Annotated in this window: 53 protein-coding genes (1 of these 53 cut by a window edge); 31 read left to right on the forward strand and 22 right to left on the reverse strand. The window is 72.6% G+C overall.

Translation table 11 applies throughout. From position 1 onward, the window contains the following. Positions 1-1607: PucR family transcriptional regulator (locus ACFV5H_RS06255; RefSeq protein ID WP_385193139.1), on the reverse strand; the 1607-nt coding region annotated here is incomplete at its 3' end. Positions 1608-1659: 52 nt separating this feature from the next. Further along, positions 1660-3462, reverse strand: coding sequence for a glycoside hydrolase family 15 protein (locus ACFV5H_RS06260; protein ID WP_385047611.1), 1803 nt, complete (start codon positions 3460-3462; stop codon positions 1660-1662). A gap of 462 nt (positions 3463-3924) precedes the next feature. Here ACFV5H_RS06260 and ACFV5H_RS06265 point away from each other — a divergent pair, with 462 nt between their 5' ends. From ACFV5H_RS06265 to ACFV5H_RS06320, 12 genes are all read left to right on the forward strand, one after another. Beyond that, positions 3925-5592, forward strand: a complete 1668-nt coding sequence (locus tag ACFV5H_RS06265) for a CTP synthase (RefSeq protein ID WP_385047568.1) — start codon at positions 3925-3927, stop codon at positions 5590-5592. A gap of 119 nt (positions 5593-5711) precedes the next feature. Then, the gene (locus ACFV5H_RS06270) at positions 5712-6338 is read left to right on the forward strand and encodes an NUDIX domain-containing protein (protein WP_385047566.1); all 627 of its coding nucleotides are present in this window, start codon (positions 5712-5714) and stop codon (positions 6336-6338) included. Between the two features lie 272 nt (positions 6339-6610). Beyond that, complete coding sequence (locus tag ACFV5H_RS06275) at positions 6611-8671, forward strand: tetratricopeptide repeat protein (RefSeq protein WP_385193141.1); 2061 nt, start codon at positions 6611-6613, stop codon at positions 8669-8671. A gap of 145 nt (positions 8672-8816) precedes the next feature. Then, positions 8817-9932 carry an alanine dehydrogenase gene (ald, locus tag ACFV5H_RS06280; RefSeq protein WP_385193289.1) on the forward strand — a complete coding sequence of 372 codons (1116 nt, stop codon included), beginning with the start codon at positions 8817-8819 and terminating at the stop codon, positions 9930-9932. Between the two features lie 412 nt (positions 9933-10344). Further along, entirely contained in the window at positions 10345-11481 is a 1137-nt protein-coding gene (locus tag ACFV5H_RS06285; protein WP_079194887.1) for a ParA family protein, read from the forward strand. Beyond that, positions 11466-12017, forward strand: a complete 552-nt coding sequence (locus ACFV5H_RS06290) for a hypothetical protein (RefSeq protein WP_385047557.1) — start codon at positions 11466-11468, stop codon at positions 12015-12017. The genes ACFV5H_RS06285 and ACFV5H_RS06290 overlap by 16 nt, the downstream gene beginning before the upstream one ends. A gap of 411 nt (positions 12018-12428) precedes the next feature. Continuing rightward, positions 12429-13616 carry a segregation and condensation protein A gene (locus tag ACFV5H_RS06295; protein ID WP_385193291.1) on the forward strand — a complete coding sequence of 396 codons (1188 nt, stop codon included), beginning with the start codon at positions 12429-12431 and terminating at the stop codon, positions 13614-13616. After that, positions 13613-14266, forward strand: a complete 654-nt coding sequence (scpB, locus tag ACFV5H_RS06300) for an SMC-Scp complex subunit ScpB (RefSeq protein WP_385047556.1) — start codon at positions 13613-13615, stop codon at positions 14264-14266. Before ACFV5H_RS06295 ends, scpB begins: the two co-directional genes overlap by 4 nt. Beyond that, positions 14266-15372, forward strand: coding sequence for a pseudouridine synthase (locus tag ACFV5H_RS06305; protein ID WP_385047553.1), 1107 nt, complete (start codon positions 14266-14268; stop codon positions 15370-15372). The genes scpB and ACFV5H_RS06305 overlap by 1 nt, the downstream gene beginning before the upstream one ends. A 78-nt stretch (positions 15373-15450) precedes the next feature. Next, positions 15451-16170 (forward strand): NUDIX domain-containing protein, encoded by a 720-nt coding sequence (locus ACFV5H_RS06310; protein ID WP_385047550.1) that lies wholly within the window; start codon positions 15451-15453, stop codon positions 16168-16170. Continuing rightward, entirely contained in the window at positions 16167-17189 is a 1023-nt protein-coding gene (locus ACFV5H_RS06315) for an ADP-ribosylglycohydrolase family protein (protein WP_385193143.1), read from the forward strand. Before ACFV5H_RS06310 ends, ACFV5H_RS06315 begins: the two co-directional genes overlap by 4 nt. 3 nt (positions 17190-17192) lie before the next feature. Further along, entirely contained in the window at positions 17193-17945 is a 753-nt protein-coding gene (locus tag ACFV5H_RS06320; protein ID WP_385047544.1) for a DNA polymerase beta superfamily protein, read from the forward strand. On the opposite strand, the gene ACFV5H_RS06325 is transcribed toward ACFV5H_RS06320, so the two are convergent. Together ACFV5H_RS06325 and ACFV5H_RS06330 are read right to left on the reverse strand one after the other, a co-directional pair. Beyond that, the gene (locus ACFV5H_RS06325) at positions 17871-18614 is read right to left on the reverse strand and encodes a DNA polymerase beta superfamily protein (protein WP_385047542.1); all 744 of its coding nucleotides are present in this window, start codon (positions 18612-18614) and stop codon (positions 17871-17873) included. The two genes, ACFV5H_RS06320 and ACFV5H_RS06325, sit on opposite strands and share 75 nt — an antisense overlap. A gap of 22 nt (positions 18615-18636) precedes the next feature. After that, positions 18637-19053, reverse strand: a complete 417-nt coding sequence (locus ACFV5H_RS06330; protein ID WP_385193145.1) for a Rieske (2Fe-2S) protein — start codon at positions 19051-19053, stop codon at positions 18637-18639. Positions 19054-19246: 193 nt separating this feature from the next. On the opposite strand from ACFV5H_RS06330, the gene aroH reads away from it, so the two are divergent. From aroH to der, 5 genes are all read left to right on the forward strand, one after another. Further along, positions 19247-19609 (forward strand): chorismate mutase, encoded by a 363-nt coding sequence (aroH, locus tag ACFV5H_RS06335; RefSeq protein WP_385193148.1) that lies wholly within the window; start codon positions 19247-19249, stop codon positions 19607-19609. Then, positions 19606-20691: a prephenate dehydrogenase gene (locus ACFV5H_RS06340; RefSeq protein WP_385193150.1), complete on the forward strand. Its 1086-nt coding sequence runs from the start codon at positions 19606-19608 to the stop codon at positions 20689-20691. Before aroH ends, ACFV5H_RS06340 begins: the two co-directional genes overlap by 4 nt. A 168-nt stretch (positions 20692-20859) precedes the next feature. After that, positions 20860-21546 carry a (d)CMP kinase gene (gene cmk, locus ACFV5H_RS06345; protein ID WP_385047534.1) on the forward strand — a complete coding sequence of 229 codons (687 nt, stop codon included), beginning with the start codon at positions 20860-20862 and terminating at the stop codon, positions 21544-21546. Further along, positions 21543-22190, forward strand: coding sequence for a lysophospholipid acyltransferase family protein (locus ACFV5H_RS06350; protein ID WP_385047532.1), 648 nt, complete (start codon positions 21543-21545; stop codon positions 22188-22190). The genes cmk and ACFV5H_RS06350 overlap by 4 nt, the downstream gene beginning before the upstream one ends. Positions 22191-22268: 78 nt before the next feature. Then, the gene (der, locus tag ACFV5H_RS06355; RefSeq protein WP_385047529.1) at positions 22269-23759 is read left to right on the forward strand and encodes a ribosome biogenesis GTPase Der; all 1491 of its coding nucleotides are present in this window, start codon (positions 22269-22271) and stop codon (positions 23757-23759) included. 61 nt (positions 23760-23820) lie between these two features. Here the strand turns inward: der and ACFV5H_RS06360 are convergent, their stop codons facing one another. Together ACFV5H_RS06360 and ACFV5H_RS06365 are read right to left on the reverse strand one after the other, a co-directional pair. After that, positions 23821-24225 carry a hypothetical protein gene (locus tag ACFV5H_RS06360; RefSeq protein ID WP_385047527.1) on the reverse strand — a complete coding sequence of 135 codons (405 nt, stop codon included), beginning with the start codon at positions 24223-24225 and terminating at the stop codon, positions 23821-23823. Positions 24226-24313: 88 nt separating this feature from the next. Further along, positions 24314-25096 carry a hypothetical protein gene (locus tag ACFV5H_RS06365; protein ID WP_385047525.1) on the reverse strand — a complete coding sequence of 261 codons (783 nt, stop codon included), beginning with the start codon at positions 25094-25096 and terminating at the stop codon, positions 24314-24316. A 540-nt stretch (positions 25097-25636) separates the two neighbouring features. Between ACFV5H_RS06365 and ACFV5H_RS06370 the strand changes: the two genes are divergently transcribed. After that, the gene (locus ACFV5H_RS06370; RefSeq protein ID WP_385193154.1) at positions 25637-26275 is read left to right on the forward strand and encodes a transglycosylase family protein; all 639 of its coding nucleotides are present in this window, start codon (positions 25637-25639) and stop codon (positions 26273-26275) included. Positions 26276-26449: 174 nt separating this feature from the next. On the opposite strand, the gene ACFV5H_RS06375 is transcribed toward ACFV5H_RS06370, so the two are convergent. Genes ACFV5H_RS06375 through ACFV5H_RS06385 form a run of 3 tightly spaced genes read right to left on the reverse strand, consistent with a single transcriptional unit; the run spans position 26450 to position 30655 of the window. Next, positions 26450-27112, reverse strand: coding sequence for an ABC transporter ATP-binding protein (locus tag ACFV5H_RS06375; RefSeq protein WP_385193157.1), 663 nt, complete (start codon positions 27110-27112; stop codon positions 26450-26452). Beyond that, the gene (locus tag ACFV5H_RS06380; protein ID WP_385193160.1) at positions 27109-30168 is read right to left on the reverse strand and encodes an ATP-binding cassette domain-containing protein; all 3060 of its coding nucleotides are present in this window, start codon (positions 30166-30168) and stop codon (positions 27109-27111) included. The genes ACFV5H_RS06375 and ACFV5H_RS06380 overlap by 4 nt, the downstream gene beginning before the upstream one ends. A 10-nt stretch (positions 30169-30178) precedes the next feature. Further along, a complete protein-coding gene (locus ACFV5H_RS06385) occupies positions 30179-30655 on the reverse strand; it encodes a hypothetical protein (protein WP_385047515.1) in 477 nt (158 codons plus the stop codon). A gap of 82 nt (positions 30656-30737) precedes the next feature. Here ACFV5H_RS06385 and ACFV5H_RS06390 point away from each other — a divergent pair, with 82 nt between their 5' ends. Continuing rightward, a complete protein-coding gene (locus ACFV5H_RS06390; protein ID WP_385193293.1) occupies positions 30738-31313 on the forward strand; it encodes a hypothetical protein in 576 nt (191 codons plus the stop codon). After that, entirely contained in the window at positions 31282-32580 is a 1299-nt protein-coding gene (locus ACFV5H_RS06395) for an ABC transporter substrate-binding protein (RefSeq protein ID WP_385047512.1), read from the forward strand. The genes ACFV5H_RS06390 and ACFV5H_RS06395 overlap by 32 nt, the downstream gene beginning before the upstream one ends. Positions 32581-32654: 74 nt before the next feature. Here ACFV5H_RS06395 and ctaD read toward each other — a convergent pair whose 3' ends face one another. Further along, a complete protein-coding gene (gene ctaD / locus ACFV5H_RS06400) occupies positions 32655-34346 on the reverse strand; it encodes a cytochrome c oxidase subunit I (protein WP_385047510.1) in 1692 nt (563 codons plus the stop codon). A gap of 426 nt (positions 34347-34772) precedes the next feature. On the opposite strand from ctaD, the gene ACFV5H_RS06405 reads away from it, so the two are divergent. Continuing rightward, on the forward strand, positions 34773-34988 hold the full coding sequence (locus tag ACFV5H_RS06405) for an I78 family peptidase inhibitor (RefSeq protein WP_030867007.1): 216 nt from the start codon (positions 34773-34775) through the stop codon (positions 34986-34988). Between the two features lie 57 nt (positions 34989-35045). Here the strand turns inward: ACFV5H_RS06405 and ACFV5H_RS06410 are convergent, their stop codons facing one another. Continuing rightward, positions 35046-36047 carry a phosphatase PAP2 family protein gene (locus ACFV5H_RS06410; protein WP_385047506.1) on the reverse strand — a complete coding sequence of 334 codons (1002 nt, stop codon included), beginning with the start codon at positions 36045-36047 and terminating at the stop codon, positions 35046-35048. A 248-nt stretch (positions 36048-36295) separates the two neighbouring features. Further along, entirely contained in the window at positions 36296-37705 is a 1410-nt protein-coding gene (locus ACFV5H_RS06415) for a glycosyltransferase family 39 protein (protein WP_385193162.1), read from the reverse strand. 265 nt (positions 37706-37970) lie between these two features. Here ACFV5H_RS06415 and ACFV5H_RS06420 point away from each other — a divergent pair, with 265 nt between their 5' ends. Both ACFV5H_RS06420 and ACFV5H_RS06425 read left to right on the forward strand, forming a co-directional pair. Then, on the forward strand, positions 37971-39572 hold the full coding sequence (locus ACFV5H_RS06420; protein ID WP_385047501.1) for an MFS transporter: 1602 nt from the start codon (positions 37971-37973) through the stop codon (positions 39570-39572). Positions 39573-39874: 302 nt separating this feature from the next. After that, positions 39875-41065, forward strand: coding sequence for an acyl-CoA dehydrogenase family protein (locus tag ACFV5H_RS06425; protein ID WP_385047498.1), 1191 nt, complete (start codon positions 39875-39877; stop codon positions 41063-41065). Positions 41066-41102: 37 nt separating this feature from the next. Here ACFV5H_RS06425 and ACFV5H_RS06430 read toward each other — a convergent pair whose 3' ends face one another. Continuing rightward, on the reverse strand, positions 41103-41540 hold the full coding sequence (locus ACFV5H_RS06430; protein WP_004933240.1) for a cell division protein SepF: 438 nt from the start codon (positions 41538-41540) through the stop codon (positions 41103-41105). Between the two features lie 291 nt (positions 41541-41831). Between ACFV5H_RS06430 and ACFV5H_RS06435 the strand changes: the two genes are divergently transcribed. The 3 genes from ACFV5H_RS06435 to ACFV5H_RS06445 all read left to right on the forward strand — a co-directional run bounded on the left by ACFV5H_RS06435 (position 41832) and on the right by ACFV5H_RS06445 (position 45716). Continuing rightward, positions 41832-42992: a DUF5685 family protein gene (locus tag ACFV5H_RS06435; protein ID WP_385047495.1), complete on the forward strand. Its 1161-nt coding sequence runs from the start codon at positions 41832-41834 to the stop codon at positions 42990-42992. A 310-nt stretch (positions 42993-43302) separates the two neighbouring features. Continuing rightward, positions 43303-44208 (forward strand): S1 family peptidase, encoded by a 906-nt coding sequence (locus ACFV5H_RS06440; RefSeq protein WP_385047493.1) that lies wholly within the window; start codon positions 43303-43305, stop codon positions 44206-44208. A 461-nt stretch (positions 44209-44669) separates the two neighbouring features. Further along, positions 44670-45716, forward strand: coding sequence for a S1 family peptidase (locus tag ACFV5H_RS06445; RefSeq protein WP_385193296.1), 1047 nt, complete (start codon positions 44670-44672; stop codon positions 45714-45716). Between the two features lie 51 nt (positions 45717-45767). Here ACFV5H_RS06445 and ACFV5H_RS06450 read toward each other — a convergent pair whose 3' ends face one another. Beyond that, complete coding sequence (locus ACFV5H_RS06450) at positions 45768-46142, reverse strand: cupin domain-containing protein (protein ID WP_385193164.1); 375 nt, start codon at positions 46140-46142, stop codon at positions 45768-45770. Positions 46143-46223: 81 nt separating this feature from the next. Here ACFV5H_RS06450 and ACFV5H_RS06455 point away from each other — a divergent pair, with 81 nt between their 5' ends. Next, a complete protein-coding gene (locus tag ACFV5H_RS06455; RefSeq protein WP_385047487.1) occupies positions 46224-46670 on the forward strand; it encodes a MarR family winged helix-turn-helix transcriptional regulator in 447 nt (148 codons plus the stop codon). 174 nt (positions 46671-46844) lie between these two features. Further along, positions 46845-47705: an esterase/lipase family protein gene (locus tag ACFV5H_RS06460; protein ID WP_385193167.1), complete on the forward strand. Its 861-nt coding sequence runs from the start codon at positions 46845-46847 to the stop codon at positions 47703-47705. Between the two features lie 72 nt (positions 47706-47777). Here ACFV5H_RS06460 and ACFV5H_RS06465 read toward each other — a convergent pair whose 3' ends face one another. Beyond that, positions 47778-48821: a lytic polysaccharide monooxygenase gene (locus tag ACFV5H_RS06465; protein ID WP_385193170.1), complete on the reverse strand. Its 1044-nt coding sequence runs from the start codon at positions 48819-48821 to the stop codon at positions 47778-47780. 196 nt (positions 48822-49017) lie between these two features. Next, positions 49018-49152: a hypothetical protein gene (locus ACFV5H_RS06470; protein WP_385047478.1), complete on the reverse strand. Its 135-nt coding sequence runs from the start codon at positions 49150-49152 to the stop codon at positions 49018-49020. 138 nt (positions 49153-49290) lie between these two features. Between ACFV5H_RS06470 and ACFV5H_RS06475 the strand changes: the two genes are divergently transcribed. Next, on the forward strand, positions 49291-49911 hold the full coding sequence (locus ACFV5H_RS06475; protein ID WP_385047477.1) for a class I SAM-dependent methyltransferase: 621 nt from the start codon (positions 49291-49293) through the stop codon (positions 49909-49911). Positions 49912-49921: 10 nt separating this feature from the next. Here ACFV5H_RS06475 and ACFV5H_RS06480 read toward each other — a convergent pair whose 3' ends face one another. Then, positions 49922-50422, reverse strand: coding sequence for a DUF402 domain-containing protein (locus tag ACFV5H_RS06480; RefSeq protein WP_385047474.1), 501 nt, complete (start codon positions 50420-50422; stop codon positions 49922-49924). Continuing rightward, positions 50403-51332 carry a GNAT family N-acetyltransferase gene (locus ACFV5H_RS06485; protein ID WP_385047472.1) on the reverse strand — a complete coding sequence of 310 codons (930 nt, stop codon included), beginning with the start codon at positions 51330-51332 and terminating at the stop codon, positions 50403-50405. The genes ACFV5H_RS06480 and ACFV5H_RS06485 overlap by 20 nt, the downstream gene beginning before the upstream one ends. Before the next feature lie 71 nt (positions 51333-51403). Between ACFV5H_RS06485 and ACFV5H_RS06490 the strand changes: the two genes are divergently transcribed. Beyond that, positions 51404-51772: a GntR family transcriptional regulator gene (locus tag ACFV5H_RS06490; protein ID WP_385193173.1), complete on the forward strand. Its 369-nt coding sequence runs from the start codon at positions 51404-51406 to the stop codon at positions 51770-51772. A 126-nt stretch (positions 51773-51898) separates the two neighbouring features. Here the strand turns inward: ACFV5H_RS06490 and ACFV5H_RS06495 are convergent, their stop codons facing one another. The 4 genes from ACFV5H_RS06495 to ACFV5H_RS06510 form a co-directional block, all read right to left on the reverse strand. Continuing rightward, positions 51899-52993, reverse strand: a complete 1095-nt coding sequence (locus ACFV5H_RS06495; RefSeq protein WP_385193175.1) for a DUF5925 domain-containing protein — start codon at positions 52991-52993, stop codon at positions 51899-51901. Positions 52994-53065: 72 nt separating this feature from the next. After that, on the reverse strand, positions 53066-53866 hold the full coding sequence (locus tag ACFV5H_RS06500) for a polysaccharide deacetylase family protein (protein ID WP_385193178.1): 801 nt from the start codon (positions 53864-53866) through the stop codon (positions 53066-53068). Further along, complete coding sequence (locus tag ACFV5H_RS06505) at positions 53859-54860, reverse strand: glycosyltransferase (RefSeq protein WP_385047461.1); 1002 nt, start codon at positions 54858-54860, stop codon at positions 53859-53861. The genes ACFV5H_RS06500 and ACFV5H_RS06505 overlap by 8 nt, the downstream gene beginning before the upstream one ends. Continuing rightward, positions 54857-55678, reverse strand: a complete 822-nt coding sequence (locus ACFV5H_RS06510) for a glycosyltransferase family 2 protein (protein ID WP_385047456.1) — start codon at positions 55676-55678, stop codon at positions 54857-54859. Before ACFV5H_RS06510 ends, ACFV5H_RS06505 begins: the two co-directional genes overlap by 4 nt. Positions 55679-56276: 598 nt before the next feature. Between ACFV5H_RS06510 and ACFV5H_RS06515 the strand changes: the two genes are divergently transcribed. Continuing rightward, positions 56277-56715 carry the 5' portion of an SGNH/GDSL hydrolase family protein gene (locus ACFV5H_RS06515; protein ID WP_385193180.1) on the forward strand. The gene runs 368 nt beyond the window's last position, so 439 of the gene's 807 nt are visible here — the first part of the coding sequence; its start codon is at positions 56277-56279; its stop codon lies off the right edge, out of view.

Consider the following 56715-nt stretch of genomic DNA (forward strand, 5'->3'; position numbering starts at 1 on the left):
CGGGCCAGGTTCAGGGCCAGTGCCGTGTGCGGGTCGTCGAGGTCGGTGGTCAGCAACTCGCCGATGCGGGCGAGCCTGTTGTAGAGCGTCTGCCGGTTCAGATGGAGTTCGCGGGCCGTCTCCGCCTTGCGTCCGGCGTGCGCCAGGTAGGTCTCCAGGGTGGGCAGCAGGGGCGGCTTGGAACGGCGGTCGTGGTCCAGCACCGGACCGATCGCGCGGTCCACGAAGTCCGCCAGGTCCGGGTGGTCGCGCAGCCGCCACAGCAGCAGGTCGATGTCCAGCCGCCGGGCGTCGTACCAGGGGCGGTCCGGCAGCCCCTGCGCCGCCGTCGCCGTCTCCGCCGCGTGCCGCAGACCCGTCGACGCCGCCGCCCAGCCGCCGGCCGGCCCGACCACCACGACGGGCGGCCGGCCCCCGGGCCGCAGCATTCCCGCCCGCTCCGCGCCCGCCCGCAGCGCCGCCGCCACCCGGTCCGCGACCGCCGGCCGTTCGGCCTCCGCGCGGAGCCCCAGCAGCAGCGGTACCCGCCCCTCCACCGGCCGCACACCCAGCAGGACGGGCACCCCGAGCGAGGCCAGTTCCTCACCCACCGCGCGGACCAGCACCGCCCAGCCGCCGCCCTGCGGGGACAGCGCGTCGCCGAGCCGCATCACCACCGGCAGCAGCGGCCCGGTACCCGGCTTGAAGCCCAGCACGCGCGCCTGCGCGGGCGCGTCCGCCGCGCCGACACGGCCCTCGGCGAGGTCGGTGAGGAAGTCCCCGCGCCCCCGGGCCGCCAGCTCCTCCTCCTGACGCGCCTGCATCAGCACCACGGCGAGCAGGCCGGCCGCCCGCTCGGCCGCCATGCGGTGCACCGGTTCCGGCGCGCTGCGCACCGGAAGCAGCACCAGCCGCGCCCGTACGCCGCCGCTGCCGGGGCCGCCACCGGGCACGTCCACGAGCGCCGAACCGGCCGGGGGGTCGTCCTGGTGCCGGTCGCGCAGCCCCTCCCACACCTGGAGCGGGTCCGCGCCCTCGGGCCCCTCGCCGGCCGCGTACAGCAGCCGGCCGTCGGTCGTCTCCAGGAACACCGGGTTGCCGGTGAACCCGGCGAGGATCTCCAGCACCCGGGGGACCCCGCCGCCGCCCAGCAGCGCCTCGGTACACCGGCGGTGCACCTCCTCCGCGCGTTGCAGCAGCGCGTAGTGCCCGTTGACGATCTCGGTGTGGATCTCCTCGGTGACCGCCACGAACGGCACCTCACGGTGCAGCTGGACCAGCGGCAGCCCCGCCGACCTGGCCGAGTCGACGAGGGCGGCGGGCAGCCGGGAGAAACGCGGGCCCAGCTCGACGACGAGGGCCGCGATGCCCCGCTCGGCCAGCGTGCGCACGAACGCCCGCTGGTCGGCGGGGCGGGTGCCGAGCCCGTACCCGGTGGTCAGCAGCAGCTCGCCGCCCTTGAGCAGCGAGGCGATGTTGGGCACCTCACCGGCGTGCACCCAGCGCACCGTGCGCCCCAGCCGGTCGGCGCCCGCCACGACCTCCGGCAGCCCACCGCGCAGCCCGGGCAGCTCCAGCGCCCGCCGCACGGTGATCCCGGCGCCCCGGGTGTCGTATCCGCTGTCCATACCGGGACGCTACCTGCGCGGATGCCGGCGGTACATCCGCGGGGCCGGAACCTCAGCCCCCGTACGCCCCCGAGGCCGTCAGACGCAGGGCCGTGTCGATGAGGGGGACGTGGCTGAAGGCCTGGGGGAAGTTGCCGACCTGGCGCTTCAGGTGCGGGTCCCACTCCTCCGCCAGCAGGCCGAGGTCGTTGCGCAGGGAGAGCAGCTTCTCGAAGAGCTTCCGTGCCTCGTCGACCCGGCCGATCATCGCCAGGTCGTCCGCCATCCAGAACGAGCAGGCGAGGAACGCGCCCTCGTCGCCCGGCAGACCGTCGACGCCCTCGTGCTCGCCTTCCGTCGGGTAGCGCAGGATGAAGCCGTCGGACGTGGACAGTTCGCGCTGGATCGCCTCGATGGTGCCGATCACCCGCTTGTCGTCCGGCGGCAGGAAGCCCATCTGCGGGATCAGCAGCAGGGAGGCGTCCAGCACCTTCGAGCCGTAGGACTGCGTGAAGGTGTTGCGCTCCTTGTCGTAGCCCTTCTCGCACACGTCCCGGTGGATGTCGTCGCGCAGCCGCTTCCACTCCTCCAGCGGGCCGTCGGCGTCGCCGGACTCGATCAGCTTGATGGTGCGGTCGACGGCGACCCAGGCCATCACCTTGGAGTGCACGAAGTGGCGGCGCGGGCCGCGCACCTCCCAGATGCCCTCGTCCGGCTCCTGCCAGTGCTTCTCCAGGTAGCGGATCAGCTTGAGCTGGAGCAGCGAGGCGTAGTCGTTGCGGGCCAGACCGGTCATGTGGGCCAGGTGCAGGGCCTCGGTGACCTCGCCGTACACATCCAGCTGGAGCTGGTGCGCGGCGCCGTTGCCCACCCGGACCGGGGCGGAGTTCTCGTAGCCGGGCAGCCAGTCGAGCTCCGCCTCGCCGAGCTCGCGCTCACCGGCGATGCCGTACATGATCTGCAGGTTCTCCGGGTCGCCCGCCACCGCGCGGAGCAGCCACTCGCGCCAGGCGCGGGCTTCCTCGCGGTAGCCGGTGCGCAGCAGCGACGACAGGGTGATCGCCGCGTCCCGCAGCCAGGTGTAGCGGTAGTCCCAGTTGCGGACGCCGCCGATGTCCTCCGGCAGGGAGGTGGTGGGCGCGGCCACGATGCCGCCGGTCGGGGCGTACGTCAGCGCCTTCAGCGTGATCAGGGAGCGGATCACGGCCTCGCGGTAGGGGCCGTGGTACGTACAGTGCTCCACCCACTCGCGCCAGAACTCCTCGGTCGCCTCCAGCGACTGCTCCGGCTCCGGCAGCGGCGGCGGCTGCTTGTGCGAGGGCTCCCAGGAGATGGTGAACGCGATCCGCTCGCCCGGCGCGACGGTGAAGTCCGCGTACGTGGTCAGTTCCTCGCCGTAGGTCGGGGCGGAGGTGTCGAACCACACGGAGTCCGGGCCCGCGACGGCGACCGTGCGCCCCTCGTGCCGGTGCACCCAGGGGACGATCCTGCCGTAGGAGAACCGCATCCGCAGCGCCGAGCGCATGGGGACCCGGCCCGAGACGCCCTCCACGATCCGGATCAGCTGCGGGGCGCCGTCGCGCGGGGGCATGAAGTCGGTCACCCGGACCGTGCCGCGCGGGGTGTCCCACTCCGACTCCAGGATCAGCGAGTCGCCGCGGTAGCCGCGCCGGGTCGCCGTGGGCGGTTCGGCGTCGTCGGCGTGCGCGGGCCCCAGCCGCCAGAAGCCGTGCTCCTCGGTGCCCAGTAGGCCGGCGAAGATGGCATGGGAGTCGAAACGGGGCAGGCACAGCCAGTCGACTGTGCCGTCCCGGCAGACCAGCGCGGCGGTCTGCATGTCTCCGATGAGTGCGTAGTCTTCGATGCGCCCGGCCACGTGCAACTCCAGTCGAACGGCCACGTCACCCCGCAAGGGGGGTTGTCGCTTGGTGCGGTCAAGGGGTTTTGAAATGCGTCGTTGAGCTGTGAAGCGAAACAGTCGCCCAGCCTTGCATGTAAAGCGCCATCTCTGCTCAACGAACTGACGAGCTCACGTTGTTCCGGAGGTCACGGGCGGGGGTGGTGCCGTTCGGCCGGCCGGGCTCGGCAGCGAGTGTCCGAGCAGGATACGACGCACGTAGATGATCTGTGTGCCGCTCCGCAGAACCGGGATCCGCCGAACGAGTGACCAACGGGTGAGGGTCCCGTGTGCGGTGCTCACCCGTGGCGGCGCGTGCGCGGAGCGTGGCCGGGCGCCATCCCTCCGCGGCGCTGATACGCTGGTAGCCCGTGGACCGGTGGGCGAGAAAGCCCCGGAACCGCACCCACAAGCCGCGACCACGGGAGCCCCCTCTTGGCCATGCCGCCCACTGTTTTCCGAAACAGCACAGCCTCGACGACCAAGCACATCTTCGTCACCGGGGGTGTCGCCTCCTCGCTCGGCAAGGGGCTCACCGCCTCCAGCCTGGGCATGCTGCTCAAGGCCCGGGGTCTGCGCGTCGTGATGCAGAAGCTCGACCCGTACCTCAACGTCGACCCGGGGACGATGAACCCCTTCCAGCACGGTGAGGTGTTCGTCACCAACGACGGCGCCGAGACCGACCTGGACATCGGCCACTACGAGCGGTTCCTCGACCGCGACCTGGACGGCTCGGCCAACGTCACCACCGGCCAGGTCTACTCGACGGTGATCGCCAAGGAGCGGCGCGGCGAGTACCTGGGCGACACCGTCCAGGTCATCCCGCACATCACCAACGAGATCAAGCACCGCATCCGCCGCATGGCGACCGACGAGGTCGACGTGGTGATCACGGAGGTCGGCGGCACGGTCGGCGACATCGAGTCGCTGCCGTTCCTGGAGACCGTCCGCCAGGTCCGGCACGAGGTCGGCCGGGACAACGTGTTCGTGGTGCACATCTCGCTCCTGCCGTACATCGGCCCCTCGGGTGAGCTGAAGACGAAGCCGACCCAGCACTCGGTCGCCGCGCTGCGCAACATCGGTATCCAGCCGGACGCGATCGTGCTGCGCTGCGACCGCGAGGTGCCCACCGCGATCAAGCGGAAGATCTCGCTGATGTGCGACGTCGACGAGGCCGCCGTGGTGGCCTGCCCCGACGCCCGCTCGATCTACGACATCCCGAAGGTCGTGCACTCCGAGGGCCTGGACGCCTATGTCGTGCGCAAGCTCGACCTGCCGTTCCGGGACGTGGACTGGACGACCTGGGACGACCTGCTCGACCGCGTCCACAACCCCGACCACGAGATCGTCATGGCCCTGGTCGGCAAGTACATCGACCTGCCCGACGCCTACCTCTCGGTCACCGAGGCGCTGCGCGCGGGCGGCTTCGCCAACAAGGCCCGCGTGAAGATCAAGTGGGTCACCTCCGACGACTGCAAGACCCCGGCCGGCGCCCAGGCGCAGCTCGGCGACGTCGACGCCATCTGCATTCCCGGCGGCTTCGGCGACCGCGGTGTGCTCGGCAAGGTCGGCGCGATCAAGTACGCCCGCGAGAACCGCATCCCGCTGCTGGGCCTGTGCCTCGGCCTGCAGTGCATCGTGATCGAGGCCGCGCGCAGCCTCGCGGACGTCTCCGACGCCAACTCCACCGAGTTCGACCCGGGCACCGCCCACCCGGTGATCTCCACCATGGCCGAGCAGATGGACATCGTCGCCGGTGAGGGCGACATGGGCGGCACCATGCGGCTCGGCATGTACCCGGCGAAGCTGGCCGAGGGCTCCATCGTGCGCGAGGTGTACGACGGCAAGGAGTACGTGGAGGAGCGCCACCGGCACCGCTACGAGGTGAACAACGCCTACCGCGCGGAGCTGGAGAAGAAGGCGGGCATCGTCTTCTCCGGCACCTCCCCGGACGGCAAGCTCGTCGAGTACGTCGAGTACCCGCGCGAGGTCCACCCGTACCTGGTCGCGACCCAGGCGCACCCGGAGCTGCGCTCGCGTCCGACCCGTCCGCACCCGCTCTTCGCGGGCCTGGTGAAGGCCGCGGTCGAGCGGAAGATCTCGAAGTAACACACCCGGTTGTACGGTGGCCGGGGCGCGAACCTTCAAAAGGTGCGCGCCCCGGCCACTTTTTCGCACAGGTGCACGCACGGCACGCGCACGGCCGCCGTACGTCGGGAAGGACAGCCATGACGATCAAGGACACCCCGGAAGAGTGGGAGGTCCGCGGGACCGGGACCCCGTTCACGGGCAACAAGACCTCCGTCCGCACCGACGACGTGGTCATGCCCGACGGGACCGTGGTCCACCGCGACTACCAGGTCCACCCCGGGTCCGTGGCCGTCCTCGCCCTCGACGACGCCGACCGGGTCCTGGTGCTGCGCCAGTACCGCCACCCCGTGCGCCACAGGCTGTGGGAGATCCCGGCCGGCCTGCTCGACGTGCCCGGCGAGAACCCGCTGCACGCCGCCCGGCGCGAGCTGTACGAGGAGGCACACGTCAAGGCGGAGGACTGGCGGGTGCTGACCGACGTGTACACCACGCCCGGCGGCTGCGACGAGGCCGTACGGATCTTCCTCGCGCGGGGGCTGTCCGAGGCCGAGGGCGACCGCTTCGAGGTCGAGCACGAGGAGGCCGACATGGAGCTGGCCCGGGTCCCCGTCGAGGAGCTGGTGCGCGGCGTGCTCGCCGGCGAGCTGCACAACAACTGCCTGGTGGTGGGCGTCCTCTCACTGGTCGCCGCGCGGGCCGGGGACGGTCTGGACGCGCTGCGTCCGGCTCAGGCGCCGTGGCCGGCGCGGCCGTTCGAGGCGTGACGCCGACGGGGGTGCCCTTGATCGCCTCCGCCGCCCCTTTCCGTCCCGAACCCGGGGCTCCGCCCCGGACCCCGTTCCTCGAACGCCGGAGGGGCTGATGCGTCCGGTGCTGTCGAGCCGACGGTCCTACGATCGGTTGATCCGATCGGGGGGAGTCCTGTCCCGGCTCAGCGCTCCTCGCGGAACGTCGCGGAGTGTGAACTAGGCTCTGGAAAACGCCCGGTCCGGAGCCCCGGCGGGCTTGCGCGCGCGGTGGGACGGGAGTGAGGCCCGTGACGGATCAGGTGGTGGACCCGGACGGTGTGCGGCTCCTTCGGGACGTCGCCGGCGAGGGTCGATTCCTGGGCCGTACCAGGGAGTTGAAGGAGTTGCGCGCCGACATCGAGCGCGCGGGACTGGACACCCTCTCCGGCCGAAAGGCGCCCCGCGCGCGCGTGCTGCTCATCGCCGGCCGGCCCGGCTCGGGGCGGAGCGCCCTCGCCGGGGAACTCGTGCGCCAGGTCGCCGACCGCTACCCCGACGGCGTGCTGCGCGCCCGGCTGAGCGAACCCGACGGCACGCGCGTGCCCGTCGAGCGCGCCGCGCGGGAGCTGCTCGACGCGCTGGCGGCGCCCGCCCCGGCCGGGGCTACGGAGGACGAGCTCAGCGAGGCCCTGCGCACCGCGCTGGCCGACCGCCGGGCGCTGCTCCTGCTGGACGACGCGGCCGACGCCGGGCAGGTCGACGCGCTGCTGCCGGACAACCCGGACTGCCTGGCCGTCGCCGTCTCCTCGGGGCCGCTGACCGGCATCGCGGACGTCCGCCCCTGCACCCTCGGCGGTCTCGACACCAAGTCCGCGGTGGAGGTGCTGTCCCGGTTCACCGGAGCGGTGCGCATCACGGTCGACCCCCGGGCCGCCGAGCGGCTCGCCGAGCAGTGCCAGGGCCAGCCGGCCGCCCTGGTGCTGGCCGGCGGCTGGCTCGCCGCCCGGCCCAAGGCCGCCGTCGCCGACCTCGCCAGGCAACTGCACACGGACCCCGGCCAGGACACCGTCGTCAGCCGCGTCCTGCGGCTCGTGCACGCCTCACTGCCCGCGCCGGCCGCCCGTACACTGCGGCTGCTCAGCCTCGCCCCGGCCGGTCTGGTCGACCCGCACACCGCCGCCGCCCTCGCGGGCTGCTCGGTGGAGTCCGCCCGTGCCACTCTGGACGACTTCGCCGCCCACGGGCTGCTGCACCCGGTGGACGGCTCGCCGCTGCCGCAGTACGAGGTGCCCTGCTGTCTGCAGCCCCTGATCGGCGCCCTCGCGGAGGACCACGAGCGGCCCGCCGAGCTGCGGCTGGCCCGCGCCCGGATGCTGGAGCGGACCGTCCGGCTGCTCCAGTCGTGCCGGGCCATCACCGAGACCGACAGCCCCCGGGCGCGCGAGAAGCTCCTCGGCATGCCGAGCGCCCTGCGCTTCCCCGGCCCGCGGGCCGCCGCCGACTGGCTGCGCGTGCGCCGCCCCGCCCTGCTGGCCTCCGCGCGGCTCGCGGTCGCCGACGGGGAGCTGGACACCCTCGCCCGGCGCCTGATGTCCCAGCTCGTGCGGGCCATGGTGGCCCACTTCGGCACCCAGGCCGCCGCGAGCGACCTGTACGACATCCACGGCCTGGTCCTCGACGTCGCCGAGCGCCGGAACCTGCCCCGCGAACGGGCGGCGGCCCTGCTGAACCTCGGCGACCTCGACGCCCGTACCGGCCGCACCGCCGACGCCCTGGGGCGCTACCGGGCCGCGCTGGACGCCGGACGCGAGGCGAACGACCCGTACGCCACCGGCCGCGCGATGGAATCCGTGGGCGGCGCCCATCTGGAACTCGGGGACTACGACCGGGCCGCCGACTGGTTCGGCCGCGCCCTGGCCGAGCGGCTGGCCCGCGGCGAGCGCGAGGACGCCGCCCGGCTCTACGGCCGTATCGGCGCCGCCCACACCTACGCCGGCCGCTACGGCGAGGCACTGCGCAACTGGCGCGCGGCTGTCGCCGGACACCGGAAGAACGGGGACGTGGCCGCACAGGCGCGGGCCCTGAGCGAACTGGCCCGGGTGCAGGAGTACGCGGGTCGGCTCGAGGAGTCGCTGCGCACCTGCCTGGAGGCCGTGGAGTGGGCGGGCCGGGCCGAGGACACCCGCCTGCAGGCCGCGCTGCACCTGCGGCTGGCCGACTCCTTCGGGCACCTCGGCGACCCCGCGTCGGCCGCGCTGCACCGGGACACGGCCGAGCGCATGCTGGCAGAGGAGGCCCTGGAGGACGACTCAGAGCCGGAACACGGAGCTAACGCCTACGAAATCCGTAGCTCATCCGCAGAAGATTGAAGTAATGAAAGGCTAGACAGCGAGAACACCTTCATTAAACTGGCTCTGCCGCACCATCTCCTGCGGTCTCTCCCGGTGTGCCCATGCGTGCCCGGGTATGTGCAGCAATACCCCCATACCCTCTGAGCCAAGGACCGTGATCCACGTGAAGGTCGGCATCCCCCGCGAAGTCAAGAACAACGAGTTCCGGGTGGCCATCACCCCCGCCGGCGTGCACGAGCTGGTGCGCCACGGCCACCAGGTCGTCATCGAGCGCGGCGCCGGCGTCGGCTCCTCGATCCCGGACGGCGAGTACATCGCCGCCGGGGGGCAGATCCTGGACACCGCCGACGAGGTATGGGCCGCCGCCGACCTGCTGCTGAAGGTCAAGGAGCCCATCGCGGAGGAGTACCACCGCCTGCGCAAGGACCAGACCCTTTTCACCTACCTGCACCTGGCCGCGTCCAAGGAGTGCACGGACGCCCTCCTGGAGTCCGGCACCACCGCCATCGCCTACGAGACGGTCGAGCTGCCCAGCCGCGCGCTCCCGCTGCTCGCCCCGATGTCCGAGGTCGCGGGCCGGCTGGCCCCGCAGGTCGGCGCCTACCACCTGATGCGCGCCAACGGCGGCCGCGGTGTGCTGCCCGGCGGCGTCCCCGGCGTGCTGGCCGGCAAGGCCGTCGTCATCGGCGGCGGCGTCTCCGGCTGGAACGCCGCGCAGATCGCCATCGGCATGGGCTTCCACGTGACCCTGCTCGACAAGGACATCAACAAGCTCCGCGAGGCGGACAGGATCTTCGGTACGAAGATCCAGACCGTCGTCTCCAACGCCTTCGAGCTGGAGAAGGCCTGTCTGGAGGCCGACCTCGTGATCGGCGCGGTCCTCATCCCCGGTGCCAAGGCCCCCAAGCTGGTCACCAACGAGCTGGTCTCGCGGATGAAGGCCGGAAGTGTCCTTGTCGACATCGCGATCGACCAGGGCGGCTGCTTCGAGGACTCCCACCCGACCACGCACGCCGAGCCGGCCTTCAAGGTCCACGAGTCGGTGTTCTACTGCGTCGCCAACATGCCCGGCGCGGTGCCCAACACCTCCACCTACGCGCTCACCAACGCCACGCTGCCGTACATCGTCGAACTCGCCGACCGCGGCTGGGTGGAGGCGCTGCGCCGCGACCCCGCGCTCGCCAAGGGGCTCAACACGCATGACGGCAAGGTGGTTTACAAGGAGGTCGCCGAGGCACACGGCCTGGAGCACGTGGAGCTCGCCTCCCTGCTCGGCTGAGCCGCCAGGACGGTAAGTCGACCAAGTCGTCCGTCAGCAAAGGCGATACGTCAACACCGGACGTCAACGTCACGTACCCGGCCGGACCTTGCCCGACAAGGTCCGGCCGGATGTGTGTATGGTCACTTCCTGTTTCCGGGGCAACTCGCCTCGAACGTAACTCTTCTACCGATTCGCACACCCGTGAAACCTGCCGTGCGACGGCCGTACGCCCTTGACAGAGGGATGTTTCATTGCCGACACATCGGGCCGGGTCCGGCGGATTGTGTTGCTGCGGACGGCCGACACGCCATAGAGTCGCCAATCGTCGGCATGGTGCCACGCTGACCTGTCTAGAAGTTTCCTGGTCACCAAGGAGGTAAGACGACTTGTGAATGAGTCGACATTTACTCCCGGGGGTGGTCACCCAGGAATGCCTGCGCCGGACCAGGAGCCCGCGGGATTCGCTGCTGTCGGCTCCGTAGCTGTGCGCACCTTCGCAGCCCACCGGAGTCACCGGACTTCGGTGGTGACTCAACCAGCACCCCAGAGCATGGATGGCCATCACGTGAACGCCATGGCCGGCGACGGAAGTGGCGCGCCCCACAACCATTTCGCCGACTACGACGAACTGCCCGAGGGGCACTTCTACGACCCCGACGCCGAGTACGAGCCCGATCCCGAGTACGCGGCCACGCTCGCGCCCGACGCGGCGCGCCAGCGCCGTGAGCGCGTCGGCCCGACCGGGCGCCCGCTGCCGTACTTCCCGATCCCGGGTCCGCTGACCGACCACGGTCCCGCGAAGATCATCGCGATGTGCAACCAGAAGGGCGGCGTCGGCAAGACCACGTCGACCATCAACCTGGGTGCCGCGCTCGCGGAGTACGGACGCCGGGTGCTGCTCGTCGACTTCGACCCGCAGGGCGCGCTGTCGGTCGGTCTCGGCGTCAACCCCATGGAGCTCGACCTCACCGTCTACAACCTGCTCATGGAGCGGGGCATGGCGGCCGACGAGGTGCTGCTGAAGACCGCGGTCCCCAACATGGACCTGCTGCCCAGCAACATCGACCTGTCGGCGGCCGAGGTGCAGCTGGTGAGCGAGGTCGCGCGCGAGTCCACGCTGCAGCGGGCACTGAAGCCGCTGATGGACGACTACGACTACATCGTGATCGACTGCCAGCCCTCGCTCGGCCTGCTCACGGTCAACGCGCTGACCGCCGCGCACAAGGTGATCGTGCCGCTGGAGTGCGAGTTCTTCGCGCTGCGCGGTGTGGCGCTGCTGACCGAGACCATCGAGAAGGTCCAGGAGCGGCTCAACCCCGACCTGGAGCTCGACGGGATCCTCGCCACGATGTACGACTCGCGCACGGTGCACAGCCGTGAGGTGCTCGCGCGTGTGGTCGAGGCGTTCGACGACCACGTCTACCACACGGTCATCGGGCGCACGGTCCGCTTCCCGGAGACCACGGTCGCCGGTGAGCCGATCACCACGTACGCGTCCAACTCCGTCGGTGCCGCCGCCTACCGCCAGCTCGCCAGGGAGGTGCTCGCCCGGTGTCACGCCGAGTGAGTCTGCCGGGGGCCGACGAACTCTTCCGTACGACAGGGGGGACGGCGCTCCAGGCGTCGACCCCCCGGCGCCAGGCCAACGGCGACGCCCGTGTCCCCGCACCCGCGGGGGAGGGCGACGCGGCGGCGGCCGCCGTGGAGGACGCGCCGCAGTCGGTGCCCGCGCAGGGCGGCGAGGGCGCGGAGCACGTCGCGGCGGACGCGGAGCCGGACGGAGCCGGGGAGTCCCGCAGCCGCGACGCGGCGGGCTCCGGGCGGCGTCAGCCGGCGCAGGACGGTGAGGCTCAGCGCGGCAAGCGGGGGCGGGCGGCGTCACGACGGCCCAGCGGCCGTGAGCGGCACGACGAGAAGATCACCGTGTACGTGTCCGCCGAGGAGCTGATGGACCTCGAGCACGCGCGTCTGGTGCTGCGCGGCGAGCACGGGCTGGCGGTGGACCGGGGCCGCATCGTCCGCGAGGCGGTCGCCGTGGTCCTCGCCGACCTGGAGAGCCGCGGGGACGCCAGCATCCTCGTACGACGCCTCCGTGGACGGTAGCGGTAGCCTGCGGAGGCCATGACCTCGAACGACACCCCCGCCTCCGGCGCCCGCCCGCCCCGCCGCCGCACCCTGGGCCGGGGCCCGGGAGCGGCGCCGCCGGCACCCGGGCAGGGGGCGCCCGAGGAGGGCGCGGGGACTCCCGCGGGCCCCTCACCGGTGGTGGCGTCGGAGAGCAGGGCCGCCGAGCGTGAGGAGCCGGGCCCGACCCACGGCACGCCCGAGGACACGCCGGGCACCGAACCTCCCGCGCGGGTCGTCTCGCCGGTCGCGCCGGTGACGTCGGAGCGTGGGGCCGCCGAGCCCGGCGAGTCGGGTCCGGCGGCCACGCCGCCGCGCGGGGCGTCCGCGGACGCGGACGAGCCGGGGACGGTGCCGGAGGGCACGGTCGCCGGGGCTGAGGAGGCGCGCCTGAGGTGTTCCTCGCCGGCCGAGCCGGTGGCTGCGCCGGGGTACGGGACCGTCGTGCCCGGAGAGGCGGGGCCCAGGGCCCGCGCGGTGACCCCGGCGCGGGTGGGCGGCGAGGTCTTCCCCGCAGGGTCTTCACCGGGTGAGCCGGGGACGCCACCGACGCGGGAGACCGTCGCGCGTGCGGCAGGGCCGGACGTTCCGGCCGTCGGCGGGACGGTGGCCGTGTCCGGCGGACAGGAACCCGCGGTGGCGGAGGCGTCCGGGGCCGGGACCGGCGCGATCGGCGTCGGCCGGGCGGGGACCGCCACGCCCGGTGACGCCGGGGCCGGGGCGGAGCCCGCGGGCGGTGCTCCGGCGGCGGACGAGGCCGAGGACGGTGACGGGCGGTTCAAGGTTCGGTTGGCGAACTTCGAGGGGCCGTTCGATCTGCTGCTGCAGTTGATCTCGAAGCACAAGCTGGACGTCACCGAGGTCGCGCTGTCCAAGGTGACCGACGAGTTCATGGCGTACATCCGGGCCCTGGGGCCCGACTGGGACCTGGACGAGACGACCGAGTTCCTGGTCGTGGCGGCCACGCTGCTGGATCTCAAGGCTGCCCGGCTGCTGCCCGCCGCCGAGGTGGAGGACGAGGCCGACCTCGCCCTCCTGGAGGCCCGGGACCTGCTGTTCGCGAGGCTGCTGCAGTACCGCGCGTACAAACGGATCGCCGAGATCTTCAGCCGGCGCCTCGAGGACGAGGGCCGCCGCCACCCCCGTACCGTCGGACTCGAGCCGCACCACGCCGAGCTGCTGCCCGAGGTCGTCATCAGCATCGGCGCCGAGGGCTTCGCCAGGCTCGCGGTCAAGGCGATGCAGCCCAGGCCCAAGCCGCAGGTGTACGTCGACCACATCCACGCCCCGCTGGTCAGCGTGCAGGAGCAGGCCGGGATCGTCGTCGTGCGGCTGAAGGAGCTGGGTGAGGCGAGCTTCCGGGCCCTCGTCGAGGACACGGACGACACCCTGACCGTCGTGGCCCGCTTCCTGGCCCTGCTGGAGCTGTACCGCGAGAAGGCCGTCGCCCTCGACCAGGAGGCCGCGCTCGGCGAGCTGACCGTGCGCTGGACCGGCGGGGACGGGGACGCCGCGCCGACGGTCACCGACGAGTTCGACCGGCCGCCGGAGCAGCCCGAGGAGGAGAGGAAGCCGTGAACGAGGAGACGACCGACACCCCCGCCGGGCCGCGCACCGTCGCGGAGCTCGACCTCAGGCCCGCCCTGGAGGCGGTCCTCATGGTCGTGGACGAGCCCGCGACCGAGGAGCACCTGGCGAAGATACTGGAGCGCCCCAGACACCAGGTCGCGGACGCGCTGCGCGCGCTGGCCGACGAGTACACCGTCCAGGGCCGCGGCTTCGAGCTGCGCCTCGTCGCGGGCGGCTGGCGCTTCTACAGCCGCCCCGAGTACGCCGTCGCCGTCGAGGGCTTCGTCCTGGACGGCCAGCAGGCCCGGCTCACCCAGGCCGCCCTGGAGACCCTCGCGGTCGTCGCCTACCGCCAGCCGGTCAGCCGCAGCCGCGTCTCCGCCGTGCGCGGAGTCAACTGCGACGGCGTGATGCGCACCCTCCTGCAGCGCGGTCTGGTCGAGGAGGCGGGCACGGAACCCGAAACAGGTGCGATCCTGTACACGACGACGAACTACTTCCTGGAGCGGATGGGCCTGCGCGGTCTGGACGAGCTCCCGGAGCTCGCGCCCTTCCTCCCGGAGGCGGAGGCGATCGAGGCCGAGACGCTGGAAGCGGTCCCGTCGTTCGATCCGGACGCCCCGGATTCCGAGGACGCAGACGACAAGACGGAACTTTGATGCGAAGCAGCAGCGGCAGGAACAGCAGCGGAAACAACGGCGGGAGCCGTGGTGGCAACAGCGGCGGCCGCGGCGGGAGCGGCGGTGGCCACCGCGGCGCCGGTGGCAACCGCGACAACCAACAGGGCGGCCGTCCGAAGAAGCCGCGCCCGGAGGAGCGGCGCTACGACGTGGGACCCGGCGCCACCCAGGACGGTCCGAAGTCGGGCCGCGGCCCCTCGGCCCGAGGCGGCGCCAAGGGCGGCCCGAAGCGGCCCCAGCAGCGGGGGCGCAGCGCCCCGGCCACGTCCCGTGAGTACGAGACGCGGGCCGAGGAGCGCAACCGCGAGCGGTACGCGGGCAAGAAGGACGTCAAACTGCCCAAGACCTTCCCCGGCGCCGAGCAGGAGGGCGAGCGGCTGCAGAAGGTGCTCGCCCGCGCGGGCTACGGCTCCCGGCGTGCCTGCGAGGAGCTGATCGAGCAGGCGCGGGTGGAAGTCAACGGCGAGATCGTCCTCGAGCAGGGCAAGCGGGTCGACCCGGAGAAGGACGAGGTCAAGGTCGACGGCCTGACCGTCGCGACGCAGTCGTACCAGTTCTTCTCACTGAACAAGCCCGCCGGTGTCGTCTCCACCATGGAGGACCCGGAGGGCCGGCAGTGCCTCGGTGACTACGTCACCAACCGCGAGACCCGCCTCTTCCACGTCGGCCGGCTCGACACCGAGACCGAGGGCGTCATCCTGCTCACCAACCACGGCGAGCTGGCGCACCGGCTGACCCACCCCAAGTACGGCGTGAAGAAGACGTACCTGGCGGCCATCGTGGGCCCGATCCCGCGCGACCTGGGCAAGAGGCTCAAGGACGGCATCCAGCTCGAGGACGGTTACGCGCGCGCGGACCACTTCCGGGTCGTGGAGCAGACCGGCAAGAACTACCTCGTCGAGGTGACGCTGCACGAGGGCCGCAAGCACATCGTGCGCCGCATGCTCGCCGAGGCCGGCTTCCCGGTCGACAAGCTGGTGCGCACCGCCTTCGGGCCGATCACCCTGGGCGACCAGAAGTCGGGCTGGCTGCGGCGGCTGTCCAACACCGAGGTCGGGATGCTGATGCAGGAGGTCGACCTCTAAAGGGCCTCCGAGGGCTTGTGCGCTTGACCCGCACCCCCCTTTAATAGTCACCGCGACTATTAAAGGGGGGTGCGGGTCATGGACGGCTACGACAAGTACGCCTTCGAACCCTTCGCCGTCACCGTCGACCTCGCCGTGTTCACCCTCCGCGCGGGCGCGCTGCACGTCCTGCTCGTCGAGCGCGGCCAGGAGCCGTACGCCGGACGGTGGGCGCTGCCCGGCGGCTTCGTCCGGCCGGACGAGTCCGCCGAGAGCGCCGCGCGGCGCGAACTGGGCGAGGAGACCGGGCTGACGGACGTGTCCGGGCTGCATCTGGAGCAGCTGCGGACCTACAGCGAACCCGACCGCGACCCCCGGATGCGGGTCGTGTCGGTCGCGTTCGCCGCGCTGCTGCCCGACGCCCCCGAGGCGCACGGCGGCAGCGACGCGGCGCAGGCCCGCTGGACGCCGTACGACTCCGCGCGGGAGCTCGCCTTCGACCACGGCCGGATCCTGGCCGACGCGCGGGAACGCGTCGGCGCCAAGCTCGAGTACACCTGCCTCGCCACCGCCTTCTGCCCGCCCGAGTTCACCCTCGGCGAGCTGCAACAGGTCTACGAGACCGTGTGGGGCACCGCCCTGGACCGGCCCAACTTCCGGCGCAAGGTGCTCGCCACCCCGGGCTTCGTCGAAGCCGTCCCCGGTGCCGCGCGCCTCACCGGCGGCCGGGGCAAACCCGCCGCGCTCCACCGCGCGGGCACCGCCACCGCCCTCCACCCGCCCCTGCTCCGGCCCACTCCGGAAGGACGCCCCGCATGACCACGACCACCGTCACCAAGCGCGCCGCCACGGGGGCGCTCACCGGACTCGCCCTGGGGGACGCGCTGGGCTTCCCGACCGAGTTCAACGACGTGCCGTCGATCCTCGCGAAGTCCGGACCCTGGCGGGGGATGGACCTGCCCAGGCCGGCGATCGTCACCGACGACACCCAGATGACCCTCGCGCTCGGCAGAGGGCTGCGCACGGCCATGGACCGGGGACTGCTCACCCCGAAGCGGCTGGAGCGGCCGGTGCGCGAGGAGTTCGTGGAGTGGTGGCGTTCGCCCGAGAACAACCGCGCCCCCGGCAACACCTGCCTCAAGGCCTGCCACCTGCTGGCCCGCGAGGACCGGCGCTGGCAGGACGCCAGCCAGACCGGCTCCAAGGGCTGCGGCGCCAACATGCGCGTCGCCCCCGTGGGCCTGGCCCCCGGCCTGACCGACGAACAGCGCGCGGGTGCCGCCCAGTTGCAGTCCGCCCTCACCCACGGCCACCCCACCGCGCTCGCCGCCTCCGACCTCACCGCGCACGCCGTACGGCTGCTGGCGGAGGGCGCCGAGCCGACCGGCCTGATCGGACTGCTGCGCTCCTACGCCTACGACAACCGCACCCGCTACCACGAGTTCTGGCTCGGCGACCTGTGGACCCGCGCCCAGGACCCCACCCCCGAGCACTTCATCGCGCGGGGCTGGGACGAGTGCCTGGGCGTCCTGGAGCGCCTCCGGGACGCCGTACGGACCGTCTCGCCCGAGACCGACCCCTGCCTGGCCACGGGCGAGGGCTGGATCGCCGAGGAGGCCCTGGCGACCGGCCTGCTGTGCTTCCTCCTCTTCGTCGACGAACCCCTCACCGCCCTGCGCCGCGCCGCCTGCACGGCCGGAGACTCCGACTCCATCGCCTGCCTCACGGGCGCCTTCGCCGGCGCGTACCTGGGCGCGGACGCCTGGCCCGCCGAGTGGGCGGACCGCATCGAGTACCGGGGCGAACTGCTGGCGCTGGGAACGCTCTGGGACGCTTGAGCGATGATCGACGCCCTGGACCTCGACCTGAGCCCGGTGATCGCCGAACAGCCCGACCCGGTGCTGTTCGCCACCGTCTCCGGCGCGCACCTGTACGGCTTCCCGTCCCGCGACTCCGACGTGGACCTGCGGGGCGCGCACCTGCTGCCGGCCGCCGACCTCGTCGGACTGCGCGAGCCGGACGAGACCCGGTCCCGGATGTGGGTCCGGGACGGCGTCGAGATGGACCTGGTCACGCACGACCTGCGCAAGTTCGTCCGCCTGATGCTGCGCCGCAACGGCTACGTCCTGGAACAGCTGCTGTCCCCGCTGGTCGTGCACACCACCGACACCCACCGCGAACTGGCCGCGCTCGCCCCGGGCGTCCTCACCGGCCACCACGCCCACCACTACCGGGGGTTCGCCCGGACCCAGTGGCGGCTGTTCGAGAGGACCGGCGAACTCAAACCGCTGCTCTACACCTTCCGGGTGCTGCTCACCGGCATCCACCTGATGCGCTCCGGCGAGGTGCAGCCCCATCTGCCCACCCTCGCCGGGGAGGTCGACGCCGCCCCGGACCACCTGCCGGAGCTGATCGCCGCCAAGGCGGAGCGCGAGCACGGGGACGCCCCCGTCGACCACGCACGCGTACGGGCCGACGTGGAGCGGCTGCACGGCGTACTGGACGAGGCGCAGGCCGCGTCAGCCCTGCCCGACGCCCCCACCGCGTACGACGCCCTGCACGACCTCGTCGTACGGACCCGTCTGGAGGGCTGAGGCACGGCGGGTGCGGACGAGGAAGTCCTCGACCCGGCGGCGGTCCGGTTCCGCGGGGAGCGGGCTGTGGTGGGCGGCCTGCTCGGCCTCCCGCGCCAGGCGGGTCATCCGCGCCTCGAACCCGGGCCAGGACACCTCGCCCCGCTTCACCGCGAGCAGCGGCTCGCGCTCCTCGCCCACGTCGATCGTGAGGGTGCCCGTACGGAGCAGGTCGCGGGCGCTGATCAGCAGGCGGAGCAGGTGCATCGCGTGCTTCCAGCGCGGGGCGCCGTGTGCGCGGACGTCCGCCTCCAGCTTGCGGCGCTGGCCGTGGGCGTACCGCGTGAACGTCTCGTGGACCTTGCGGGAGAGGAACGCCTCGCGCAGGGACAACAGCTCGCGGCCGGTGGCGTCGGCGTACTCCACCAGCGGGGAGTGCAGGCACTCCAGGATGTTGGGGTTGGCGCGCAGGGCCAGCTCGCAGAAGCGTTCCAGTTCCCAGCTGAACTGTTCCTCGGCCGGGCCCTCGATGTGCGTCGGCGGCTTCTCGAAGCGCCAGAACAGGGGAGTGGGCGCGAGGAAGACGCCCCGGCGGTCGGTGTCGCTGCCCTCGGTGGCCAGACCGAAGGCGCGCGAACCCATGACACAGGCGTAGATCGTGTGGTCGCCGACCAGGGTCTCGGGGCGCATGCCCGGGAGCGTACGCGGTGGATCACGCCCGGCGGATCGAATTTCCCTCCACCGTGATCGGTTCCTCGGGCAGTGGCCGGGTCGCGGGGCCCCGCTCCACCGAGCCGTCGGTGATCCTGAAGCGGCTGCCGTGGCAGGCGCAGTCGACGGTGCCGTCCGCGACGTCGGCCACGACACAGCCCTGGTGGGTGCAGATCGCCGAGAAGGCCTTGAAGTCGCCCTCCTGCGGCTGGGTGACCACGATCTTCTCGTCCGCGAGGACCGTCCCTCCGCCCACCGGGACGTCGGTGGTCGAGATCAGCTCCTGCCCGGTGGTCTCCGGCGGGGTGCCGCCGTCCCTGCCGTTTCCGCCGTTCCCGCCGTCCGAGCCGCAGCCCGCGGCCAGCGCCGCCGCGCCCGTCGCGAGCAGAACCGTGCGGCGTGTTGCACGAGGGGTCATGTCGTCACTCCCGGAGGTCGCGGTTCCCGCATCCTGACACCGAACCCGCCGAACAAGAAGCAAAACACAACAAAACGCCATGAAGCGCGCACATCGCCCGTCTCAGCGGGCGGGCGCCCGGCGCCCCTCCCGCGCGGGCTGACTACGCTGGACGACCGAACAGCAGACAGGCACGTCAGCAAGGAGCATCGTCGTGGCGGTACGCGCGGTCCGGGGGGCCGTCCAGTTGGAGCGGGACGAGGCCGGTCACATGGAGGAGCAGGTCGGCGCGCTGCTCACCGCGATCCTGGAGCGCAACGGCCTGCACACCGACGACCTGATCAGCCTCTGGTTCACGGCCACACCCGATCTGCACAGCGACTTCCCGGCCGCCGCCGCCCGCAAGCTCGGCATCGTCGACGTCCCCCTGATCTGCGCCCAGGAACTGGACATCGAGGGCGCCATGCCCTGTGTCGTCCGGGTCCTCGCGCACATCGAGTGCGACAAGCCCCGCGCGGACGTCGCGCACGTCTACCTCGGCGCGGCGGCCGCCCTGCGCAAGGACATCGCCCAGTGAGGACCGCACTCGTCATCGGCACCGGGCTCATCGGCACGTCCGCCGCGCTCGCCCTGAACCGGCGGGGCGTCGTCGTCCACCTCACCGACCACGACCCGGAGCAGGCCCGTACGGCCGCCGCGCTCGGCGCCGGCACGGACGAGGCCCCCGACGGGCCGGTCGACCTGGCGATCGTCGCCGCCCCGCCCGCCCATGTGGCCGACGTGCTCGCCGACGCGATGCGGCGCGGCGCGGCACGCGGCTACATCGACGTCGCCAGCGTCAAGGGCGGACCGCGCCGCGAGCTCCAGGAGCGCGGGCTCGACCTGGCGTCGTACATCGGCACCCACCCGATGTCCGGCCGCGAGCGGTCCGGTCCGCTGGCCGCCACCGGGGACCTCTTCGAGGGGCGCCCCTGGGTGCTCACCCCGACCCGGGACACCGACACCGAGGTGCTGAACCTCGCCCTGGAGCTGGTCTCGCACTGCAGGGCCGTACCCGTCGTCATGGACGCCGACGCCCACGACCGGGCCGTGGCCCTCGTTTCCCACATGCCCCACCTGGTGTCCAGCATGGTCGCCGCGCGCCTGGAGCACGCCGAGGAGGCCGCCGTACGACTGTGCGGGCAGGGCATCCGGGACGTGACCCGGATCGCCGCCTCCGACCCCCGGATGTGGATCGACATCCTCTCCGCGAACCCCGGCCCGGTCGCCGACCTGCTCACGGACGTCGCCGCCGACCTGGAGGAGACCGTGCGCGCCCTGCGCGCGCTGCAGTCCTCCGACGGGGACAAGCGCCGCGAGGGCAGCACCGGCATCGAGAACGTGCTGCGCCGCGGCAACGCGGGGCAGGTCCGCGTCCCCGGCAAGCACGGCTCCGCGCCGCGCGTCTACGAGACCGTGACGGTGCTCATCGACGACCAGCCCGGCCAGCTCGCCCGCATCTTCGCGGACGCCGAGCGCGCCGGCGCCAACATCGAGGACGTCCGCATCGAGCACGCCACCGGACAGCAGGCCGGTCTGGTCCAGCTCATGGTGGAGCCCAGGACGGCCCCGGCCCTCACCGCGGGGCTGCGGGAGCGGGGCTGGGCGATCCGCCAGTGACGGATCCGCCGGTGACGGGCCGGGGCGGGGGAGGACCCGGGGGCGGCCCGTCCCCCGGAGGGCCGGATCGTCCGCTTGTCGGAAGGGTTCCCGGGGGCCGGTAATCTGGTGCGGGGCGTGTCCGCGCCCCGTACACACCACTCCACCGCACCAGGAAGGTGTTCCCCCGTGGAAAACGGCGCCGCCCAGCCCGTGATTGTCGCCATCGACGGCCCCTCCGGCACGGGCAAGTCGAGCACCTCGAAGGCCGTGGCGGCGCAGCTCGGCCTGAGCTACCTGGACACCGGCGCCCAGTACCGGGCGATCACCTGGTGGATGGTGACCAACGGCATCGACATAGACGACCCGTCCGCGATCGCCGCCGTCGCCGGGAAGCCCGAGATCGTCTCCGGTACGGACCCCCAGGACCCGACGATCACCGTCGACGGCGTCGACGTGGCCGGCCCGATCCGCGGACAGGACGTCACCTCCAAGGTCAGCGCGGTCTCCGCGGTCCCCGACGTGCGGGCCCGGATCACCGAGCTGCAGCGGTCCATCGCCGCCTCCGCCGTCACCGGCATCGTCGTCGAGGGCCGCGACATCGGCACCACCGTGCTGCCCGACGCCGACCTGAAGATCTTCCTCACCGCCAGCGCGGAGGCCCGTGCCGCCCGCCGCAGCGGCGAGCTCAAGGGCGCGGACCTGAACACCACCCGCGAGGCCCTGATCAAGCGGGACGCGGCCGACGCCGGCCGCAAGACCTCCCCGCTGGCCAAGGCCGGCGACGCGGTCGAGGTGGACACCACCGACCTCACGCTCCAGCAGGTCATCGAGTGTGTCGTCACCCTCGTCGAGGAGAAGCGGGCCGGGAAGTGACCGACGTCCCATCGGTGCGGAGCGCCGAGGTCGGCCGGCGCATCGGCGTCGGCCTGATGTACGGGCTGTTCAAGCCGCGTGTGCTGGGCGCCTGGCGGGTGCCCGCGGCCGGTCCGCTGATCTTCGCCGTGAACCACTCCCACAACATCGACGGCCCCATGGTCATGGGCGTGGCACCCCGGCCGACGCACTTCCTGATCAAGAAGGAGGCGTTCGTCGGCCCGCTCGACCCGTTCCTGACCGGCATCGGCCAGCTCAAGGTGGACCGCGACACCACCGACCGCACGGCGATCTCCCGGGCGCTGGGCGTACTGCGGCAGGGCGGCGTCCTCGGCATCTTCCCGGAGGGCACGCGCGGCGAGGGCGACTTCGCCTCGCTCCGCGCGGGGCTCGCCTACTTCGCCGTACGCGGCGACGCGCCGATCGTGCCGGTGGCCGTCCTGGGAAGTTCCGAGCGGCGCGGACGGTTGATGAAGGGGCTGCCCCCGCTGCGCTCCCGCGTGGACGTCGTCTTCGGCGACCCCTTCGACGCGGGCGACGGCAGCGGCAGACGGACGCGCAAGGCGCTGGACGAGGCGACCGAACGCATCCAGAAGCAGCTCACCGCCCACCTGGAAAACGCCAGGCGCCTCACCGGGCGCTAGGCGACACTCGAGTAGTGGACCACCCCTCGAACGGGGCGTTCCACCGATCACCACGATGAACGACGAGGTACGGACTTCATGAACGACCACATCCAGCCCGACGGCTCGGACGCGTACGAGGGTGCGCACGAGCACGATCACGGGGCGCTGGGCGATGCCGAGTTCGCGGAGTTCATGGAGCTCGCCGCGGAGGAGGGCTTCGACCTCGAGGACGTCGAGGGCGCCATCGAGGCGGCGGGCCACGGTCCGCTGCCCGTGCTCGCCGTCGTCGGCCGCCCCAATGTCGGCAAGTCGACCCTGGTGAACCGCATCATCGGCCGCCGTGAGGCGGTCGTCGAGGACAAGCCGGGCGTCACCCGCGACCGCGTCACCTACGAGGCCGAGTGGGCGGGCCGCCGCTTCAAGGTCGTCGACACCGGCGGCTGGGAGCAGGACGTCCTCGGCATCGACGCCTCCGTGGCCGCCCAGGCCGAGTACGCCATCGAGGCCGCCGACGCGGTCGTCTTCGTCGTGGACGCCAAGGTCGGCGCGACCGACACCGACGAGGCCGTCGTCCGGCTGCTGCGCAAGGCCGGCAAGCCGGTCGTGCTGTGCGCCAACAAGGTGGACGGCCCGAGCGGCGAGGCCGACGCGTCCTACCTGTGGTCCCTGGGCCTCGGCGAGCCGCACCCGGTCTCCGCGCTGCACGGCCGCGGCACCGGCGACATGCTGGACCAGGTCCTGGAGGCCCTGCCCGAGGCCCCGGCGCAGACCTTCGGCACCACCGTCGGCGGCCCGCGCCGCATCGCCCTGATCGGCAGGCCCAACGTCGGCAAGTCCTCGCTGCTGAACAAGGTCGCGGGCGAGGACCGGGTCGTCGTCAACGAACTCGCCGGCACCACCCGTGACCCGGTCGACGAGATGATCGAACTCGGCGGCAAGACCTGGAAGTTCGTCGACACTGCGGGCATCCGCAAGCGCGTCCACCTCCAGCAGGGCGCCGACTACTACGCCTCGCTGCGCACCGCCGCCGCCGTCGAGAAGGCGGAGGTGGCCGTCGTCCTCATCGACGCCGCCGACTCCATCTCGGTGCAGGACCAGCGGATCGTCACCATGGCCGTGGAGGCGGGCCGCGCGATCGTCCTCGCCTTCAACAAGTGGGACACCCTCGACGAGGAGCGCCGCTACTACCTGGAGCGGGAGATCGAGACCGAGCTCGGCCAGGTGGTGTGGGCGCCGCGGGTGAACGTCTCGGCGCGCACCGGACGGCACATGGAGAAGCTGGTCCCGGCCATCGAGACGGCCCTGGAGGGCTGGGAGACGCGGGTTCCGACGGGCAGGCTGAACGCCTTCCTCGGCGAGCTGGTCGCCGCCCACCCGCACCCCGTGCGGGGCGGCAAGCAGCCGCGCATCCTCTTCGGCACCCAGGCCGGCACCAAGCCGCCGCGGTTCGTGCTGTTCGCCTCCGGCTTCATCGAGGCGGGCTACCGGCGGTTCATCGAGCGCCGGCTGCGGGAGGAGTTCGGCTTCGAGGGGACGCCGATCCACATCTCCGTGCGGGTGCGGGAGAAGCGCGGCAAGAAGAAGTAGCCGACGGCAGGCACGACGAAGGGGCGGTCCCGGTGGGGCCGCCCCTTCGCCGTACTCCGGGTCAGGCGCCTCTGCGCGGCGCCGGCGGCAGCCCGGCCGGCACATGGTGCATCCCGGAGGCGGGCCTGCCGACCGTGCCGACCCGCTGCCACTGCGGTCCGGCGCCCTGCCGGCCGCCGCCCGCCCCCGCGCCGTGGGCACCGCTCACGAGGGAGGCGCCGAACGTGCTCGGGCTGTGGCCGCCGTACGAGCCCGCACCACGCGGGATGTTCCCGAAGGCGGTGAAGCCCAGCTCCTCCTCGCCGCTGCGGTCACCCGGCAGCGAACGGAAGGACTTGACGTACTCGGTGTAGAGCGCGTCGTAGATTGGCGTGGCCGAGAGGCCGCTCCGGGAGTCCCGCTCCGGGCGCACGGGTGCGGGGACCGGGGCGAGGGACTGGCGGCGGGGAACGTCGTATGCGTGCACGTATGTCCAAACGACCCCGTGCCGTAAGGGATGCGGCATTTTTGCGGCTTTCGCCGGTTGTCCGGCGGTGTGGTGTCCGCCGGGCCGGTCAGAGACCCGCCAGCGGCAGCGCCGCGGCGACGAGCTTGCCGTTCGCCGCCGCCTTGTCCAGCGCGTCGCGCAGCAGGTCCTCGCGCGGCTGGCGGCCGATCGAGCCGACCGGGGCCGCGAACATCAGCACCTGCTGGTGCTTGTTGGCGGCCGACCGCCAGCCGTCGGTGACCTGGAGCGGCTGGTGCGCCTGCCACCAGGCCACCGGACGGCCGCCGGCCGGGTTCGGCTGGAGCACGGCGTGCAGCTGCCCCGCGGCGAGCAGGACCGACCAGCCGTGCAGTGCCGGCGGTACGGCCGACAGCTCGGTCAGCGGCATGAAGCCCTGCTCGATGAGGAGTGGCAGGAAGTCGTCGCCGGCCCCGAGCGAACCGGGCCGCGCGACCGGCGCGGTCGGCTCCACGACCAGTGCCGGGTGCAACTCCCCGGAGATCAGGACCAGTCCGCTGGTCACCCCGAGCACGGCCTGCTCGGGGGCGGCCTTCGCGGACGCCGGTTCCCCGGTGTCGCCGCCGATGGCCCGCACGGCGCCCTGGAGTTGCTCCTCGGTGACCTGGACGACCTGCGAGGGCAGGCAGCCGGCGTGGGCGAAGGCGAGGACGGCGGTCTCGTCCCCGATGAACAGGACGGTGCTGGTGCGCTCCTGCTCCGGGTCGCCCGGGGTGCGACAGGAGGTGCAGTCGTAACTGCCCGGGGCGGACTCTCCGGCGAGCAGGCGGGCTGCTTCTTCGTCGCCGATCTCGGCGCGTACCTCGTCGCTGACGTCGAGCATGCGCGGCACGGGTGGCTCCCTCGGGATGCGGTGCGTGGCGAGGCCGGGTGGCTCCCGGCCCGTGGTCCGGGTGGGTCCCCGGCTCATGAAGAAGACAACGGGCGATCTGTGGCGGTAGTCACGCCCCAGGGCGAACGGAATCGAACCATCCAGCGCGTACGGTCACGCTCGGCGCGGAATCGGCCACTCATCGTCAACTGCCCCTCGCTGTACTGCCGTTGAGGAGGTGAGGTGGCTCACAGATCGCCCTGTCCACTGGTCGACAAATCCTGAAATCAGGGAATGAAGTGGGTGGCCGAAAATCGCCGCTACCCGAGGTAAGCGGCAACTGGCCTGGCATGACGGGGCGTTGGTTGATCCCGGTACCGGAGGCTCCTTAGATTCCTCCGCCGTGTGCAGCGAGCACCGCTCGGGTACGTCCGCCGACCGCACCACACGGCACCACCGCACGACCCCGAAGGCGGACGGGGCGAGCGCGGCCCACGCGTCCCACGACGCGGCGGGCGGCACTCCGCCTCGGGGACCCCGAGTCCTTCGGGAAGGATCTACATGTCCGAATGTGCCGATAACACCCGCGACCACCTCCGCACGACCCGTACGACGGCCGTCCTGGCCGGTGCGGCGCTGCTCGCGCCCCTCGGACTGCTCGCCGCGACCGGGAACGCCACGGCGGCGGACGGCGGAGTGTGGGACCGCATCGCACAGTGCGAGAGCGGCGGCGACTGGCACATCGACACCGGCAACGGCTACTACGGCGGACTGCAGTTCTCCGGCGCCACCTGGCGCGCCTACGGCGGCACGGCCTACGCGCCGACGGCCGACCGGGCCACCAGGGCCCAGCAGATCGCGGTCGCCACGAAGGTGCAGCGCGCCCAGGGCTGGGGCGCCTGGCCGACCTGCTCGGCACGCGCGGGGGCGTCCGGGAGCGCACCCGCCGCGGACCCGGTGACCACGGAGCGGGCTCCGTCGAAGCAGTCGAAGTCGTCGGAGCCGGCCAGGACTTCGACATCCTCCGGGCACACGGACCGGAGCACGTCCCGCGGCGACCACACCGTCCGCGCGGGCGACACGCTGAGCGGGATCGCCGCGCGGTACGGCACGACCTGGCAGCGCCTGTACGAGGCCAACAGGTCCGTCATCGGCGGGGACCCCGACGTGATCGTGCCCGGACAGCGCCTCGACGTCTGAGCCGTCGCCGGGCCCGCCCTCCGGACGCGGGCCCTGGGACACGACGGGGGCGGATCTCCCGGCGACACGCCGTCGGCGGGCCGTTCTGCCGGGAGACCGGCTCCCACCGGCGTCATGCCGCCGGCTTCGCCGACAGGATCCCGGGCACGGGGCCCCGTCCGGTCGGACGGGGCCCTACGGCTGCCGGGCGGAGGCGGACCGGCCGAGTTCGCCGGTCTCCCCGGCGAACACCACCGAGCCCCGGCGCAGTACGTACACGAAGGCGGGACGGCCGTGCAGGGCGGGCGGCAGCCGCTGCTCGGCGACGACCACGCACGCGCCGAGCGCGGCCAGCAGCGCGTACGTACGGGCCGCGACCGCCGGTGACATGCCCTGGGCGGGCTCGTCGACGAGCACCACGCGCACGCGCGGCGACAACGCCCGGCACAGGGCCAGCATCCGCTGCTCACCTCCGGAGAGCGTGCCGGCCCGGCGCTCCAGCAGCGGCCGCAGCGACGGGTAGGCGTCGAGGGCACGGGCGGGGTCGGGGGTGGTGAGAGCGAGGTTCTCCCGCACGGTGAGGGAACCGAACACCGCCCGCCGCTCCGGCACCAGGCACAGCCCGCGCCGGGCCCGCTCGTACGCCGGTACGCCGGTCACGTCCCGCCCGTCCCACACCACGGCCCCGCCGGACAGCGGCACGTCACCGGCCAGCGCGCGCAGGGCGGTCGTACGGCCGGAGCCGTTGCGGCCCAGCAGCACGGTGACGCCGGGGCCGGGGGCGGCGAGGGTGACGCCGTGCAGGGCCTCCAGGGGGCCGTACCGCACGCGCGCGTGGCGCAGGGAGATCAAGGTCATGGGCCGGTCGCCTCCCCGAGGGTGTCCAGGACGCTCCCGGGCGGTCCGGAGGCGACGATCCGGCCCGCCGTCATCACGTGCACGACGTCGGCGAGGCCGGCGACCAGGTCGAGATCGTGCTCGACGACCAGGAGGGCCGTGCCGTCGGCGGCCAGCGCCTTCAGGATCCGGGCCAGCGCGGTGACCTCGGCGGTGTCGAGACCGGCGGCGGGTTCGTCGAGCAGCAGCACGCGCGGGGCGGCGGCGAGGGCTCGCGCGACCTCCACCCGGCGCAGCGTCCCGGTGGGGAGCCCGGCGGCGGGCCGCGCCCTCATCGGCCCGTCGAGCCCGAAGAGCCGCAGCGTCCGCTCCACCGCGCCGGGATCGCGCAGCCGGCCCCGTTCGGCACCGACACGCACGTTCTCGGCGACGGTCAGCGTCGGGAAGACCGCCAGTTGCTGGAACGTCCGCGCGATCCCGAGCCGGGCGCGGGCGTGCGCGGGCAGCCGCGTGATGTCCCGCCCGCCGAGCGAAACCGACCCCCGCGCGGGGCGCAGGGTCCCCGCCAGACAGTGGAACAGCGTGCTCTTCCCGGCCCCGTTGGGCCCGACGACAGCGGTCACCCGCCCGGCCGGGACGTCCAGATCCACCCCGTCCAACGCGGTGAACCCGCCGTACCGGACCCGCAGACCGCGGGCGGCGAGCACAGGGGGGTCGAAGGCCGGTGCGGAGCCCCCTGCGCGCCGACGCCCCGCCGGTGCCTCACCGCCGCTCGCGCGCACCGGCGCGGCGCCCGGCGCCGAGGGCCGGTGCGGCGCGTACGGCTCCGCCGAACGGCGCGCCGGTGCGGGCGACGCCCCCCGGCCGGACAGCTCCCGGGCCCACCCGGCGCGCGGTTCCCCCGACACCGCGGGACCGGCGAACCGGTCCCGTGCCCCATGACCGGGCGGCCGGTGGTCCGATGGTTCTCCGCCCGCCGGTTTCTCCCCGCGAGGGCGTCCTGGTGGCTGTCCGGTGGCGCGCGTGTTCCCGGTGGCTTCCCGGACCGTGTCCCCCCGCCGTCGTGCCGGGGCGTCGGCGGGGCGGCCCGGCGGCGGTGCCGTTCGTGGTCCGCCGGTGGGTTCGGGACGGCCGGCGGACTCCGTGCCCGGCTCGCCGGTCCGGGTGTCCGGCCGCGGTCCGGTGCTCGTCGCCGTCGCGCCCGCCGGGGACCGGGGCGGCTTCGGTGGCGGTTCCGGAGGGTGCAGGCGGGTGCGGAGGCGTACGGCCAGGAGGGTCGGCACCGGGCGGAGCCGGTTCGTGACGTCCCGCAGCGCCGTGTACGGGCCGTCAGGGAAGCGGCCGGACAGGACCGCCAGGACGCCGATCACCGCCGCTGCCACGCCCCCGCGCGTGCCCGCGTCCAAGCCGACCAGGAGGGCCGCGGCGAGAAGGGCGCCCAGGGCGCTGTCGGCGCCCAGGACCACCACCGCGGCGAACCACAGCAGGCCCCGTACGGGGTCGTACGCGGCCGGGTCGAAGGCGCGCAGCCCCATGCCGAGCATGCCGCCGCCGAGCGCGGCCAGCGCCGCCCCGGACACGAAGGCGAGGAGTTTCAGCGACGGCACGCGCACGCCCGCCGCCCGCGCCCCGGGTTCGTGGTCCCGCATCGCCGCCAGGGCCCGGCCCGTGCGGCCCCGGCGCAGTGCCCGGGCAGCGAGCAGCGCGCACGCCAGGAGGACCAGTTCCAGGACGTAGTACGCGCGGTCGTCGTCGAAGCCCGCCGGGCGGCCCAGGGACAGTCCGGACGTGGCGTACGGCTGGTCGAAGACGAAACGGCTCACCCCGACGCCCACCGCGAACGTCGCCAGCGCCAGTGCCAGGCCTCTGCGGCCGATCGCCGGCCAGCCGGTCAGCACACCCAGCGGAGCCACCAGGACGACCGCCACCGCGAGCGCGGCCAGCTCCGGCAGCCGGGGCAGGCCGGGGAAGCGGCCGGCCGCCAGCAGCGCCGTGAAGAGGGCGCCCAGACCCGCGTACGCCGCCTGCCCGAGCGAGATCTGCCCGCCCCGGCCGGTGACCACCACCAGCGACAGCAGCACCACCCCGAGCGCCGGCACCTGCACCGCCGTGTGCAGATCGCGCCCGGCGAGGCCCAGCGGCAGCAGGAACAGCACCCCGGCCACGACCCAGGCGCCCGGCGGTGCCGGTACCCGCGCGGTGGCCGTGCGCGGGAACGCGTCGCGCGTGCCGACTCCGGGCAGCACCAGGGCGGCGACCAGCAGCGCCACGACGAACAGGTTGGCGCCCACCGCCTGCAGCAACGGCTCACCCCACCCGGACGGGTGCAACCGCGTCAGCTGACTCTGCGCCACCCCGATGCCGAGCGCGACGACCACCGCCACCGTCGGACCGCGCATCCGCGCGGCGACCGCGACCGCCACCACCTCCATCACGAGCAGCGGCAGCCCGTACGGGTCGAGCCGCACGTACGGCGCCAGCAGCACGCCGGTCAGACCGGCCGTGAACGAGCCGAACGCCCAGCCCGCCGCCGCCACCCGGTCGGCGTCCACACCGGCCAGCACGGCCAGCCGCCGGTCGTCCACGACGGCCCGCAGCTCCCGCCCGAACCGCGTCCGGCGGATCACCACCCCGACCCCGGCGGCCAGCACGGCCACCACCGCGAGCTGCCCCCACGGCTCCGCCGGCACCAGCACCGGCGCGTCGTCCCGCGCCCCCTGCCCCCACAGCAGTGCCGCCCCGCCCACCAGCAGCACGAACACCCCGATGGACGCCACCAGCGCCCGCGCCGGACCGCCGCCCCGCACGGACAGGGGCCGGAACACGAACCGCTCCAGCACCACCCCGATCCCCGGCGCCACCACCAGCAGCGTCAGTGCGGCGGCCGACCACAGTGGCCAGCCCCGGTCGACGACCAGGCCGCGCAGCACATACGCGCACACCATCGCGATCGCGCCGTGCGCGAAGTTCAGCACCCCGGTCGCCCGGTACGTCACGACCAGACCGATCCCGGTGAGCGCCGCCGCGGCGCCCACCGACAGACCGGCCAGTGTGAGGTCGTACGTCAGCGAGGACATCGGCGAGGCCTCAGCCGGACTCGTCGGCGGGTTCGCAGATCGGGCAGGGCCCCAGCCCACCGCCCGCGGCCGACCTCCCGTCCACCGGAACCGCCTCCGCCTTCCCCGCGACCAGCGGGCAGTCCGCGCGGTGCCACAGCGTCCCGCCCGGCACCATCAGCGTCTCCGGGCTGACGGCCACCGGCCCGCCGGCCGGCCGCCCCGGCTCGTCGGCGCCGGCCGGATCGGCGGCGACCAGCAGGCCGTACAGCTCCTCCACGCGCGTGGCGGCGAGCGCGTCCCGGCCGTGGGCGAGCAGCACCGCACCGGCGACGATCAGCGCGGCTCCGGGGATGCTGCAGGAGGCCAGATAGGGCAGCTGCCGTTCGGTGTGACGCTCACCCGAGACGCCGTACCAGCCGATGACGCACAGCACCGCGCCGGCGGCGAGCGCGGCCCAGCCCGCCCAGAGGACGGGGTGCGCGATCCGGAGTCGGACTGTCCGCATGGCTTGCACTATGCCCCCTGGGACCCGACCCTGAAAGCACCGGGCGCACACGGTCCGGACCGACACCCGATTGGTGAGCCAGATGGTTCTCGGCAGTGACATCGGGCGGGGGAACACACGGACGGGAAGGCGCGGCCCACGGACGGCGGGACGGGGCACGGCGCTGGCCGCCGCCCTGTTCCTGGTCCTGGCGCCGGGCCTCGCGGCGTGCGGCGACGACAGCGGTGGCGGCGGCAGCGGGACTTCCACGCCGTCGGCGGACCGGACGACGAACGCACCGGGCAGCGCGCCCGCGAACCAGGCGGAGGCCGAACAGGAGATCCGGCAGAACTGGGAGAAGTTCTTCGACCCCCAGACCCCGGTGGACGAGAAGAAGAAACTCCTGCAGAACGGTGAGCTGCTGGGCCCGGTGCTCGAGGCGTTCAGCGGCGACAACCGCGTCGGACAGGTGAAGGCGGAGGTCACCGAGATCACGTTCACCTCACCGACCGAGGCGGACGTGACGTTCACCCTGACCCTCAGGGGAGCCACCGCCCTTCCGGACGCCTCCGGGGTCTCCGTCGACGACGACGGCACCTGGAAGGTGTCCGTCAAGTCCCTGTGCGCGCTCGTGCGACTGAGCGGCGATGAATCACCCCCGGACATCCCGGGCTGCTGAGGCACTGGCCGCGGCGGCGCTCCTCGCCCTGACCGCGGCCTGCGGCAGCCGCCTGCCGGAGAGCGACTTCGAGCAGGACGACCGCCCGTCCGCGACCGCCCGGGACGCCGGCGAGCCGATCCGCGTCGGCATCGTCACCAGCGCCACCAGCCCGGTCGGCGGCGGTGCCTTCACCGGCCCGCGCGACGGTGCGAAGGCATGGTTCGACCGGCTCGACGCGCGCGGCGGCATCGACGGCCGGCGCGTCGAGGTGCGGCTGTGCGACGACGGCGGCAGCGGTGTCGGCAACAACGAGTGCGTGCACAGGCTGATCGACGAGGAGAAGGTCGTCGCCCTGGTCGCCACCACCGCCCTGGACTACGCGGGCGCCCCCCGCGTCTCCCGCGCGGGCGTGCCCGACATCGGCGGCCAGCCCATCGGCGCCGCCTACGACACCTACCCGCACCTCTACGGCATCCACGGCAGTGAGGCGCCCAGGAACGGCACCCCCGGCTGGGACGGAAAGCTGTACGGCGGCACCGAGGTGTACCGCTACTTCAAGCGCGAGCACGGCGCCCGCACGGCCGCCGTCGTCTCCTACAACCAGTCCGCGTCCACCGCCTACGCCCGTCTCGTCGAACGCGGCCTGAGGGCCGAGGGCTACAAGGTGGTCACCGAACAGGTCGACTTCGCGCTGCCCAACTTCCGCGCGGTGGCCGCCGACCTGAAGCAGCAGGGCGCCGACCTGGTCTTCGACGCCATCGACGACCACGGCAACGCCCGCCTGTGCCAGGCCATGGACGACGTCGGCGCCCGGGTCACCGCCAAGGTCACCAACGTGCAGAACTGGACGTCCACCGTCGCCGAGGACTACAAGGACGCGCCGCACTGCCGCAACGCCCTGTGGGCGACCGGCTCCAGCCGCAACTTCGAGGACACCGGACACCCGGCCGTACGCGCGTTCCGGGACGCCACCGAGGACCTCAGGACGCACTCCCAGTGGCAGCTGGAGGGCTGGGCCGCCGCCCGCTGGTTCACCGACGCGGCTCGGTCCTGCGCCCGTACGGGCATCACGCGCGCGTGCGTCGACGCCCACGTGAACCGTGCCCGGGACCACACCGCGGGCGGACTGCTGCTGCCCGTCTCGTTCGAACGCTCGCCCGAGCCACCGGCCACGAGCCGGACCTGTCTGTCCGTGGCCCGCTGGCGGGACGGCGAGGGCTGGGTGTCGCAGGGCGACATGAACCGCACCTGTTTCACGGTGCCGCACCTGGCCTACGAGCCCTGACCCCGGCCCCTCCAGGACAGTGGCTGTCCGCGACGGCCGGCGGACTCGCCCACAGGCCGGAGATCCCGACGCGGTCAGAGCGGCTCGGTGCCGGCCTGCTCGCTCTTCGGCTCGGGCTGCGACGTCACCGCCGCGTACTCCGGATGGTTCATGTCGAACGCCGGCGACTCCGAGCGGACCCGGGGCAGCGTCGTGAAGTTGTGCCGGGGCGGCGGACACGAGGTCGCCCACTCCAGGGACCGCCCGAAGCCCCACGGGTCGTCGACCTCGACCTTCTCGCCGTACCTGGCGGTCTTCCAGACGTTGTAGAGGAACGGCAGCGTGGACATGCCGAGCAGGAACGCGCCGATGGTGGAGACGGTGTTCAGGGCGGTGAAGCCGTCCGCCGCGAGATAGTCGGCGTAGCGGCGCGGCATGCCCTCCGCGCCCAGCCAGTGCTGCACCAGGAACGTGGTGTGGAAGCCGACGAACAGCGTCCAGAACTGGATCCTGCCGAGCCGTTCGTCGAGCATCTTCCCGGTGAACTTGGGCCACCAGAAGTAGAACCCGGCGAAGGTCGCGAAGACGACGGTGCCGAAGACCACGTAGTGGAAGTGCGCGACGACGAAGTACGAGTCCGTCACATGGAAGTCCAGCGGCGGCGACGCCAGCAGCACCCCGGTCAGCCCGCCGAACAGGAACGACACCAGGAACCCGGTCGCCCACAGCATGGGCGTCTCGAAGGACAGCGAGCCCTTGATCATGGTGCCGGTCCAGTTGAAGAACTTCACGCCCGTCGGCACCGCGATCAGGAAGCTCATGAAGGAGAAGAACGGCAGCAGCACCGCGCCGGTGGCGAACATGTGGTGCGCCCACACCACCACCGACAGGCCCGTGATGGCCATGGTGGCGCCCACCAGCGTCAGATAGCCGAACAGCGGCTTGCGGCTGAAGACCGGGATGATCTCCGTGACGATGCCGAAGAACGGCAGCGCGATGATGTAGACCTCGGGATGGCCGAAGAACCAGAACAGGTGCTGCCACAGCAGCGCCCCGCCGTTGGCGGCCTCGAAGATCTGTGAGCCGAACCGCCGGTCCGCCTCCAGCACCAGCAGCGCCGCCGCGAGCACCGGGAACGCCAGCAGGATCAGGATCGACGTGAACAGCGTGTTCCAGGTGAACAGCGGCATCCGGAACATCGTCATCCCGGGGGCGCGCATCCCGACGATGGTGGTGATGAAGTTGACCGCGCCGAGGATGGTGCCGAAGCCGGACAGCGCGAGGCCCATGATCCACAGGTCCGGGCCGAGGCCGGGGGAGTACTCCATGCTGTTCAGCGGCGCGTAGGCGAACCAGCCGTAGGCGGCCGGACCCCCGGTGACCACCAGCGAACCCAGCACGATCAGCCCGCCGAAGAGGAACAGCCAGTACGAGAACATGTTCAGCCGCGGGAAGGCCACGTCGGGCGCCCCGATCTGCAGCGGCATCAGCTCGTTGGCGAACCCCGCGAAGCTGGGCGTCGCGAACAGCAGCAGCATGATCGTGCCGTGCAGGGTGAACATCTGGTTGAACTGCTGGTTGTCGACGAGCTGCAGTCCGGGCCGGGCCAGTTCGGCGCGCATCAGCAGCGCCATCACACCGGCGATCAGGAAGAACACGAACGACGTGATCAGGTAGAGGTGGCCGATCTTCTTGTGGTCGGTGGTGGTCAGCCAGTCGATCACCAGCTGTCCGCGCCGTTGCCGGCGCGCCGGTCGCGCCGCCGCCTGGACGGTCTGCGTCCCCATCGCTCGCCCCTTCGCTTCTCGCGCGCCGGGCCCCGCCGGGAGCCCGCGCCACAGGTACCTCCGGGCCCACGCCATGATGCTCGCCCCTGCCGGTCCCCGACAGAGGACGTGGCGGATCGTGTGGCGGAAAGGCGTATTTTCTGTGCGCACCGGCTTGCGTGATCATGCGCGGCGACGGAAAAAGGGATGGGGTCCCGGAGTACTTCCCCCGGCACTTTCCGTCGGATTTAATCGCGCCCGTGGTGTGACACGCGGGAATTACGTTCGAATGCCTGCGGAAGGCGTACCGAACCGCCCGTCCGGGTGACGGCCACCGTCACGAACGCCTGTCGTGATCCTGTGACAGAAGTGTGACCACCGGGGGATCCGTCCGGGTGTTCCCGCTTCCGGCTTCCCCGCTCCCGGGCCAGGGCATAGCGTGGCCGCATGGCACCCATTCCGACACCCTCCGCGGAACCCCACGACAGTCCTGACGCCTATGTCGGCCTCGCGGCGGACCGGGCCGAGCACCTCGCGCGGGAGCGCGGCTGGTCGACCGTGCGGGCGCTGGCCCCGGGGACGATCATCACCATGGAGTACCGCGTGGGCCGGCTGAACTTCGAGGTGAAGGACGGCCTGGTGGCGCGCGCCTGGAAGGGCTGACACACGGCGACGGCCCCGGTTCCCTCACCGGAACCGGGGCCGTGGCGTGCGCGCCCGTCAGGTACGGGTGGCCGACGTCGTACCGCGCGGGTGGCGCTCCGCGTGCTGCGGGCGGCGACTGCCCGCCGGGGTGACCGGGGAGCGCTCCGCGCGGGTCGTGTGCGGCCCGGGCGCCAGGTAGGCGGGCGACCGGGAGGCCGGGCGGCCCGTGGGAACCGGCTCGTGAGCCGTGTCCGCGCGGTCGGGGAGCGGCTTGAGCACGACGGGCCGCCCGGGCGGGCCGGCCTCCGCCGTGTCCCCCCGAGGCGCCCGCCAGCGGGTGCGCAGGGCGAAGATCCGCGTCTCCGCGCGGGTGATCACCGGCTCGAACCAGGGCAGCGCCAGCAGGATCAGCAGGCCCGCGATCCAGCCCAGGACCACATCGCTCAGCCAGTGGGTCCCGATGTAGACGGTGGACAGCCCCACACCGAGCGAGGTCACGGCCGACAGCGCGGACAGCCAGCGGCGCGCTCTGGGGGTGGAGGCCAGATAGGCCAGGATTCCCCAGGTCACCACGGCGTTGGCGGTGTGGCCGCTGGGAAATATGTCGCCGCCGAGCCACATCTCGTTCGAGCCGATCTCGGTCGCGTAGTGCGGTCCGAGGCGCCCCATGCCGTACTTCGCGGCACCGACGGTGACGTTGAGCAGCAGCAGGGAGACGCCGAGGGCGAGCAGCGGACGCAGGGTGTGCTGCCGCCAGGAGCGCCAGCCCAGCCAGGCCGCCACCATCACCGCCGTCGGGCCGCGCTGTCCGAGGACCACGTAGTAGTCGACGAAGGCGTGGATCTCGGGCCACTGCTGGTAGGGACGGAAGAACATCACCTGCCAGTCCAGCCGGACCAGCCAGGAGGTGATCAGTACGGCCCACACGATCGCCAGGTAGAAGGCCAGGGCGGCGCCGAACAACACCATCCGGTGCCGGCTCATTCGCGGCATGCCGACGTGAGCCGGTCGTTCCGGCTCACGATCCAGCCTCGCGAACACCCGGTCCAGGCGGGTGGGCTTCCGTTCGGTACGCACCCAATCGACGTTACAGCGAGTGAGCGCGGAACCCTGTCGAATCAGCCTCTTTGTGATGACGATGTGATGTGGCATTCCTCTCAGGAGGGCCTTTATCTCCGGCGAATCCACAAACCCCGGATGCTGCGGACTTCAATTCCTTTGATCATTCCGGGGGAGGGTTTTATCGCGCTTTTGAATTCGTTCACCGGGGGCTGGTGCGGAATTTCCTCGGAGCTCATCGGCCGCTCCGGGCGGGTCAGGGCGGGTCAGGGTGGACCGGAGCCGTTCAGCCAGAAGGCCCCGTACACCGCCGAGGCCGCCGCGACCGCCCCCACGACCAGCGCGGACCTGGGCGTACGCAGCCGGGCCAGGGCCAGGGCGAGGGGCAGCAGCAGGGGGAAGGCGGGCAGCAGCAGCCGCGGTTTCGAGCCGAAGTAGCTCGACGCGCACAGGGCGAGCGCGGTGACGACCCCGGCGTACACCAGCAGGGGGAGCGGCTGGCGCTGCCGTACGCAGACGACGTACAGCCACACCACGAGGCCGACGCCGATCACCAGTCCGAGGCCCGCCAGGGCGGACGGGAACGACGTGAACTTGTCGGCGACGAAGCGGGCGAAGGCGTAGCCCCCGTCGAAGCCGTTCCGCCAGCCGGCCTGCACGTCGAGATACCCCAGCGGCCCGTCGCCGGTCCGGTGCCCCACCCACAGGACGTAACCGGCGGCTCCGAGGGGCGCGAGGAACATGCCGAGCACCCGGCGCAGGCGCACACCGGAGGTGTCCGTCGCGCGCGGTGCGCCCTCCGGTGTCTGCGTGCGCCGGGCGATCACGGACGCGCCGGCGCGTTCCCCGGCCCGCGCGCCGTCCTCCTGCACCGCGCTGCGATCCCGCGCGAAAGAGGTCCGCTCCCGCGCGGAGGCGGCGCTGTCCCGCGCGGGGGTGTGTTCCCGTGCGGGGGCGGGTTCCTGCGCGGAGGCGTCTCTCCGCGCGGTGGAGCCGTGTTCCCGCGCGGGGGAAGCGCTGTCCCGCGCGGAGGCGCGTTCCCGTAGGAACGAGGTGATGCCCGCCGCCCACACCGCCGCGACCACCGCCAGCCCCACCGGGCGGGTCAGCCCCGCCAGGGCCGCCAGGGCGCCCGCCGTCACCCAGCGCCCCGTCAGCACGGCGTACAGCGACCACGCGGCGAGCGCGGTGAACAGGGACTCGCTGTACGCCATCGACTGCACGATCCCGACCGGCAGCACCGCCCACAGCAGCACCGCGCACACCCCGGCCCGGCGCCCGTACACATGGTCGGCCACCGCGAAGATCCCCCAGGCCGCCGTGAGCGAGGAGAGCACGCTCACCACGAAGCCCCCGTCGGCGTACGACAGGGGCGACACCGCCGCCACCAGCCGCTCCAGCCATGGGAGCAGCGGGAAGAACGCCAGGTTGGAGTGCACGTCCCCGTTGGGCAGCCGCACCTCGTAGCCGTACCCCAGCTCGGCCACCCTCGTGTACCAGAGCGCGTCCCAGCGGGCGGTCAGCAGGGTGTACGCGTCCTTGCCGCGCGCCCCGCTCCACAGTGCCAGCGCGACCAGGCCCAGGGCACGCACGGCGGCGTACCCGAGGAGCGCCGGTGCGGCCCGGCGCAGTGCGCCGGAGAGGGCCGGGACGGCGCGCGCGTCGAGATCGTTCACGCGCCCGATTATCGACCCGGAGCGGAACCGGCCCGCCCTGCGGGGCGTGTGACCTCGACGGGGGAAGTGGTGTACGCCACACCGATCCACCGGAGCTGTGAGACGCCCGCCACTCGCCCCCGGCTCCCACTCGCGTACTCTGACGTGTCACTCGCCGTTCGCTGCGCGGGCCGGAGACCACCGCTCCTCTCCGGCCGAGTCACGGGGGAGTCCCCGACCCCGTGAGCCCGCCGATCGCGAGGGAACATCTGGGAGGTACGTGTACATGTCCGGGACGACCACGGCCGCCGCCGCGCTGCGCCGTCGGGCGGCCGGGGCCGGTGCCAACCGCTGGGTGGTGCTCGTCGTCCTCTGCGCCAGCCTGCTGCTGGTCGCCGTCGACGCCACCGTGCTGCACGTCGCGGTCCCCGCCGTCACCGAGGACCTGCGGCCCGGCGCGATGGAGCTGCTCTGGATCGTCGACGCCTACCCCTTGGTCTGCGCCTCGCTGCTGATCCTCTTCGGCACCCTCGGCGACCGGATCGGCCGCAGACGCGTGCTGCTGCTCGGCTACGCCCTGTTCGGCGTCGCCTCCGGCATGGCGGCCCTCGCGGACAACGCCCAGGTGCTGATCGTGGCGCGGGCGCTGCTCGGCGTCGGCGGCGCGATGATCATGCCGGCGACGCTGTCGATCCTGCGCCAGGTCTTCCCGGACCGGCGCGAGCGGGCGCTCGCCATCGGCATCTGGAGCGCGGTCGCCGCCGTGGGCGCGGCGGTCGGCCCGCTGCTCGGCGGCTTCCTGCTGGAGCACTTCTGGTGGGGCTCGGTTTTCCTGGTCAACATCCCGCTGATGCTGGTCAGCCTCCCGGTCGGGCGGCTCCTGCTGCCCGAGTCGAAGGGCGCGGACGACGGCCCCTGGGACGTGACCGGCGCGCTGATGGCCGCCGCCGGACTGTTCGCGGTGGTCCTCGGCGTGAAGCGGCTCGGTGGCGGCGCCTCCGCCGCCGGTGTGTGGACCGTGCTGCCGCTGCTCGTGGGCGCCGGACTGCTGACCGCCTTCGTGCGCCGGCAGCGCCGCCGTACGCATCCGCTGGTCGACCTGCGGATGTTCGCCCGGCCGGCGTTCAGTACGTCGGTGGGCTGCATCGTGCTGGCGATGCTCGCCCTGGTGGGCCTGGAACTGATCGCGGCCCAGTACCTCCAGCTCGTGCTCGGGCTCTCCCCGCTGGAGACCGGGCTGCGCCTGCTGCCGCTGACGATCGCGGCGATGGCGGCGGGCCTGGCGGGCGCGCGGATGCTGCGCCGGTTCGGCCCGCGCCGCATGGTCTGCTCCGGTTTCTGCCTGACGGCCGCCGCGGTGGTCGTCCTGACCGCGATGGGCGGACAGGACGACTGGCCGCTGCTGCTGACCGGTTTCGTCCTGCTCGGCTTCGGTCTGGAGACCACGCTGTTCGGGGCGTACGAGTCGATGCTGAGCGAGGCGCCGCCGGACCGGGCCGGCGGGGCGGCGGCGATCGGCGAGACCTCCTACCAGCTCGGCGCCGGCATGGGGATCGCGCTCCTCGGCAGTGTGATGAACGCGGCGTATGCGCCCGGCCTTGCCGGGGTGCCCGGGGTGCCGGGGACGGCGTCCTCGGCGGCGTCGCACTCGCTGGGGGAGGCGTACGAGGTGGCCGACGGGCTCGGCGGGCCGGCGGGGAGTGCGCTGCGGGATGCGGCGCGGCACGCGTTCGTGCACGGGCTGCATGTGACGTTGCTGGTCAGCGCGGGGCTGTTGTTGCTCGGGGCGTTGATGGCGTTGCGGCTGCCGCGGACGATGCAGTGTGAGGGGGCGTCGGTGGAGGTGCCCGCGCCGCGGGAAGCGGTGGAGTCACGCGTCTCGGTGTGACCGCGTCGGTCTCCCACCCGCGCACCGCCTGTTCACCGTCATCAAGAGGCGGACGTCTCCCCTGGGGGCGGGCCGCCATCGGCGTCCGCGCCCGGTCCTTCGTCGTCACGGCCGCCCGTGCGCCCCGCCCACCGCAAGCCGTCGGCGGCGTGCTCCCACGGGAGAGGTTCACCTCTCGACGAACGGCGAACCGGCACCGCACGGCTGGGAGAGCGGGGTGGACGTGCGGGAGACTGCCGCGTAACGTCGGCCCAGAGCCGTAACTAGCACTGCTAGTTTTGCCGTTCCCGGAGGGTGCCCCCATGTCCGCGTCCGCGAAGTTGCCCCCCTTCGACCCCGCCGACCCCCTCGGCCTCGACGACCTGCTGGAGCCGGAGGACCTGGCCGTCCGGGACACCGTGCGCACCTGGGCCGCCGACCGCGTGCTCCCGTACGTCGCCGACTGGTACGAGAAGGGCGAGCTGCCCGGCATCCGGGAGCTGGCCCGGGAACTCGGCGGGATCGGCGCGCTCGGCATGTCCCTCGACGGCTACGGCTGCGCGGGCGCGAGTGCCGTCCAGTACGGGCTCGCCTGTCTGGAGCTGGAGGCGGCCGACTCCGGGATCCGGTCCCTGGTCTCCGTACAGGGCTCGCTCGCCATGTACGCCATCCACCGCTTCGGCAGCGAGGAGCAGAAGCGGCGGTGGCTCCCCGGGATGGCGTCCGGCGAGGTCATCGGCTGCTTCGGGCTCACCGAACCCGACCACGGCTCCGACCCCGCCTCGATGCGCACCCGCGCCAAGCGCGACGGCGGGGACTGGGTGCTGGACGGGCGCAAGATGTGGATCACCAACGGCTCCGTGGCCGGGGTCGCCGTGGTGTGGGCGGGGACCGAGGACGGGATCCGCGGCTTCGTCGTGCCCACCGACGCCCCCGGCTTCTCGGCGCCCGAGATCAAGCACAAGTGGTCGCTGCGCGCCTCCGTCACCAGTGAGCTGGTCCTCGACGGCGTACGACTGCCCGCCGACGCCGTGCTGCCCGAGGTGACCGGCCTCAAGGGCCCGCTCAGCTGCCTGTCGCACGCCCGGTACGGGATCGTCTGGGGCGCGATGGGCGCCGCGCGGAGCTCCTTCGAGGCGGCGGTCGACTACGCGAAGTCACGGGAGCAGTTCGGGCGGCCCATCGGAGGGTTCCAGCTGACCCAGGCCAAGCTCGCCGACATGGCGGTCGAACTGCACAAGGGGATTCTGCTCGCCCACCATCTGGGGCGGCGCATGGACGCCGGCCGCCTGCGTCCCGAGCAGGTCAGCTTCGGCAAGCTCAACAACGTCCGCGAGGCCATCGACATCTGCCGCACGGCGCGGACGATCCTCGGTGCCAACGGGATCTCGCTCGAGTACCCGGTGATGCGGCACGCGACCAACCTGGAATCGGTGCTCACCTACGAGGGCACCGTGGAGATGCACCAGCTCGTGCTGGGCAAGGCGCTCACCGGGCTCGACGCCTTCCGGTGAACCTCCGGGGGAGGCAGGGCCGGCGAGCGGCCCTGCCTCAGCTCTGGTTGAAGAAGCCGTCCGACCGGTGCGCGGCCGGCTCGCCGCTGACGACCTCGGTGTCGGCCGGGCTGAGCAGGAACACCCGGTTCGACACCCGCTCGATGGAACCGCGCAGACCGAAGATCAGGCCCGCGGCGAAGTCGACGACGCGCTTGGCGTCCCCGGCGTCCATGGCCGTGAGGTTCATGATGACGGGCACGCCCTCGCGGAACAGCTCGCCGATGGCGCGGGCGTCCCGGAAGCTGTCCGGGGTGACCGTGCCGATCCGGCGCCCTCTCTCCTCGGCGACGTCCGCGGCCACCTTGACCCGCGGATCGGTGACCCAGGCCTCGCCGGGCTCGGTCCCGTCGGAGTAGTCGTCGTCGTAGTAACGCTCGTCTTCGTTGTCGTCGACGAGGCCGAGCCAGGCACTCGCCTTGCGTACCGATCCCATGGACGCCTCCTCTCACAGCGGTCTTGTCTGCTTTCCGCATCCCTATGGTCGTCCATGATGCGGACGTCGCGCCAAGTGGATAGACGCCGCGCGGGGGGTTTGTGACGGTACTGGTGCACAGCTGATCCGTCGAGAGTCCGGGTTTCCCAAGGGTCCTGGTGTAAACGGCTGCTGACTGTGAGTGAAATATGATTCTTCCCGGCGTACGGGTGAGGAAGGGTGCGTACGGGTGAACGGCGGGGCCGATACGATGCCGCCGCTGGACGTCGTACAACTGCACGGGGGAACGTCGTGTTCGGAATGGTCAGGCCGTGTCGGCACCGGCTCGGGGAGAAGCTCACCGCCCAGTGGATGGCCCATCTGTGCGGGCTGTGCCTCGCGTTGCGCGGGGACCACGGGCAGCTCGCGCGGATCGTCACCAATTACGACGGGCTCCTCATATCCGTCCTGACGGAGGCTCAGGCGGAACGCCCGGACGCGGGACGGCGCACCGCGGGGCCGTGCCCGCTGCGCGGTATGCGCACCGCGTCCGTCGCGCACGGTGAGGGCGCGCGGCTCGCGGCGGCCGTCTCCCTCGTCCTCGCCTCCGCCAAGGTGCGCGACCATGTCGCCGACGGCGACGGGATGCTGGCGCGCAGGCCGGTGGCGCTCGCCGCGCGGCGGGTCGCCGCGAGCTGGGACCGGGCGGGCGCGCGGACCGGTTCGGACGTCGGGTTCGACACCGCCGTCCTCGTCGACGCCGTGGACCGGCAGACCGGCATCGAGACCCTCGCCGGGCCCGGCACCCCGATCCTCACCGTCACCGAGCCCACCGAGACCGCGACGGCCGCGGCCTTCGCGCACACCGCGGTGCTGGCCGGCCGGCCGCGCAACGCCGTACCGCTCGCGGAGGCCGGACGCCTCTTCGGGCGCCTCGCGCATCTCCTGGACGCGGTGGAGGACAGGGAGGCCGACGCGGCCTCGGGCGCCTGGAACCCGCTCGCCGCCACCGGGACCCCGCTGGAGGAGGCCCGCCGGCTCGCCGACGACGCGGTGCACGGCATCCGGCTCGCGCTGCGCGAGGTGGAGTTCGAGGACGGCGGTCTCGCGCACCGGCTGCTCGTCCATGAATTGCCCAACTCCGTCCATCGCGCCTTCGGTACGGTCTCCTGTGCCCACGGAACCGGTCCCTACGCGCCTCCCGGCACCCCCGGTGGCCCGCTGCCCCCCGAGCCGCCGCGCCGCGACCGGCGCGGACTGCTGGCCGGCTGCGCCGTGTGGCTGGGGCTCGCCTGCACCTGCCAGTTGTGCTGCGGCACCTACGACGACCCCTGGAGCCGGGAGCAGAAGCAGGGGCCCTGCGCCAACTGCGACTGCAGCGGGTGTGGCGACTGCTGCAACTGCTGTGAGTGCTGCAACTGCTGCGGTGAGGACGGATGCTGCGACGGCTGCGACTGCGGCTGCGACTGCTGACGGACCGGCTATCCGGAGGGGCGAATTCCGGACACCGTGCTGCTGTTCGGCCGGCCGTGATGCGGGTGCGATGCGGGTGTGACCACGGGTAACGCGACTCCGCGCGTGGATCAAATCTCCTAGAAGGTTCAAAGGTCGACGGCCAAAAGGCACCCTTGCGCCGAACGGTCGGTCGGCCGAATACTCGCTTCCCACAGCGCTTGTCAGGGGCACGGCGTGTTCGGAATCCGGGCACCCGGCTCCCTGGCTGCGCCTCACGGGCCCACAAACCCCACGAGGGCCCCCTACTTCCTTTGTGGAGGAACGAGAAGTGAGGATCAAGCGCACCACCCCCCGCAGCGGCATCTCGAGACGGACTCGGCTGATCGCCGTAGCCACCGGCTTCGTGGCCGCTGCCGCGATCGTGGTCCCCAGCGCGAACGCGGCCGAGACCCCCACCACCTTCAGCTCCGCCGAACTCAAGAGCGTGAGCGGCTCGGTGCTGGAGGCCGACGTCCCGGGCACCGCCTGGGCCGTCGACAGCAAGACCAACCGGGTGCTCCTGACCGTCGACAGCACCGTCTCCCAGGCCGAGATCAACAAGATCAAGCAGCAGGCCGGGGACGACGCCGCCGCGATCACCGTCAAGCGCACCCCGGGCAAGATCAGCAAGCTCATCCAGGGCGGTGACGCCATCTACGCGAGCAGCTGGCGCTGCTCCCTCGGCTTCAACGTCCGCAGCAGCAGCGGTGTCGAGTACTTCCTGACCGCCGGTCACTGCACCGACGGCGCGGGCACCTGGTACTCCAACTCCGCGCGCACCACGGCCATCGGCTCGACGGCCGGCTCCAGCTTCCCGGGCAACGACTACGGCATCGTCCGGTACACCGGGTCCGTCAGCCGGCCCGGCACCGCGAACGGCGTGGACATCACCCGCGCGGCCACCCCGAGCGTGGGCACCACCGTCATCCGCGACGGCTCCACCACCGGTACCCACAGCGGCCGGGTCACCGCCCTGAACGCCACCGTCAACTACGGCGGCGGCGACGTCGTCTCCGGTCTCATCCAGACCACGGTCTGCGCCGAGCCCGGCGACTCCGGTGGCGCGCTCTACGGCAGCAACGGCACCGCGTACGGTCTCACCTCCGGCGGCAGCGGCAACTGCTCCTCCGGCGGTACGACCTTCTTCCAGCCGGTGACGGAGGCCCTGAGCGCCTACGGCGTCAGCGTCTACTAGGAGCGGCCCGCCGGGACCGGCCGGCACCACCGGTCCCACGGGTCCCACCTCGCAGCCGGCAGCACCACGAGCCCCCGCACGCGATCGCCGTGCGGGGGCTCACCCTTGCCAGGGGCGCGAGGGGTCGAATTCAAGCCAAGGCGGAATCCCGCGTACCGTACCGCCGGTTACTCCCTCGTAGCGTTTGCAGTGCGAACCGCCCTGCGTGTCCATGACCTGTCAGGACATAGGGGGCGCGCGGCCGTTGCCGTACGCGCGTCCTGAAGTCGACCTTGTGTGCTCCCCACGGGGTTCGGAAGAGTGGGCGCCGTTCGACCGGCACGGGCGTGGCTTCTTCTGTGTTCTGCCCCCGTCGCCGTACACCTTCCGGTCCGGTGAGGTCCCCACAACCCCCCGGACCGTCCCCCCCCACAGGAGGACGTGAGTTGAAGCACCGACGCATACCCCGGCGACGTGCGGTCATGGCGGGTGCGGGCATCGCCGCACTGGCCGCCGGCGCGGTCACCTTCCAGACTGCGAACGCCAGCGAGGCCCCGGCGGACTCCGCGCCCCGGACCCTCTCGATCGGAGCGGCCGGAAAGCTCGCCTCGACGCTCGCCCAGGACCTGGGCGCCGACGCGGCGGGAACGTACTACGACGCGAAGAGCAAGTCGCTCGTGGTGAACGTGCTCGACGAGGCCGCCGCCGAGACCGTCGAGTCGGCCGGCGCCGAGGCGAGAGTCGTGGCGAACTCCCTCGCCGAGCTGAAGAGCGCGCGCACCGCCCTCGAACGGGACGCCACCGTCCCGGGCACCGCCTGGGTGACCGACCCGACCACCAACAAGGTCGTCGTCACAGCGGACCGTACGGTCTCCGAGGCCGAGTGGGCCAAGCTGACCGAGGTCGTCGACGGGCTCGGCGCCACCGCCGAACTCCGGCGCACCAAGGGCGAGTACAAGCCCTTCGTCGCCGGCGGCGACGCCATCACGGGCAACGGCGGGCGCTGCTCGCTCGGCTTCAACGTGACCAAGGGCGGCGAGCCGCACTTCCTCACCGCCGGGCACTGCACCGAGGGGATCTCCACCTGGTCGGACTCCTCGGGCGCCGTGATCGGCGAGAACGCGGACTCCAGCTTCCCGGGTGACGACTACGGCCTGGTCAAGTACACCGCCGACGTCGCCCACCCGAGCGAGGTGAACCTCTACGACGGCTCCACGCAGGCGATCTCCGGCGCCGCCGAGGCCACCGTCGGCATGCAGGTCACCCGCAGCGGCTCCACGACCCAGGTGCACTCCGGCACGGTCACCGGTCTGGACGCCACCGTGAACTACGGCAACGGCGACATCGTCAACGGTCTCATCCAGACCGACGTGTGCGCCGAGCCCGGCGACAGCGGCGGCTCGCTCTTCTCGGGCAGCAGCGCGGTCGGTCTCACCTCCGGCGGCAGCGGCGACTGCACCTCGGGCGGTACGACCTTCTTCCAGCCGGTGACGGAGGCCCTCTCGGCGACCGGCACCCGGATCGGCTGAACCCCGCCCCCTACGACGGCCCGTTCCTCCGCGCGGAGGAACGGGCCGGTCTCAGTTGGCCCACGGCGGCACCACGCGCGTGCCGTCGGCCAGGGTCGCCTCCAGGCCGCGGGACGTGGTGACCCAGGAGACGGCGACCTCGGTGGCCGGGTTCTCGACGGCGAGGGTCGCGCCGGAATTGATGATCACCGTGTCGCCGGCGGTGACGCGGTGAGTGGTGCCGTCGAGGGTGATCAGCAGCTCGCCGGAGAGCAGATGGAAGATCTCCTCCCGGTTGACGGTGTGCACGGGCGCCCTCGTACCGGCGGGAATCTCGCCCCGCCAGGCGCACAGCTCCTCGCTGCCGGTCGAGGGGGTGGCGTACGAGACGAAGCGGGCGCCGTGCATCTCGTGGACGACGGCATCGGACGGGCGGACGACGGGCATGACGGCCCCCTTCAATAGTCAAGCAACTTGACTACATGGTCAAGCATCTTGACCATTTCGTCAAGGTGCTTGAATTTCCCCGTGCAGAACTCCGAGGCCGTCACCCTGTCCGCCGCCCTGCTCGCCGTCGCCGGCGAGCTCACCCGGCGCATCCACGACGGGGTGGTCGCCCGTGGCTTCGAGGGGGTGCGGCCCGCGCACGGGTTCGCCTTCACCCGCCTCGCCCCGGACGGTGCGACGGTCACCGACCTCGCAGTCCACCTCGGGGTGACCAAGCAGGCCGCGAGCCAGCTCGTCGACGAGCTGGTGCGCAAGGGGTACGCCGAGCGGCGCCCCCACCCCGTGGACGCGCGGGCCCGGCTCGTCGTGCTGACCGAGGCGGGGTGGGCCTGTACCCGGGCGGCGGAGGAGGCGGCGGCGGAGGCCGTGCGGGCCTGGGGTGAGGTGCTGGGGGAGGCGGAGGCACGCGAGCTGACGTGGAAGTTGCTGCGCATCGCGCCCGACGGGCCGATCCGTCCCATTTGGTGACGCCTTGTCGAATGCGGGTGTGCCGTCGCCGGTTGATGCCGGAAGTTTTTGCCGACGCGTAACTTCCCAGCTTTGCTACTCGCCCGTAACTTGACGAGTGAACAGCGTCCTCGTGATCCGGATCACAGGGAGTAAGGCCCCCACCCTTCCCCCGTACCGCAAGGAGATCACGCGATGCTGCCCTGGAAGCGAGTGATCGGACCCCTCGCCGCGCTGCTGCTGGCCGCGGGCCTCACCCTCCCCACCGCCGCCGGCGCCCGCGCCGCCACCGCACCCGGTTCGGGCTGGAACGACTGGTCCTGCGAGCCCTCCGCCGCCCACCCCCGCCCCGTCGTCCTGGTCCACGGCACCTTCGGCAACTCCGTCGACAACTGGCTGGGCCTCGCGCCCTATCTGAAGCACCGCGGCTACTGCGTCTTCTCCCTCGACTACGGACAGCTCCCCGGCGTCCCCCTCTTCCACGGCCTCGGCCCCGTCGAGAAGTCCGCCGAACAGCTCGACGCCTTCGTCGACGAGGTGCTCGCCGCCACCGGTGCCGCCGAGGCCGACCTCGTCGGCCACTCCCAGGGCGGCATGATGCCGCGTCGCTACCTCAGGTTCCTCGGCGGAGCCGACGAGGTGAACGCCCTCGTCGGCATCGCGCCCAGCAACCACGGCACCACCCTCGGCGGCCTCACCCGGCTGCTTCCCCACTTCCCCGGCGCGGAGGACCTGCTGAGCGAGGCCACCCCCGCCCTCGCCGACCAGGTCGCCGGCTCCGACTTCCTCACCAGGCTCAACGAGGGCGGCGACACCGTGCCCGGGGTCCGCTACACCGTCCTCGCCACCCGGTACGACGAGGTCGTCACCCCCTACCGCAGCGGATTCCTGACCGGACCGAACGTACGCAACGTCCTGCTCCAGGACCTCTGCCCGCTCGACCTGTCCGAGCACCTGGCGATCGGGCTGTTCGACCGGGTCGCCTTCCACGAGGTGGCCAACGCCCTCGACCCGGCCCACGCCGAGCCCACCACCTGCGCCTCCGTGTTCGACTGACACGTGTACACGCGGGTGCGCGCAGCGGGGCCCTGTCCGGCCTGAGCCGCCGGACAGGGCCCCGAGACGGGTTCAGCGGCCGTGCCGCCCCGTCGCCGCGCGCCGCCGCGCGGAGGCGAACAGCGCCGCCGAGCCGAGCGCCAGCGCCGCGGCGCCGCCGACCATCAGGTACGGGGTGTTGCCGTCGCCGCCGGTCTCCGCGAGGTTCTGCGACGACCCCGCCGCCTTCACCTGGTTGCCGGTGGCGCCGTCGTCGGTGGCCTCCGGGGTGGTGGTGTCGTCCGCCGCGGCCGGCTCCGCCGAGGTGTGGGGGTCGTCGTCGCCGTGCCCGTGGTTCTCGACGGTCGACTTGTCGGCACCGGCCTCGATCTGTTCCTCGGACGGGGCGGAGGCGGCCGCCTCCGGGGTGTCGCCCGAGCCGGCGGCCTCACCGCTGCCGGCCTCGTCCCCGCCCGTCTGATCCCCACCCGCCTGGGATCCGCCGCCGAACGTGACGTCCGAGCAGGAGTAGAACGCCTCCGGGCTGTCCGACCGCTGCCAGACCGCGTACAGCAGCTGCTTGCCGGACCGCTCGGGGAGGGTCCCGCCGAACGTGTAGAAGCCGCCCGAGGCGACCGGGTCGGTGGTGGTCGCCACAGGGTTCGCCAGGTCCAGGTCGTCCCAGGCCAGCGGCTGCGACGGGTCGTAGCCGGGCTTGGTGATGTACACCTTGAAGGTCCCCTTGTGCGGGGCGGTCACGCGGTACTCGAAGGTGTACGAACCGCTGCTCACGCTCGTCGCCGGCCAGTCGGCGCGGGCCAGGTCGAGCCCCTTGAACGCCTCGTTGCCGGCGCTGCACAGCTCGCCGTCGGGGATGAGCTCCTGGTGGCGTCCGCCGGCGTCGCCGATGCGGATGCCGTTCCAGTCGTACAGCGCCTGGGTGCCGCCGGCCGCGACCGCCGCCTTGCACGCCGCCGACGTCGGGCTCTCCGGGCCCTCGGCGTAGCACTGCGAGACCCGGCTGACCGGGTCACCCATCGAGCCGTGCGCGGACGCCGGCGCGGCGGACAGCCCGGTCAGGGCGAGCGGAACGAGACCGACGGCGGTGGCGACGGCGGCCTTGCGGCGTGCGGGCATGGGGCAGCAACTCCTCGACAGCGATCACTGGATCGGGGTGGGGGTGGTGAATCCCGTGGGGGTGGCTCAGAAACTAGCCCCCCGAACCAGCGGAATCGCCTGTCGAAGGCCGCGGAGAGAGATCCTTATGGCCGCGTTAAGGGAGTGCTCAGGCTGGGATCAGGTAGGTGCCCGGATCGGGCGGGTGTCCGGACGGTCAGTCGTCGGGCCACCAGGTGCGGGCGATGTCCTTGCGGACCTCGGGCCGTCCCGCGGGGCGCTCGTCGGCCTCCCCGCGGATCCGGCGGACGTCCGTCTTCCTCGGGGGCTTCTGCACGGTGACACGGCGCATGGCTGCCTCCTTCAGGGTCCACCGGGTTCCGTGTTCTCACGGAGGTAGACCTTTCGGGGGAGAGTTCCTCATCGGTCCCGTTCTGTCTGTGGCCGCTGTCACGAATCGATTGTCAGTGGGGGGTGTCACTCTGGGGCCATGACGATCCACGGCGGTGACGGGGCGGGTACGGACGGTGTCGACTGGGACGCGGAGGCCGCCGCGTTCGACGAGGAGCCGGACCACGGGCTGCGCGACCCTCAGGTGCGCGCGGCCTGGGCGGCGCGGCTGCGGGCCTGGCTGCCGGGGCGGCCCGGCGACGTCCTCGACCTCGGCTGCGGTACCGGCAGCCTGTCCCTCCTCGCGGCCGAGCGGGGACACCGGGTGACCGGCGTCGACCGGTCCCCGGCGATGGTGGCGCTCGCCCGGCAGAAGCTCGCCGGGCGCGACGCCGTGTTCCTCGTCGGCGACGCGACGGCACCACCGGTCGGCGAGGAGCGCTACGACGCCGTCCTGGTCCGGCATGTGCTGTGGACGCTGCCCGAACCCGACCGGGCGCTGCGGCACTGGCGGGACCTGCTGCGGCCCGGAGGACGGCTGGTGCTGGTCGAGGGGGTGTGGGGGACGGTGAGCCCGGTCGGCATACCCGCCGACCGGCTCACCGCCCTCCTGGCCCCGCTCGGCGGGCGGGTGGGCGTGGAGCGGCTGTCCGAGGACAGGGCGCTGTGGGGCCGGGACGTGGACGACGAGCGGTACGCGGTGGTCGCGGTCCCGGACTGACCCGGCGCCCTCAGACGAGCAGTGCGGCGAACCCGCCCTCGCGGGCCCGGGCGTCCAGTTCGTCGAGGGCGGCCACCGCGGCGGCCGCCGCCTCGGGATCCGTGGTGAGCAGACCGCTCGCCGCGAACTCGTCCTCGTCCAGCCGCCGCACGTCCGTGCCGTCCGCGGAGACCCACAGGTCCAGGTCGAGATCCTCGACGACCAGCCGGCCGCCGGAGAGCTCGGCCGGCCGGGTGATGTCGCAGTAGTGGCCCTTGAGGGTGCCGTCGGCGGCGCGGACCTCCTTCACCGAGTACCACCGGTCGCGCCAGTAGTGCTCCGTGAAGACGTCACCGGGCTCGAAGCGGACGAAGCCGAAGTCGCGCACGCCGTCGCCCGCCCAGGGGGCGCGCACGGTGGCGCGGGTGCCGTCGTCGGCGAGCAGTTCGGCCGGGTAGCGGATCTTCATCCGTCCCGCCTTGACGAGGACCACCTCCACCAGCGTCGGCCCGTCAGCCGAGTGCGCGGACATACCGCACCTCCGTCCCGCAGATCTCGTACCCGAACCACTTGTTGATCGCGATCATCGGTCCGTTCCCGGTGTCGTTGCCCGTGAACGCCTCCGTGTACCCGGCCGCGCGGGCACGATGCAGGGAGTCGTTCTTGGCGAGCTTGGCCAGGCCCCGGCCGCGGTGGGCGCGGGCGGTGCCGGTCATGACCGTGCCGTACCGGGTGCCGCCGTCCGTACGGGCCGCGGAGAACGCGGCGGGACGGCCGTCGACCAGCGCCACCGTGGTCAGCCCGGGGCTGAACATCGGGTGCCGCCAGGTCTCCTCCAGCCAGGCCTCGTAGTCCGTGAACTCGGTGTCCACGTCGCTCGGCTCGTCCGCCGTCGTCTCCGCGTCCAGCTCGAACAGCGGGCGCGGATCGGCGGCGAAGTCCGAGGCCGGCCGCAGCTCCACGCCCGGCGGCGGGGCCTGGAGCGGGGGCAGGGTGCCGTTCGCCAGGTCCAGGCGGAGGAAGTGGGCGGCGCGGCTCGCCCGGTAGCCGTGCGCTTCGGCGAAGGCGCGGTTGCCGGGCTCGTCCACCACCCAGGCGAACAGCCGGGTCGCCCCGTGCGCGGCCAGGTGCTCCTCGGCGGCGCGCACCAGCAGTGTCCCGGCGCCCCGGCGGGTGTGCTCGGGGTGCACGTACACGTTGATGTTGCCCTGGCCGGGCTCGGAGCTCTCGTGGGTCAGGTGCACCTGCGCCGTGCCGATCACCTCGCCGTCGGCCACGGCGACGAGCGGGCGGTAGTGGGCGTCGGGGTGGAGACGGGTGAGGTCGTGGGCCAGGGACTCCGGGGTGACGAGGATGAACGGCAACGCGGCGTGCCGGACACGGGCGAAGCCCTCCAGGTCGGCGCGGGCGTCGGGGCGGAGAGCGCGGACGGACACTGTCATGGACGCGCACGCTACGGGGGCCGCGTCCGGGGCGCCTCCTGTTTTCCGTCGGGGTGCGCGACAATCGGGCCGTGACCTTGAGGATCCGGATCGACGACGGCGCGCCCCCGTACGAGCAGGTGCGGGCGCAGATCTCCGAGCAGGCACGGTCGGGAGCGCTGCCCGTGGGGTACAGGCTGCCGACGGTGCGGGGGCTGGCCGAGACGCTCGGGCTCGCCGCGAACACGGTGGCCAAGGCGTACCGGGCCCTGGAAGCGGACGGGGTGATCGAGACGCGGGGGCGGAACGGGACGCTGATCGCCGCCGCGGGGGAGGCGGCGGAGCGGGAGTTGGCGTCCGGGGCGCAGGATTTCGCCTTGCGGGCGCGGCGGCTCGGTTGCTCGGAGGAGGAGGCGCTGGCTGCCGTGCGGGACGCACTGCGTGCGGCTTACGGGGCGTGAGCGCCGTCGCGGCGGGGGTTTGACGCCGGGTGCGGGCCCGCTGCGGCCGGTCGCGCAGTTCCCCGCGCCCCTGGGAGGTGGGGGTGAGCGTTGGCTGTGTTGCTTGCCCCGCGCCAGTCCTTGTACCTACAGGTACAGGCCCGCTTCCGTGTCGCCCCGTGGTTCCGGGAGGGAAGTCGGGGAGGTGCCCCTGCGCAGGGCGTACAGTTCGGCCAGGGTCGCGCCCTCGCGGGTGATGCCCTTCTCGGTGCCCAGCCAGTTCACCGCTTCCGCGCGGGTCAGTCGGCCCACCTCGATGCGGGCCAGGCAGCGGCCGGGGCGGACCACGGCCGGGTGGAGGCGTTCCAGGTCCTCGTTGGTGGTGACGCCCACCAGGACGTTGCGGCCCTGGCCGAGCAGACCGTCCGTCAGGTTCAGCAGTCGGGACAGCGCCTGGCCGGCGGTGTGCTTGGCCTCGCCCCGGATCAGTTCGTCGCAGTCCTCCAGGAGCAGCAGTCGCCAGCGGCCCTTGCCGGCCGCGTCCTCCTCGCCGATCGCGATGTCCATCAGATAGCCGACGTCGGAGAAGAGCCGCTCCGGGTCCAGCACGCAGTCCACCTGGCACCAGTCCCGCCAGGACCGGGCCAGGGTGCGCAGCGCGGAGGTCTTGCCGGTGCCCGGCGGGCCGTGCAGCAGGAGCAGCCGGCCCGAGATGTCCTCGGGGGTGGTCTTCATCAGGCGGTCCATCGCGTCCGCCACCGGCGCCGTGTAGTTGGGCCGGATCTCCTCCCAGGTGCCCGCGGAGATCTGCCGGGTGGTGCGGTGCGGGCCGCGGCGCGGGGAGACGTACCAGAAGCCCATGGTGACGTTCTCCGGCTGGGGTTCGGGCTCGTCGGCCGCACCGTCGGTGGCCTCCTCCAGGACCAGCGCCGCCAGTTCGTCGCTGACCGCGGTGACCGTGACGTCGGCGCCCCGGTTCCAGCGGGAGACCAGCAGGGTCCAGCCCTGCCCCTCGGCCAGCGTGGCGCTGCGGTCGTCGTCCCTGGCGATCCGCAGCACCCGCGCGTTCGCGGGCAGCAGGGTCGCGCCGGAGCGTACGCGGTCGATGTTGACGGCGTGCGAGTACGGCTGCTCGCCCGTCGCGAAGCGGCCGAGGAACAGCGCGTCGACGACATCGGACGGGGAGTCGCTGTCGTCGACGTTGAGCCGGATCGGCAGTGCGTCGTGCGGTTGCGCGGACATGCCGCCATGATCGGTCACCCGGGCGCCGTGCGCACCCGGTTTCCGGGGTGCGCACGGACGGCCGTCCACGCTTCAGCCCGACGGCCGGCGGATCAGCACCCGTGCCCGCCGGGCCCGGCGCACCACCGCGTACCCCTTGGTCAGCGCGCGGTCCCGGGCGAAGGCGCGCGTGATGGTCCGTCCCTCCACCAGCCGTTCGAACTCGGCGGCGGACGTGGACCTGCGCACCGTCACCCGCCGCAGGGCGTACGGCCCCTGGGCGCGGCGGGCGAGACCGTTGCCGACGGCGAGCGCCTGGGCGTACCCCGTCTCCCGCACCGCCCGGCGCACCCGGCGGCTGGAGTAGCCGTAGGGATACGCGAACGAGGCGGGTACGGAGCCGAGCTGGTCCGAGACGATCTCCTTGCACAGGATCAGCTCGGAGCGCAGCCGGTCCTCGTCGAGCTGGTCGAGCTGCGGATGGCTGTGGCTGTGCCCGCCGATCTCGACGCCCGCGGCGGCCAGTTCGCGCACCTGGTCCCAGTCGAGCATGGTGTCCAGGCCGCCGCCGGTGTCGTACGGGCCCCTCAGCCAGCCGGTGGAGACGAACAGGGTGGCCGGGAAGCCGTGCTCGGCGAGCACGGGCAGTGCGTGCCGGTGCACGCCCTCGTAGCCGTCGTCGAAGGTGACGAGGACCGGCCGCGCGGGCAGCGGGCGGCCCGAGCGCCAGTGCGCGGCCAGTTCGGCCGTGGTGACGGGGGTGAGGCCCCGGTCCGCGAGCACCGCCATCTGCCCGGCGAACGCCTCCGGGGTCACGGACAGGGCGTAGGTCGCCTCGACGGGGTCGGCCGCGACCGCGTGGTACATGAGGATCGGCACGCGTACGTCAGTCACGGCCGCCGCCCTCCCCGATCCCCACCACGGAGAAGGTGACCCCGCCCCGCCGGGCCCGTACGCTCCCCACCACATAGCCGCCCGCCGCCGTGAGCACCCCGGCCACGATCGCCCCCGCGCGTCCCGCGCCGCCCGGGCGGGCCAGCAGGGCGTCGCGCAGCCCCCGCACCACCCCGGCGGGCAGGACGCGCGTGGTGTACCGGCGTTCGGACTCAAGCCCCTTCTCCGCCCCCACACTGCGCGCCACCAGCGCCTTGGACAGCCCCTCGGCGTACGTCCGCGTACGGAAGTAGCGGAAGTGCTCCCGGACCTCGGGCACCCGGTGGTGGATCACCGCGCGGTCGTCGATCAGCAGGACCGCGTCGGGGCGGGCGCGGCTGAGACGGATGCACAGTTCCGTCTCCTCCCCGCCCAGCGGGCGCTTGTTCCCGTCGCGTCCGATGCCGGTGGCGAAGCCGCCCGCCGCGTCGAAGGCCTCGCGCCGGAAGGAGGCGTTGCCGCCGAGCACGTTGCGCACCCGCACGCGCCCGCGCGGCAGGCCCCGGTAGGTGCAGCCCACCACCCAGTCGAACTCCTCGGGGAACCAGTCGGGACGCCGGCCCGACGCCCAGACGGGCTCGGTGCGCCCGCCGACCGCCATCACGCGCGGGTCGTCGTACGCCTCGGCGAAGTGCTTCAGCCAGTCGCGCTCGGCCACGGCGTCGTCGTCGAGGAAGGCGACGATCCCGCCGCGCGAGGCGGCGATTCCGGTGTTGCGGCCGGCGGACAGGCCGCGGGGGCCCGCGTTGGCGAGCACCCGCACGTCGTCGGTCTCCTTGTACTCCTTGCCCAGGCGGTCCAGGAGATCCCGGTTGTGGTCGACGACCAGCAGGGTCTCCAGAGCCGGCCGTGACTGCGCCCGTACCGAGGCGACCGCCGCGAGGACGTCCTCCCAGCGGTCCTCGGTGTAGGCGCAGATCACGACCGAGACGCCCGGGGTGCCGGGATCGCTCAAGACACCTTCCCCCGCACCGTGTCGAGCAGCGGTGAGGGGCGCGGGCGCCGGCGCAGCGCACGCCGGTTGGAACGCTCCCCGAGGATGACTCTCAGCACGCGCAGCCCGTCGCGCACGGCCCGCAGGTTGCTCGTGCCGTGGATGCGCAGGTACTCGTGGCTGGGTATCTCCTGCACCTTGAGGCCGGCCTTGACGACCCGGATGTTCATCAGGGTCTCGACCTCGAAACCGGTGCAGTCGAGGTCGATCTTGTCCAGGCAGTGCCGCCAGAAGGCGTTGTAGCCGTAGCAGAGGTCGGTGTACCGCGCGCCGAACTTGCGGTTGACGACGGCGCACAGCACCCGGTTGCCCAGCATGCGGATGAACGTCATGTCGTCGGTGCCGCCGCCGTTGGCGAAGCGGGACCCCTTGGCGAAGTCCGCGCCGGAGACCAGCGCGGAGACGTAGCTGACGATCTCGTTGCCGTCGGCCGAGCCGTCCGCGTCGACCATCACGATGATGTCGCCGGTGCAGGCGTCGAACCCGGAGCGCAGCGCGTCCCCCTTGCCCTTGCCGCGCTGCCCGACGACCTTGACGGCGGGCCACAGTTCGCGGGCCACCTCGACGGTGTCGTCGGTGGAGTTGCCGTCGACCAGGACCACTTCGTGGATCCAGTCGGGAAGCGTCTTGAAGACGTACGGCAGGTTCTCCGCCTCGTTCATGGCCGGTATCACCACGCTCACCGGTGGCGCGATGGCCAGGTGGGAGGAGACGGGCCGGTAGGTGCGGGCGGTCGGCGGATCCTGGTCCTCGGTCGCCGGCTGCAGAACGGAACTCATGAGTCTGGTCCCTCTCGTCCGGTGGACCGCCCGCCCCTCGGGCGGCCCGGCTGTTCGTCCGGTTCGAAAGGGGGGTTCTCACCCCACGGGCACGCCGATGGTGCTGACATGCACGCCGGGTGAGCTGGCAGAACTGGCCGGCCGCGAAAACGGCAGCCGACCGCGCGGCACGGCTCGGTCACCGATGCGGTCACCGAGCACGGCACCCCCCTACCGCGCCCCGCGCCGGTTCGTCGCGGTCCTGAGCCCTCCCCTGGAGCCGCGTACTGACGGACCGATGCGGGTGAGATGTATGACGGTATTGACGATTGAAGCAGAATGGCAAGACCTGGAACGGCCGATCACGTTTTCGTCGGTTTGGCCGTTACGTAAGTCTCTTGCCGGGATGTGTGTTTCCGCATGGCCGACTTTGCCCCCCGAAGCGTCGGATGCCGGGCTTCAATGTGGCGCACCCCGTAGGGGCCGTCAAGGGCGTAAAAGTCCTTACGGCCGGTTTTGGTCCAGGATCGAACAGTAACAGTCTTGGCATGGACACTTCCGGTCAACACGCGTAGTTGGTACCACGGTTGCGGCAGAGATCCTGCTAAAGGGAGGTTCCATGAGACGTTCCCGACTTGCCCTCTTCGTGGGCTCGCTCCTCCTCGCCGCCACCACCGCCCTCACCGGGGCCACGACGGCCCAGGCGTCCCAACAGGCCGCGGCGGGCGGCTATGTGGCGCTCGGCGACTCCTACGCCTCCGGCGTCGGAGCCGGCAGCTACATCTCCTCCAGCGGCGACTGCAAGCGCAGCACGAAGGCCCACCCCTACCTCTGGGCGGCCGCCAACTCACCCTCGTCCTTCGACTTCACGGCCTGCTCGGGCGCCCGAACGGGTGATGTCCTCTCCGGGCAGCTCGGCCCGCTCTCCACCTCGACCGGCCTGGTCTCGATCAGTGTCGGCGGCAACGACGCCGGTTTCTCCGACGTCATGACGACCTGTGTGCTCCAGTCCGACAGCTCCTGCCTCTCACGGATCGCCACCGCGAAGGCGTACGTCG

The sequence above is a fragment of the Streptomyces sp. NPDC059787 genome (assembly GCF_042732315.1).
In the GTDB taxonomy this organism is placed as follows: domain Bacteria; phylum Actinomycetota; class Actinomycetes; order Streptomycetales; family Streptomycetaceae; genus Streptomyces; species Streptomyces atrovirens.

Coding starts and splice junctions, on each gene's coding strand:
- ACFV5H_RS06325 (WP_385047542.1), bottom strand. CDS start 18,614: ATGCGCCCCGAGACCCTGGTCGGCGACCACACGATCTACGCCTGTGTC.
- ACFV5H_RS06445 (WP_385193296.1), top strand. CDS start 44,670: ATGGCGGGTGCGGGCATCGCCGCACTGGCCGCCGGCGCGGTCACCTTC.
- ACFV5H_RS06270 (WP_385047566.1), top strand. CDS start 5,712: ATGACGATCAAGGACACCCCGGAAGAGTGGGAGGTCCGCGGGACCGGG.
- ACFV5H_RS06390 (WP_385193293.1), top strand. CDS start 30,738: ATGGTTCTCGGCAGTGACATCGGGCGGGGGAACACACGGACGGGAAGG.
- ACFV5H_RS06430 (WP_004933240.1), bottom strand. CDS start 41,540: ATGGGATCGGTACGCAAGGCGAGTGCCTGGCTCGGCCTCGTCGACGAC.
- ACFV5H_RS06460 (WP_385193167.1), top strand. CDS start 46,845: ATGCTGCCCTGGAAGCGAGTGATCGGACCCCTCGCCGCGCTGCTGCTG.
- ACFV5H_RS06315 (WP_385193143.1), top strand. CDS start 16,167: ATGACCACGACCACCGTCACCAAGCGCGCCGCCACGGGGGCGCTCACC.
- ACFV5H_RS06465 (WP_385193170.1), bottom strand. CDS start 48,821: ATGCCCGCACGCCGCAAGGCCGCCGTCGCCACCGCCGTCGGTCTCGTT.
- ACFV5H_RS06320 (WP_385047544.1), top strand. CDS start 17,193: ATGATCGACGCCCTGGACCTCGACCTGAGCCCGGTGATCGCCGAACAG.
- ACFV5H_RS06375 (WP_385193157.1), bottom strand. CDS start 27,112: ATGACCTTGATCTCCCTGCGCCACGCGCGCGTGCGGTACGGCCCCCTG.
- ACFV5H_RS06385 (WP_385047515.1), bottom strand. CDS start 30,655: ATGCGGACAGTCCGACTCCGGATCGCGCACCCCGTCCTCTGGGCGGGC.
- ACFV5H_RS06330 (WP_385193145.1), bottom strand. CDS start 19,053: ATGACCCCTCGTGCAACACGCCGCACGGTTCTGCTCGCGACGGGCGCG.
- ACFV5H_RS06305 (WP_385047553.1), top strand. CDS start 14,266: ATGCGAAGCAGCAGCGGCAGGAACAGCAGCGGAAACAACGGCGGGAGC.
- ctaD (WP_385047510.1), bottom strand. CDS start 34,346: ATGGGGACGCAGACCGTCCAGGCGGCGGCGCGACCGGCGCGCCGGCAA.
- ACFV5H_RS06495 (WP_385193175.1), bottom strand. CDS start 52,993: ATGTCCGCGCAACCGCACGACGCACTGCCGATCCGGCTCAACGTCGAC.
- ACFV5H_RS06380 (WP_385193160.1), bottom strand. CDS start 30,168: ATGTCCTCGCTGACGTACGACCTCACACTGGCCGGTCTGTCGGTGGGC.
- ACFV5H_RS06395 (WP_385047512.1), top strand. CDS start 31,282: ATGAATCACCCCCGGACATCCCGGGCTGCTGAGGCACTGGCCGCGGCG.
- ACFV5H_RS06285 (WP_079194887.1), top strand. CDS start 10,345: ATGCCTGCGCCGGACCAGGAGCCCGCGGGATTCGCTGCTGTCGGCTCC.
- ACFV5H_RS06510 (WP_385047456.1), bottom strand. CDS start 55,678: ATGAGTTCCGTTCTGCAGCCGGCGACCGAGGACCAGGATCCGCCGACC.
- ACFV5H_RS06425 (WP_385047498.1), top strand. CDS start 39,875: ATGTCCGCGTCCGCGAAGTTGCCCCCCTTCGACCCCGCCGACCCCCTC.
- der (WP_385047529.1), top strand. CDS start 22,269: ATGAACGACCACATCCAGCCCGACGGCTCGGACGCGTACGAGGGTGCG.
- ACFV5H_RS06485 (WP_385047472.1), bottom strand. CDS start 51,332: ATGACAGTGTCCGTCCGCGCTCTCCGCCCCGACGCCCGCGCCGACCTG.
- ACFV5H_RS06450 (WP_385193164.1), bottom strand. CDS start 46,142: ATGCCCGTCGTCCGCCCGTCCGATGCCGTCGTCCACGAGATGCACGGC.
- ACFV5H_RS06405 (WP_030867007.1), top strand. CDS start 34,773: ATGGCACCCATTCCGACACCCTCCGCGGAACCCCACGACAGTCCTGAC.
- ACFV5H_RS06470 (WP_385047478.1), bottom strand. CDS start 49,152: ATGCGCCGTGTCACCGTGCAGAAGCCCCCGAGGAAGACGGACGTCCGC.
- ACFV5H_RS06265 (WP_385047568.1), top strand. CDS start 3,925: ATGCCGCCCACTGTTTTCCGAAACAGCACAGCCTCGACGACCAAGCAC.
- ACFV5H_RS06475 (WP_385047477.1), top strand. CDS start 49,291: ATGACGATCCACGGCGGTGACGGGGCGGGTACGGACGGTGTCGACTGG.
- ACFV5H_RS06420 (WP_385047501.1), top strand. CDS start 37,971: ATGTCCGGGACGACCACGGCCGCCGCCGCGCTGCGCCGTCGGGCGGCC.
- ACFV5H_RS06370 (WP_385193154.1), top strand. CDS start 25,637: ATGTCCGAATGTGCCGATAACACCCGCGACCACCTCCGCACGACCCGT.
- ACFV5H_RS06310 (WP_385047550.1), top strand. CDS start 15,451: ATGGACGGCTACGACAAGTACGCCTTCGAACCCTTCGCCGTCACCGTC.
- ACFV5H_RS06480 (WP_385047474.1), bottom strand. CDS start 50,422: ATGTCCGCGCACTCGGCTGACGGGCCGACGCTGGTGGAGGTGGTCCTC.